Source organism: Natrarchaeobius oligotrophus (genome assembly GCF_003841465.1).
Taxonomy (GTDB): Archaea; Halobacteriota; Halobacteria; order Halobacteriales; family Natrialbaceae; genus Natrarchaeobius; species Natrarchaeobius oligotrophus.
In genome coordinates, this window is record NZ_REFZ01000004.1 from 225,637 (window position 1) to 283,307 (window position 57,671).

Sequence of the window (57,671 nt, forward strand, 5' to 3'; positions counted from 1 at the left end):
TTCGTTGATCTCGGACCACCCCGCCGGTGTGCTCATGCTCGAGTGAAGCGTCCCGGTCCGGATTAGCCTTTCCGACCGGCTGCGGCCGATCGATCCGTCGACACCGAGAGACGGCGACCGCCAGCACGGAGCGACACGCCTTTTTGACAGCACCGGGCAGTGTACGGTATGGATCCAAAGCGGGAGCTTACGAGCGTCGACCTCGCCGCCCTCGTCGGGGAGCTGGGGACCTACGAGGGTGCGAAAGTCGACAAGGCCTACCTCTACGGCGACGACCTCGTCCGGTTGAAGATGCGGGATTTCGATCGCGGCCGAGTCGAACTGTTGCTCGAGGTCGGCGAGGTCAAGCGGGCGCACACGGTCACCCCCGAGCGAGTCCCCGACGCGCCGGGACGACCGCCGCAGTTCGCGATGATGCTTCGAAACCGCCTGTCGGGGGCCGACTTCGCCGGCGTCTCCCAGTACGAGTTCGATCGCATCCTCGAGTTCGTCTTCGAACGCGACGACGGCACTACCCGGATCATCGTCGAACTCTTCGGCCAGGGTAACGTCGCGGTCACCGACGGCGAGTACGAGGTGATCGACTGCCTCGAGACCGTCCGCCTGAAGTCCCGAACCGTCGTCCCCGGTTCGCGCTACGAGTTTCCCGACACGCGGACGAATCCGCTGACGATCGACCGCGAGGCGTTCGAACGCGAGATGGAGACCTCCGACACGGACGTCGTTCGCACGCTCGCGACCCAGCTCAACTTCGGGGGACTCTACGGCGAGGAGGTCTGCACCCGCGCGGGCGTCGAGAAGGCGATGGACATCGCCGACGTCGACGACGGGGTTTACGACCGACTTTACGGCGCGATCGAACGCCTCGCGCTCGACGTTCGCAACCGAAACTTCGAGCCCCGGCTCTACTTCGAGCGACCGGACGAAGAGGGAAGCGCCGCCGACGGCGGGACCGAGGACGCGCCAGACTCGAGCAGCGCCCGCGTCCTCGACGTCACTCCGTTTCCGCTCGAGGAACGCGGGGAGCTGGCCGCGGAGGCCTACGACTCGTTTCTCGCGGCGCTCGACGACTACTTCGTCCGACTCGAACTCGACGAGGAGTCGGAACCGGACCCGACCGATCAACGACCGGACTTCGAGGAGGAGATCGCCAAATACGAGCGGATCATCGAACAGCAACGAGGCGCGATCGAGGGGTTCGAACGGGAGGCCGAATCCATGCGCGAAAACGCCGAGTTACTGTACGCCAGGTACGGCCTCGTCGACGACGTCCTCTCGACGATTCAGGACGCTCGCGAGCGGGATCGCTCCTGGGAGGAGATCGAAGAGCGCTTCGAGGAGGGGAGAGACCGCGGCATCGAGGCCGCCGAGGCCGTCGTCGGAATCGACGCCGGCGAGGGCATCGTCACCGTCGAGCTCGACGACGAGCGGATCGACTTGCTCGCTCACGACGGCCTCGAGCAGAACGCGGATCGCCTCTACACCGAAGCAAAGCGCATCGAGGAGAAAAAAGAGGGTGCCCTCGCCGCGATCGAGGACACCCGTGAGAACCTGGAGGAGGTCGAGCGCCGGCGCGAGCGGTGGGAAGCCGACGACGGTGACGGTGACGACCCCGACGAAGCGGACCCGGACGACGACGATCGCGACTGGCTCGCCGACCCCTCGATTCCGATCCGGGAGAACGAACCCTGGTTCGATCGGTTCCGGTGGTTTCACACCAGCGACGGCTACCTCGTCATCGGCGGCCGCAACGCCGATCAGAACGAAGAACTCGTCAAAAAATACCTCGAGCCGGGCGACACCGTCTTGCACACTCAGGCTCACGGCGGCCCCGTCACGGTGTTGAAAGCGACCGATCCCAGCGAGGCGTCGTCGTCGGACATCGAACTGCCGGAGTCGAGCGTCGAGGAGGCCGCTCAGTTCGCAGTGTCGTACTCGTCGGTCTGGAAGGACGGTCGGTACGCGGGCGACGTCTACGCGGTCGACTCCGAGCAGGTGACCAAGACGCCCGAAAGCGGCGAGTACCTCGAGAAGGGTGGATTCGCGATCCGCGGCGATCGGACGTACTACGACGACACGCCGGTCGGCGTCGCCGTCGGCATCCAGTGTGAGCCCTACACCCGCGTGATCGGCGGCCCGCCGTCGGCGATCGAAGAGCAGGCGGCGGCGACGATCGAACTCGAGCCGGGCCGATACGCCCAGGCCGACGCGGCGAAACGCCTGTACCGGCGGTTCCGCGAGCGCTTCGAGGACGAGACGTTCGTCCGAAAGATCGCGAGTCCGGATCGGATTCAGCACTTCATGCCCCCCGGTGGCAGTCGGATCGCCGAGGAGTGAGGCGGTCTGCCGTCGGTCGTCGTCGGTGAGACCGCAGACGGATCGCGGTTGTACCGGTACGTGAGGGTGTCGTAGAATACGTCGCACACGAAAGGGCAAGGTTGAGAAGCCGTGTCCAGCAGCACTCAAACCCTGCAAGATGATCCTTGGATAGATGAGTTCTTTAGTAGGTGAAACTATCGTCACCTCCGACAAATATTTATTAACAGTCGGTGAACGCAGAAGTATGTCGGATACGTCCGAGCTATCGAAATCCCCATCGGATCGAACGACCGCGCTCGGAATCGTTGTTCACGTGGTCGGACTCTTTTTCGGCGCCATTGGTGCCGGAATCATCTACCTGGTCTCCAGTGAGGAGTCGACGAAAGTAAACGCGCGAAACGCACTCAACTGGCAAATTTTCTTTCTGTGTGCGTTCGCGACACTGTTCATCCTCGGTGTTATTCTCCAGACAGTCTCCGGTTCGCTTGCGCTTCTTGCGATCCTACTCATCGTCGCGTTGGTAGTAGCCGACGTCGCCTTTTGTCTATATGCTGCATTGAAAGCGAGCAAGACGGACCAGTGGACGTATCCACTGGCCCCAACGATCGTTTGACCGGTATGGAGCCAGACAAAAAAGCAAACTACTGATTGAGGAACGGACGTCACTGGAGTAGAGGCCTTCCGACATGATCTCCACCCTACTTTCGATCGCGATCCTGGTGCTCGCAGTTGGCGTTCTCGGGATAGGTGGACTGTATTTGTATCGCGCCAGCCGCTCGTTTCGATCGGCATATACGCTTCGCCAGCGCTGTCGGACTCCGATTCGGGAGGCGGTCGATCACTCCGGGATGGTCGAACTCGAGGGAACTGTTGCCCCAATCGACTCGAAAACCGTTACAGCGCCGTTTTCGGGAACTGACTGTCTCGCTTACATTTATCGAACGAAAGAGCGGATCGATTCGAGTACACCCGCGGACGCACCGCGATCGAGCGACGGGAAGTACGCACTTCTCGATGAGGGGACAGAGGCTGTGGAATTTTTCCTCGAAGACGAGACCGGGCGCGTCCGCGTCGACCCGACCAGCGGGGAGTTCGAATTTTCGACGGAAACGTACGAACACATGCCGTGGCGTGATCTCCCGGAGCCAATTACACGGTACGTCGAGTCGACTCCCGCGGTCGACAGCCAAGACCCTGTCCTCGATTCAGTCCCGATACTGAGCGCCATCGCGACGTGGCTCGTGCGGAACGATCGTCGATTCGTCGAGGGACGAATAGAGTCTGGACAATCGATTTACGTCCGCGGATCGGTCGAACCTGATTCCCGATGGGAAACGGGTGCGGACGCTATCGTCGAGAGCGGATCGGAGCCATCGTCGATCGTGATTTACAACGTTCCGAAGCGGGCGACAGCGTGGCGGTTCGCAAAGCGCGGCGGCAGGGAATTGGTTCTTGGTGTCGCCGCACTGAGTGCAGTAGTTGTGCTCGGGTACGGCTACGTGTTCGTATGAGTGGCACTCACCTGGATCGGTTTGGGCGGGGAAAGACGGACTGAAAATAGGTCGATCGTGTCTGCGAACTAGTCATAAAATATCCACCGACATCGACTTTCTTATTGGCGAAATCTCGGTTCTGAGCAACAAAAAACGAGTGAGTTGGGAACGAACGTGCCCGAGAAGACCACAGTAGTTCGTACAACCCGTGCGCCAACACCCGATCAGGTAGCGACTCGAGCGAACCAACGGCTCCAGCGGAACGTGTTCGATCGGTTCGCTTGTCGGCAATTAATCGCGCTTACAGCGGCGAATTACAGCCGATACTCGCTCCGTCATCGCTCATGGTAACGCTACAATCGAAATCGAGACTGGCTGCGAGCTGACAGTTGAAGGGGCTACACGGGTTTTCGTCAGGAATCGCCAGTTCTCCGTCGACTCCGAAATTAAATCCGTCGCTGGTGATCGTCCCGCCGAGACAAACGGAAAACCCGCCGGGAACTTTCGGTGGGCTCCCGGTGGCACAAATGGGGTTTTCGTCATCGCCAATTGCCCCGAGACCGCCGCCGATGATCGTCACTTCGGTCCCACCGACGATGAGAATAATATTCAGTTCGCCACCGAGATCCGGCCACGATTCGATGACGATATCGTAGCCGACTTCTACCGATTCGCCACCGTACCGGGGCACGACGCTCGGAACCGAACCGATAGTCCACGTGTTTCGAAGTGTATCGAAACTTTGCACGTGGACCTGTTCAGATAACGGGGTCGCGTTCTTGAACCGTCCTGCGTAAATGTAACTGCCTTCAGGAGGCCCATCGTATCCGCGGAAATCGTTCCGTTCAAGTTTGTTGTAGTACGCTTGAATCGCTTCGATATTATCGTTGCGTGGGGCCCTTACTTCCTCGCGGATGGTCTCGGGCCGCTCAACGAGTATTACGTCGTCGTCCTCTTCTTCTTGAAGGATTTCTTCCCATTCCTCTTCGGTGGGCTGTTTGTTCTCCGGCGGTTCCCGTCCCGGTTTGCCCCGATTGTCGTCCTGATTTGGACCTGGGTCGGCGCTAACACCGCTCGTTCCGATCACTGCACTACTGAATGCGGCGGTACTCAACAATACTTTTCGCCGGTACTCTCTGTTGTTGTTTCGAGACACACCAATACATTCCTACTATAATATATTGGAATTTTATAATCAGGATATATCTAGCAACACAAAAAATATAAAACTAATTTATTTATAAAGTAAATAATATAATATTAAAATTAGTGTGGTGGGGCGTCTACAGAACCCGCCTCATAGCTTCTCATAGCCCGATTCGTTTCCTCGTTGTAGTTAGTGATTGCAACAACGAGCCGGAGACACAGCGCAAGGGACCTTCTGTTCGTGCGTGGACGCGGCCTCGGGCGCGGACGTGCCCGAGGCCGCAGTCCTTGACTTCGTCGTTGATTCGTTCGACTCCTGTCCGGTTGTTGTACGTCTCGTCCAAGATGGACTGTTTCAGCTGAACGTCCTCGCTGTGTTCCTCGATTCGGTCTTTGATCCTGTACTCAATGTCTTTCGGGTTTTCAGTGTCTCGCAGATTGTATGGGGCGATTGGCACGAGCCCTGCGGTCAGCTGGTGGTCGTGGCAATCGAGGATGTTGTAGGCGCTGTCTCCATGCATCCAGATCGGTGTATCGACGGCGAGTGCGTCACGTGTGACGCGCATCGCCGTCTCTTAGTCTGCTTTTGGCCTGTGTGAACTCCGCTGCTATCGGGGTCTTTGCGCCAGTTGAGACGATCGTAGAGCCGAAGCCGTAGTAGTACGCTTCGGCTGTTGGATCGTCGTTCCACGAGGCAGCGTCGTTGTACTGGATCGCCTCGACGTGTGTCGAATCGATGGAATATATGGAGTCGAGCAGGCCGCGGGCGGCGGCCTGCTCGACGAGCCTGTCGAAGACATCGTCAACGACGTGTTCGAGGTCGGTGTGAAACCGATCAATCGTGTCTCTGGAAGGTGGTTTGTCGAGTCCGCAATAGCACCAAACGAGGCCGTGCTGGAGTTCTCGTCCAACCAGACGTGTGCCGTAGATGTCCTTGTAGTAGCAGTGTAGAAAGCCGCGAAAAAGGTCTGGTGGGTGGTGAACTCGTGTTCGCCCCCGCTTCGAGGGGCGAACACGTCGTACTCCAGCAGAAACTCGAACTCAAGGTGCTCGAACAGTGGTACTGTCTCGGTAGCCGCGACATTCAAGAAGTCGTCTACCGAAGCCAGGTCTTGCAGGGTTGCGCTTGTGTTGGACACACTTTGCGCACCCTGCTGCTTCGTACGTGACGCTTTCTATGACACGCTCGTACGTCGGTACGACGCTCCGCGAGAAATTCGAGGTCGTTATCGTGTGGCGTCGTCCCCGCGTCGAACCGAGATAATCGATCGACGTTCGACGGGGGTCCGTCGAGTACTCCGCCGGTCTCAGAACGCGTTCTCTTCGATCAGCCGCGCCTGTCCCCGCCGCAATCGCTCGCTGACTGCCTGGGGAGAGATCTCGAGAACGTCGGCGATCGCCGCGAGGGTCGTCTCGCGCGGCACGTCGAAGAACCCGCGTTCGTAGGCGATTTCGAGCGCCTCCCGCTGGGAGTCGGTCACCGTTCCGCCCGCGTCGCGCCACTGGGCGTCCGCCCCGCTCGCCAGACGGTGTAACTCGAACTCGACGCGTTCGTCCTCGAGGAACGCGTGGTAGCTGACGAACGATTCGCGGTCGGGAAATCGCATCTCGACTTCCCAGTTGGCGTCACACCCGCGACAGTCGAGCAGTTCTCCGCCGGCGGCGACCCACTGCCGGTACGCCTGTATCACGCCCGAATCGCTCCGGCGCAGCCGATACAGCGTTCGGTCGGTTCGCTCGGCGATCCGCTCGAACTGGTCGATCGTCCCGTCGGCCTCGAGAGCCTCCTCGAGCCGATCGCGGTCCCGACAGGTCGTCCAGCAGAACGCGATCGGTCGGTCCGGATCGAGCGCGTACAGTCGTTCGATTTCGACGACGAGCGACGGCACCGCCTCGAACGTCGGGCCGAGGACGAACTCGGGTGATCTCGCTTCGAACTCAGCGAGCAGACTCATTGCACCGTGTGGTGTGCGAAGACGCAAAACCGTTTAGGCCAAAAGCGCTTTTTCGGACGCTCGAACGACTAATACCAATCGTTACGCGTCGAAGTCGACGGATCGAGCAGGGTGAGTGCCTCGGGGGCAACCCCGAGATACGTCACGCGTCCGAGGCGGCCTCCACGGTCTCGCGGACGGCCTCGACGCCCTCGTCGTGGCCGAGGTCGCCGACGACGATCACGTCGGCGTACTGGGCCATCGCGTACGCCGAGTCGTAGTCGTGGATGCCACCCCCGTAGAACAGCGTCGCCTCGTCGGTCGCCTCACCCGCGGCGGCGACGATCTCCTCTTCGCCCAGCGTTCCGGAGTACTCGACGTAGACGATCTCCTGGCCGAACATCCGCTCGGCGACGGTGGCGTAGGAGGCGACGTCGTCGGCGTCCAGATCGCAGTCGGCTTCCGTGTACGTCGCCACGTCAGCCTCGGGATTCATGACGATGTACGCTTCCGTCGTCGTCCGATCCCAGTCGAGGCCGTCGTCGATGCGCACCCACTCCTTGTGCGCGCCCGTGATCCAGAAGGGAGAGCCGGCGTTGAAGACGGTCGGAATGAGATACCCCTCCAGCGCGTCGTTGTCGATGACGACGTCGGGGCTCGAGGGTTCCTGGTAGAGCGGGACGTCGTGTTCGGCGCAGGCGTCGACGACGGCTTCCATGTTCCGTTCGGTGATGCCCATCGTGCCGCCGACTTCGATCGCGTCGGTGCCGGTCGCACAGAGATCGCCGTAGGTGGTTCCCTCGGGGAGATCCTTGTCGGGATCGATCTTGAGGACGTGATTCCAGTCGTCCCAGGGGGTAGACATACCGCCCCGTTTCCCGACAACCAGCAAAAACGCTACGAATCGGCCGACGCGGGGAGTAGCCCGTCGGCCTCGAAGGACGCGGTGGCCCTGCGAGCCTTCGTCCGCCGGAGTTACCGGATCGGACGTCGACCGCCGGCACGTCCGCTGTCCGGCGAGCGGACTACTCGATCGTCACCGTCGTCAGGTCCTCCGCGAACCTGACGTCGCCGTCGTAGTGTGCGCCGATCGACTCGAGCATCTCGCCGTGGCGACCGTCGGTGTGTGGGTAGAGGTGGGTGAGGTAGACCCGACCGATCTCGCGGCCGGCGAGTTCGCGCCCGAGGAGGTCCGGGGTCGGGTGGTTCGAGACGTCCACGTCGTCGGGAAACGAGCAGTCGTGAGCGAGGATCGCCGACCCGTCCGCGAAGTTCGCGAGGCCGGCGAACGCCTCGCTGTCGCCGCTGAAGGTGAACCGATCGTCGAAGCGGTAGGCCAGACAGGGCAGGGAGTGGCGGGTTTCGTACGCCGAGACGTCGAAACCGGCGACCGAGAACTCGCCCGCGACGACCTCCCTGACCTGGAGGTCGAGTTTATCTTGCATGTACTCGTGGACCGACAGCAGGTCGTCGACGAGCCCTTTCGTCCCCTGGGGTCCGACGACTTCGAGGTGTTCTTCGCCGGCGAGCCAGCGGGCTTTCATCAGCGGGAGCAGGTCCGCCACGTGATCGAGGTGGTGGTGAGTGAGCAAGACGGTGGAGACGGCCTCGTAGCCGATACCCGACTGCTGGAGGCGGTGAAGCACCCCGCAACCGCAGTCGATCAGAAGCGTTCGGCCATCTTCCTGAACGACCAGTCCCGTCTGGAACCGCTCGCCGGTCGGCATCGCGCTTCCCGTGCCGAGAAAGGTGACGCGCATGTGCGTTGGTGCACCCGGTCCGGGCAAAAGAATTGCGACGACTCGATAGTCGTCGCTGTTCAGCCCGACCGCGAAACCTCGCCGACGATCTCCGATCCCGATTCACCGTGGATAATTGTGCTCGCGTTGATCGCGATAAGTCCGAACCCAACCTTGGTTAGCAGGTCGAGATAGGTGATCAGCATCACGTCGACCTGAATCGTTAGTGCGTCGATGCCGGGCGGACCAAGTAACCAGACGAGCGGATAGACAGACCAGAGCACGACGGTAAGGTTCCTGAGACTCGTAAAGAGTGAGTTGACGCCGTTCTCTCGTCGTCGAGCGCGCTCGCTCATCGATCCCAGGATCAGGTACAACATAATAGCGTACGCGACCGTCGCCAGCGCGAATAGCCCGAACCGAAGCGGTCCCGTGAGGAGCGCACCGACGAAGCCGCCGACCATCACGACGGTGTTCACCGAGACGACGAGCGCAAGCTCTCGCTGATTGCTTCCAGCGAGCATTCCGAGAAATACCAACAGTAGCGGCGTCGTGAGTATCCAGTCGACGTAACGCGGCACGAAGACGATCCGGTCGTCGACGGAGACCCAGCCGATCTCCAAGCCCATCGTCACGTACGCCACCATCGCGATCGAGCTGATCGCCGCGAGAACTGCAGTGTACCTGGCGTCAGTTCCGAAGCCGGTGACGCCGCTCCAGACGAAAACGACCGTGCCGACACCCATTCCAAACGCGCCAAGCCAGAACACGCTCGTCGGATCGATCACGCCGTCTCACCTCCATGGCTCAGGACCGTCTTTGACTCTCCGCCAACGCTTTCGTTCGACACTCGGGTGTCACCGAGCACCGAAAGGAGCGTTGTGGCGTCGTCCGAGAGCGACTCTGCTCGCCCGAAGACGCCACGGGCCAACGCCGATTGAGCTTCGGCTGCACTTGCAACGTCACTTGCTTCGTCCGCGGTTGCCTCCGAAATTTCCGAGACGTCGTCGACCATTGTTCCTACCTCGATCGCGGACGACGCCTGCTGGTCGGTCGCTTCGTTAATTCCTTGGATGCCAGCGTTTGCGCGTTCGACGGCCTCGACAATCCGTTCGAGGGAGCCGACAGTTTTCTCTACCGTCTCGACGCCGCTCGAAATCCGCTCGCTCGTTTCCCTGACGTCTTCGACGGTAGTTTCGGTTCGGTCTTGAATCCGTTCGATCGAGTCGTCGATCTCGGCGGTCGCCGCTTTGGTCTCCTCGGCGAGCGATTTTACCTCGTCAGCGACGATGGCGAACCCATCACCGTTACTTCCGGCTTTCCCGCCGGCGTGAGCCGCCTCGATCGAGGCGTTGAGCGCGAGCAGGTTCGTCTGATCAGCAATCTCCGCAATGATATCGGTTACGTCCCCGATCTCCTGGATCTCCTCGTAGAGGAGTTCGATCGTCTCGACGGTCTCCTCGGTCTGGATTTCGACTGCGCTCATCTCCGTGATCGCTTCTTGTGCAGTCTCGAGTCCGCTCTCGCTTGCGGTTGCTGCGTCTCGAGATATCGCGGCCACTTCGGCTGCACTGGCTGCCATCTCTTCTGTCGTCGCCGAGATGTCGTCCATCTCCCTCGCGATCGTTTGAATCCGCTCCGTTTGCGTGTCTGCGCCGCGGGAGATCTCCTCGATCGTCTCGTTGACTTCCTCGCTTCGTTCCATCACGTGCTCGGCGTTCGAGCGAACCTCCTGGCTCGCGTCCGTGACGTCGGTCGCGAATCGGTGAATGCGGCCGACAAGCGATTCGAAGCCGTCCATCATCTCGTTGAACGACGTCGATATCGATTTCATCGTCTCGTTGTCACTGTCGAGGTCCATCCGGGCGGTGAGGTCGCCGTCTGCACATCGGGCCATTACCTCGCTGAATCTCTCGGCGTCGGCCTCGAGCGCGGCATTGACGTCCGCCAAGCGCTCGCGCTCGCGTTCGGCCTCCCGCTTTGCCTCTTCGGCCCGCTCGCGCTCGCGCTCTGCGTTTCGTCGCGCTTCATTTGCCTCCTCGCGCGCCGTTTCCGTCTCCTCGAGCGACTGTTGCAGCGAGCGGCGCATCTCGTCGAAAGAGTCGTATAAGTCGCCGATCTCGTCACGTCTGCGCGTCCGTAACTCGACGTCGAGTTCGCCGTTTCCCATCCGGGTCGCCGTCGCCGACAGCGACGAAAGCGACGCTGCCGTGTTCCCGCCGACGGTCGCGGCGACCAGTCCGAGGTTGACGACGGTCAGCACGATCAGTCCAAGAATCGACGACGTCGCGACGGTGCCGACGACCGACGGATCACCGCTGTCGACCGCGGCCGTTATCTCGAGGTACGTCGCAGCGCCGAACGCCAGCGTCACTCCGACAACGAGCGTGAAGATTGCCCCCAGCTTTGCCGTGTAGCTCCGTCGAACGCGGCTCGGCAGAAGGGCGTTTGTCACAGTCATGCCACAGCGTGTGGAGTAGGGTACATTAACGATGGTGGCCACATAGTTGGGGAACCCGTCGTCGTTAGCCACACGTTTGATTACCCCGTTGGCGAAACCCAGATTCGATGCAGCGTCTCGATGAGTCGACGCCGCGTTTGTTCGTGCCGTTTCGACTCCGTACGATCGAACCGACGATCGGCCGTAACCTGTTCGACGATAGAGATCGATGACCAGTCCGCCGAGTTATCTGACGTTTCTCGTGATCTTCATCCTCGGACCGATCGCGTGTCTCGGGTGGCTTGCCTACCGACGGGAGCACGCCTTGTGGGGCCGCGGTCCGCTGTCAGGCGTCGCGATCGTCGTCTTTCTGGCCGTCGTCTACACTACGCCGTGGGACAATCTTCTCATCGCTGAGGGTGTCTGGTGGTACGGCGATGACGTCGTCGCGGCGACGGTGTGGCACGCCCCCGTCGGGGAGTATCTCTTTTTCATTCTCCAGCCGATTCTGACCGCCTTGTGGTCGTTTCAGCTCGCCAGTCACCACGAACACAGTGCCGATCGATCGCTGTGGATTCCTCGTGTCCACCGCGCGATCGGTGCCATCTGCGGACTGTTCATTGCCGCCGCCGGATTGTTTCTCCTCCGAACCCAGTCGACGTTTTACCTTGGCGCAATTCTGTTCTGGGCAGGACCGATCCTCACGATCCAGTGGTCTTTCGGAGTGACCTATCTCGTTGCGCTCCGCCGACAGCTCGCGCTCGCAGTCACCGTTCCCACGCTGTACCTGTGGATCGCGGACCGCGTCGCGATCGGTCTCGGAATCTGGCACATCTCCGAGCTCCACACGACCGGCTACGCCGTGTTCGGTCTTCCCATCGAGGAGGCGCTGTTTTTCCTCGTCACGAACGTCTTCGTCGTGCAGGCGCTCTTTCTCTACCTGTGGTTGCTCGAGCGGCGGGACGATATCGCGACCCTCTCGCAATTTTTCGGCCGATCGTCGACGCTTTCCGGCGGTGACCTCGATGGATCGTGAGATAGTTGTCACGCCCGCCAGCGAGACTCGAGCGCGTGCCGCAACCCTCGCGCTTGTGACCGCCGCGGCGGCCGTCGTCGTTGGCCTGACACTCGTGACGGTGTTCGAGTCACTTCCGCTTTCCGTCCAGTTCGTCCCGCTCGTCGCCAGCGTTCTGCTCGTCGGACTCCCACACGGTGCCGTCGACCATCTTGTGATTCCGCGAACTCGCGGCGAGCCAGCCACCCTACGGTGGATTGCAGCCATCGGGTTGCTCTATCTCGTTCTCGGCGGTGCGTATCTTGTCCTGTGGTTTCTCGAGCCGACCGCGGCGTTCGTCGGTTTCCTGTTCCTGACGGTCGTCCATTGGGGTCAAGGCGACGTCTACGCGCTGGTAGAGCTCGTCGGCGTGGACCACCTGCGGACTAGGTTCGACCGGCTCTTGGCACTTTTCGTGCGCGGTGGAACGCCGATAGTCGTTCCGCTCGTCGCGTTTCCGGATCAGTACGCGTTCGTCGCAGGTACGATCGTCGGCGCGTTCGACTCGGACGCCGCGCCCGCGCTCGCTGCGGCGTTCGATCCCATGGTTCGGGGTGCGATCGGCGCAGTATTCGTCACGCTGGTTATCGCGTCGCTCGTCCGGGGATTCCGGAGGGCCGATTCGATTCGAAGCTGGCTGATCGACGTCACCGAGCTCGGTTCCCTCGTCGTGTTCTTCGCGTCCGTTCCACCCATCCTCGCGATCGGGCTCTACTTCTCGCTCTGGCACTCGGTTCGCCACGTTCTTCGAGCGATGCTCGTCGACGACCGCGCTTCGGCTGCGATAGAGCGTGGAGACGTTCGCGCGGCGAGCGTTCGGTTCGCTCGAGACGCCGCACCGCTTACCGCCGGTGCGGTCGTCATCGTCGCCGGCCTCGCACTGCTCGTTCCTCGAACGCCCACGACGGTTCCTGAGGGGGTCGCCGTCTACCTGGTCACCCTCGCGGCGTTAACGCTCCCCCATGCGGTCGTCGTTTCGGCACTCGACCGGGAACAACGGCTGTGGTCAGTGTAGCGCCTGATACGGATTGCCGTAACTGTGTACCGGAGCGACCGCGGGACGGCACCCGGTCGCTCCGGTACTGACGCACGGTAAACCGTATGATGGACCGAGTATACCCAGACTGAGAGCATCGTCGCCACCGCGCTCGAGACGACGGCATCCGCTAATTTCACTTTCACCGCGCCGTCCAAACCCTCTTACGCGCCGGGTTCTCAGACGGGGATAATGGCTGGGAACGAGCGCCTCGAGTTGCCGGTCTCCGACGACGCGCTCCCGTTCGATCCGGACGCCGTCGAGATCGAAGACGGCGACGTCTTCGCGTTGCTCGAGCCCGCGGTACAGCGGTGGTGGCTCGAGGAGTTCGGCGCGTACGTTCCCGAGAACGGCGGCTTTTTCACGCCGCCCCAGCGGGGCGCGATCCCGAAGATTCACGAGGGGACGAACACGCTGATCTGTGCGCCGACGGGATCGGGAAAGACCCAGGCGTCGTTCGCCGCGATCGTGAACGAACTCTACCGCCGCGGACGCGAGTCTGCCGACGGCCTCGAGAACTCCGTCTACTGCCTCTACGTCTCCCCGCTGAAGTCGCTCGCCAACGACATCCACCGCAACCTCGAGCGACCGCTCGAGGGGATCGAGTCGATCGCCGAGGAGCTGGCTGCTCTCGACGCTGACGCCATCGATCCGCTCGAAGACGCCGATGCAGACGCCGACGGCTCGCTCGAGACCGTTGACGGCGATCGGTCGGGCGCGGGCTCGCCGGCTGAGATCCGCCACGCCATCCGCCACGGCGACACGGACTCGAGCGAGCGCCGGAAGATGCTCGAGGAGACGCCGCACATCCTCAACACGACGCCGGAGACGCTCGCGATCCTGCTTAACTCGCCCAAGTTCCGCGAGAAGCTTCGAACCGTCGAGTACGTCATCGTCGACGAGATCCACTCGCTCGCCGCCGGCAAACGCGGGACGCACCTCTCGGTTAGTCTCGAGCGCCTCGCGGCGATGGTCGACCACGACGTCACGCGAATCGGCTGTTCGGCCACGATCGAACCGCTTTCGGAAGTCGCGGAGTTTCTGGTCGGCTGCGAGGCGCCACGAGCCTCGGACGAGCGAGCGGGTCGCTTCACTCCCCGCTCCTACGAGATCGTCGACGCCAGGTTCGCCCGGGAGTTCGACCTGCAACTCGAGTGTCCCACCGACGATCTCGTCAACACGCCGCGGGAGCTCGTCCAGGACCGGTTCTACCGCCGTCTCCACGAGCACGTCCAGAAGCACACGAACACGCTCGTCTTCACGAACACCCGCTCGGGTGCCGAACGGGTGTTGCACAACCTGCGCGAGCGCTTCGACGAGTACGACGAGGACAACTCCGGCTGTCACCACGGCAGCCTCTCGAAGGACGTCCGCCACGGAATCGAGACGCGGCTCAAGGCGGGCGAACTCGACGTCGTGACCTCCTCGACCAGCCTCGAGCTGGGGATCGACATGCCTCACGTCGACCTGGTGGTCCAGGTGGGTTCGCCGAAGTCCGTCGCCGCGTTGCTCCAGCGAGTCGGTCGCGCCGGCCACCGCGTCGGCCAGACCGTCACGGGACGGGTGATCGCGCTCGACCGCGACGAGTTGCTCGAGTGTGCGGTGATGCTGAAGAAAGCCAGGGAGGGATTCGTCGACTCGGTGTCGATTCCACAGAACGCCCAGGACGTCGCGGCCCAGCACGTCTACGGCATGGCGATCGCGGAGATTCGACCGGAGGCCGAGGTGCTCGAAACGCTGCGTCGCGCCTACCCGTACCGAGAGTACGCCGACGAGGAGTTCGAGTCCCTGATGCGCTATCTGACGGCCGACTACGCCGGCATGGAGGACAGAAACGTCTACGCGAAGGTCTGGCGCGACGAGAACGATCCGCCGGAGGGAGAACACCACCACGAGAAGTTTCCCGTCGGAAAGCCCTTGATCGGCAAGCGCGGCCGACTCGCTCGGGTGATCTACATGACCAACGTCGGGACGATCCCGGACTCGTTCACCTGCGACGTTCACACCAGGGCCGGCGACGAGTGGGTCGGCCAGCTCGACGAGGACTACCTCGACACGCTCGAGAAGGGGGACGTGTTCGTCCTCGGCGGCGATCACTTCGAGTACCGGTACCGCCGCGGTTCGAAAGTCTACGTCGATCGAACCGCTTCCAGACCGACGGTCCCGTCGTGGTACTCGGAGCGGCTCCCGCTGTCGTACGACCTCGGTTGCGAAATCCTCGCCTTCCAGGACGAGCTGCTCGCTCACTACGCGGAAGGGGGACCACCGCGCGTGCGCGCCTGGCTCCGGGAGTTCCCCCTCGACGACGACAGCGTGCGAGCGATCGCGCGACTGTTCGACTATCAGTTGCGTTACGCCGGCGAAGCGAGCGTGAGCACGCCCGACCGGCTGGCGATCGAGGTCGAACGCGACCGCGACGAGTACGAACGACACTACTACGTCCACTCGGCGTACGGCCGAAAGTTCAACGACGGACTCTCCCGGCTGCTGGCGTACCGCTGCGCGCAGGAGGCGACCGCCAACGTTCGCGTCGCGGTCGCGGACAACGGGTTCGTCCTCTCGATGCCGCTGAACCGGAAGGTCGACCTCGAGGGGATCGTCGCGGACCTCGAGCCCGACGCCGTCCGCGAAGACCTCCGATCGGCGCTGTCCGGAACCGACCTCCTCAAGCGCTACTTCCGGATCAACGCCACGCGGTCGCTGATGATCCTCAAACGCTACAAGGGCTACGAGAAGTCCGCGAGCGAACAGCAGGTCTCGAGCGAGATGCTGCTTGGCTTCGCGGAGGAGCTGTCGGAGTTCGCCGTTCTCGAGGAGACCTACCGCGAGATCCTCGAGGACAGGCTCGCGGTCGCCGAGATCGAGTCGTTCGTCGCGGCCCTCGAGTCCGGAGAGATCGCGGTCGAGCGGCGGCTGTACGATTCGCCCACGCCGCGGGCGTTCGGGCTTGCGACGCTGTCGGCGAGCGACGTCGTCCTCGCGGAGGACGAAAGCGCCGCCCTGCAGGCGTTTCACGAGCGCGTTCTCGAGGAGATCGGTGGCGAATCCGTCCCCGGCGTCTCGTCGGGCGGGGAGTAACGGCCGTACCGCCCTCGAACGTGACGCCGGTGGCCGTCCTCGAGAGCAGCGCACGTACCGCCCTCGAGACCGACCGCGTCACGACTGCGACGAACGGGAACGGTCCCCCGCGCCGGCCGACTTACTCGGCTCGCGCGATGAGGAACTTCATGTCGCCCTCGAAGACGACGGTTTCGTCCTGGTTCGTCATGACGGTGTCGAGGACGACGAGACCGGCGTCGTCGTGGGAGACGTCGTTCTTCTCGGTCACCTCCATTTCGAGCGAGAGCGTATCGCCGATGTAGACGGGGTTGGGGAGGTCCATGTAGTTCATCCCGAGGAAGGCGTAGGCCGTCCGCTCGACGATCCCACACCGGTAGACGAAGCCGGTGGCCTGGACGAACGTCATCGGACCGTGGGCGATCCGTCCGTCGAAGGGACCGTCCTCGGCGTACTCCGCGTTGGTGTGAAGCTCCGTCCAGTCCCCGCTCAGCGCCGAGTGCATGACGAAGTCCGTCTCGGTGACCGTCCGACCGACGCTCTCGAACTCCTGGCCGACCTCGAACTCCTCGAAGTGGTGCGGTTCGTAGCTGTAGGGCATACGCTCACAACCAGATCGCGTGTGAAATACGTTACCTCGAGCCGAACAGCTGTCGAAACAGCGCCGCTTCGCCCCGGCGCAGGCGCTCGAGAAACGCGGACTTGCTGATGCCGAGTTCGTCGGCGACCGCCTGCGAGGACGTTCCACGGGGGATCGAAAAGTACCCCATCTCGAGTGCCGTCCGGATGCACTCCTCCTGGGCCGGCGTCAGATCCCACCGCTGGCTTGGCGGCTCGTTCGCGTCCGCCCGCATGGGATAGACTCGCTCCAGGCGCACGCCGACGGTTTCGCCGGCCGCCGCCATCACGCCGTTCAAGACCTCGCGACCGACGACCGCACCGAAGATCAGGGCGACGCCGTCGCGGTACTCGAGCGTCTCGACGATCAAGCCGCCGTCGATCAGCTCGCGGACGACGCAGGGTCGTTTGGACAGACACCGGTACCGGGACCGTCCGTCCGACCGCGAGACGTACAGGTAGGAGATGCGATCGTCCTCGTCGAGCACTTCCGTGAGCTCGTCGGATTCTGGCGCGCTGAACTGGAGGAGGTCGTAGCCGTCGCTGCGCCGTTGCGGCGGCCGAGCGTCGACGGTGACGCCGCTCTCTCGCGTCGCCTCGGCGAGCGGACAGCCGTCGTTTCGGACCCGAAACTCGACCGCGAGACACTCCTCGATCATCCGAATGTTGGGCGTTACCACGAACCACGATTTAAATCCCCGTTATGTGGCGGTCAACCGCTAAGGACGTCCCCGGGCTCCGTTCGAACGGACCAATGAACCTCGAGACGGTCAGAGCGCGGGCCGGCCCGCGGGCGTTCAGTCCCGCCGACGACCTCCCCGAGGAGTACCGCGAAGCGGCGACTCGGATGATCGAGTTCCACGCCAACAGCGAGATCATGGGCGCGTACCTCGAGCGGCCGTTCATCCGGCAAGCGCCGAGCATCGACCGCAAGCTCGCCTACTCCGCGAAGGTGCAAGACGAGATCGGCCACGGACAGCTGCTCTATCGCGCCGCGGAGTCGCTCGGCGTCAAGAGCCGCGAGGAGATGCTCGAGGACCTGGCGAACGGCGACGGCAAGTTCCTCAACTGCTTTCACTACCCGATGGAGTCGTGGGTCGAGACGCCGATGATCGCGTTCTTCGTCGACGGCGCGGCCATGCGCAGGCAGGCGACGCTGCGTCGAACCAGCTGGGAGCCCTACGCCCACGCCATGGACAAGGTGTGCTTCGAGGAGGGATTTCACGTCAAACACGGCGAAGACATCCTCCGGGAGCTGATGACGGGCTCGCGTAAAGAACGGCGACTGACCCAGGAGGCCTTCGAGACGTGGTGGCCCCGTATCATCCAGTTTTTCGGCCCGACCGACGATCGAAGCACCCACCACGACTTCGCCGTTTCCGTCGGCCTCAAACAGCGGTCGAACGACGAGCTGCGAAACGCCTTCCTCGACCAGTACATTCCGAAGGCGCGCAACTACGGCCTCGAGATCCCCGACGAGCCGCGCATCCGCGAGCGCGAGGACGGCACCTACGAGGTCGAGGAAGGCGACCTCGACTGGGACGAGTTCTTCACGGTCGCGAAAAACGAGTACGAGCCCGGACGGGAGCAGATCCGGGGCAGACGGACCGCACAGGAGGCCGTCCAGTGGGTTCGGGAGGCGATCGAACGCGACGGAGCCGCCGGGAGCCACGCGCCCCGGGCGGCCGACTGACGATGATCTGGGAGGTCTTTCGACAGGAGCGACCGGGCGAGTACCACGCCCACTGCGGCAACGTCCACGCGCCCGACCGCGAGCTGGCGAGGCAGTTCGCCGCGATCCAGCACGGACGACGCAAACCGACGAACAGCCTCTGGGTCGTTCCCCGCGACGAGATCGGCGAGATCGACGCCGAAGACGTCGCGTTCGGGGGAACGACCGACAAGAGCTACCGGTGGGCAACGACCTACAGCACCGCCGGAGCCGACGCGAGCGAGGTCGCCGAGTCCGAAGACGACCAGGCCGACGCCGAGCAGCGACGGGGTGAGAGCTGATGGCGGGCTCGTTCGAGGCCTCCGACGGCCTCTCGTCCCGCGAACGCCGCGCCCTCGAGACCCTGCTGACGCGCCTGGGTGACGACGAGTTCGTCCTCGCGGAGCGCTACACGGAGTGGCAGGTTCGCGCGCCCTCCCTCGAGTCGGATCTCGCACTGGCGAACAACGCACAGGACGAACTCGGCCACGCTCGGCTCTGGTACGACGTGCTCGCCGACGTCGGCCTCGACGAGCGCGCGTTGGCCTACGAGCGCGATCCGGCCGACTTCCGCCACGGCACGCTCGTCGAACTGCCGTTCGAGACGGGCGACTGGGCCGACGCAGTCCTCCGGTCGTACCTCTACGACGTCGCGGAGGATCTGCGACTCGAGGCGCTGACGGCGTCGTCCCACCCGAAGATCGCAGACCGCGTCGGCAAGATCCGGAGCGAGGAGAAGTACCATCGCGAGCACGCCCGGAGCTGGCTCGAGCGTCTCGCCGAGGACGACGACGGACGCGGGCGGTTGCAGGACGCGCTCGATCGGCTGTTCCCGCACGCGCTGACGTTGTTCGAACCGGCGGTACCTCCTCGACTCGGGGCGAAAGCGAGCGAGAACGACGTGGCGAAAGCGGCCGCCGTCGACGCCGACGTCGTCGATCTCGGACTTCGAACGGCGACGCTCGAGGAGCTTCGAAGCGAGTGGCTGTCGATCGTCGTCCCGTTCCTCGAGTCGCTCGACCTCGCCGTCGCGGTCGACCGGGACGCCGAGAATCCCGAGGCCGACCTCGACGCGTTGCTTCCCGACGCTCGAGGCCGCGACGGCGCACACACCGAGGCGTGGTTCGATCTCCACGACGAACTGACCCGCACGTACCGCGAACTCGGACGAACCGAGACGACGACGATCATGGAGGCACCCGACGGATGACTCACGACGGAACCGCCGGCGTGGAGGGCGGCGACCTCGACGACGAGGCCAACGACGCCGATCGCGACCATGGGTCCGTCTGCGCGTACACGGAGTACCGGCGCGGGGACGAGTCCCCCACGGACGTTCCGAGGACAGGTGCGGCGGCTGACGGCCTCGAGGAGGCGGTCTGGGACGCCCTCGCCGGGGTCGAGGACCCCGAAATGCCGATCGGCGTCGTCGATCTCGGACTGATCTACGACGTTCGCGTCGACGACGGGTCGGTCGTAGTGGAGATGACGCTGACGTACTCCGGCTGTCCGGCCCGAACCATGCTCACCGAGAACGTCGAGGAGGCGGTCGCGGCGGTCGACGGCGTCGACGACGTCGGCGTTCGGCTCGTCTGGAGTCCGGAGTGGACCGTCGAGATGGTCTCCGAATCGGGGAGAGACGCCCTGCGAGAGTTCGGACTGAGCGTATGAGCCCGCGTCCCGACCTCGAGGTGTGCGGATGAGACGCTCGGATCCGAGCGTCGAGACCGGCGGCGAGGACGCGGGCGCTGAGTGTCCGTACTGCGGCTCGAGCGACACCGTTCGCGAGCACCCCAAGGGGCCGTCGCTCTGTCGCTCGATGCACTTCTGTCGGGCGTGCCACCAGCCGTTCGAAACGTTCGGGTGAGCGACCGGGATCGGCGCTCGAGAGCGGGATCGAACGCTCCCCCACCGCTTTACTCGTCGGCGTCGAACCCCTCTCGTATGGACGTCGAAGCGTTCTTCGAGGAGATGCCGTTCGCGTCGCTGCTGGGGATCGAGCTCACGGCGTGTGCCGACGGCCACGCCGAGGGCCGACTCGAGATGACCGACGACCTCTCGTGGGACGACGATCGGCTGGTCGCCCACGGCGGCGTCACGTTCACGCTGGCGGACACCGTCGGCGGCGCGGCGCTGGTCTCGCTCGTCGACCGACCCGTGCCGACGATCGACATGCGTATCGACTACCTGGACGCCGGGACCGGAGATCTCTACGCGGAAGCCGACGTCGTCCGCCGAGGAGGCGACGTTGGCGTCGTCGACGTCGCCGTCTACGCGGCCGACGACGACGCGCTCGTCGCCGACGCTCGAGGCGTGTACAAGACCGGCTGATGCCGATAGCGATGGACATCGCTGAACGGCGAGCGCTCGTCACAGCGTGTCGCGACGCCCGACCGTCACAGCAGGACACGAACTCCGAGCGTCACAGCAGGACACGACCTCCGAGCGCGTTCACAGACGCGGCGCGACCTCGCCGCCCAGACGACGAACGCAGTCGACCATCGCCCCGGTTTCGACCCCGGGGTAGTACGTCCGGAAGATTACGTGAACGTCCCCGCCGATCGCGTCCGCGTACCGCTCGAGTTCCTCGGCCACCGTTTCCGGCGGGCCGAAGGTCGCCTCCGACTTCAGCTCGCGCTTTCGCTCGTCCGCGAGTTCCCCGACCGACTCCCCGGAGAAGATCTCGGCGTACCGTCGCTGGAGGTGGAAGTACCCCTCGCGCATCGCCTCCCAGGCCGCCTCGCGGGAGTCGTCGACCCAGCCGTGTTCGAGGACGTAGATCGAGAACTCGCCCTCGACGTTCTCTTTCTCGCGGACGGTCCGGATATCTTCGACGCGTTTTCGGACGCCCTCGAGCGACAGCGACGAGGGCGCACACCAGCCGTCGGCGATTCGAGCCGCCCGCCGCACCGCCGGTTTCGCCGCGCCGCCGAGGACGATCGGAACCGAGCCGCCGGTCGGCGTCGGGGTGATCGTGACGTCGGTCGGAACGTCGTGGAACGTGGACTCGTACTCGAGCGGACCCTCGCTCCAGGCGGCACGCAGAAAGGCCACGAGGTCCTCGAGGCGTTCGGCACGCTCCTCGCGAGGCACGCCGAAGACGTCGAACTCCCGCGGATTCGAACCGATCGCCAGGCCCAGGGTGAGCCGATCGCTCGAGAGCAGATCGACCGTCGCCGCGTCCTCCGCGAGGTGGATCGGATCGTACAGCGGCCCGAGCGCGACGCAGGGTCCGATCTCGATCTCGTCGGTCGCGGCGGCCATCGCGCCCAGGGCCGGAAACGTTCCGGAGAGGTACTCGTCGCGCTGGAAGTGATGTTCGGAGACCCACGCGCTGTCGAGACCGGCGGTCTCGATTTCGTGGGTCAGCGCCACCAGTTCCTCGTACCGCGCGCTCGGCTCGCGGTCGTCGTCGGGTCCCCGCTGGGCGGTGAACAGTCCGGTCCCGAGTCGCATACTCCCGACGTTCACGGTGACGGCCTTAGTTGTTGGTCCGCTTCGCCGGGACCGCGTTCGCGGACTACGATCGGAATCGACGACGGTACGAGAGCCTGTGAACGTCGACGCACAGTCGATCGCACAGCCGTCGTGAGACGATGAGGAAACCGTTTCAGTTGACACTACAGCAAGAACGTTAATACGTGACCGAATTCAGATCACGTCTCATGAGGGGGAACGGTTCTAGTTCGTGGGATCGACGACAGTTCCTGAAGACTGCAGGAGTGTCGACGGCCGGAACGGCCGCAGTTATTCAACCGGCAGCAGCGAACGAAGACGATGTAGAAGTGTCGATTGAATTTCACGATCAAGAAACTGACGGCACGTACGTCGTTATCGAATCGCTTTATACCGAGGCCGACGCAGAAGTGATAATTTTCCATGCAGAGGGAGACAGAGAGGTCTACAGACGGTTGATTCTCGAGGGTGGGGTTGAACTTTCCAACGAACGGATCGAACTCGACGAGCCGATTCCGGAAACGCAGCTAATTTCGATCTCCGTTCAACCCCCGGAAGGTGGAGGGACGTACGGTGGAAGCCGGGCTACGGTAACTGTCGACGGGTCGCGGGAGACCCCTCCTTCAGAAAATACAGTTCGAATCGATCACCAGGAAACAATTGGCACGGCGATAGTCGTCCAGGAACTGTCCACCGTCGAATCCGGTCAGCTGGAGATCAGTTCTGCGAGCTTTACTCCAACAGACCACTATACCGAGATCGAGCTAGCGGGAGGAGAAACCTGGACGGACGAGCTAGTCGAACTGTCCCAGCCGCTCAGAGATCACGATTACCTCTACGTGACGCTCCGGATCGATGGCCAAGCGAGATCACAAGACCGGGCACTGGTTACGGCGGGCGTGCCACCAGTTGAAGTCGATCCGAACGACGTGCTTCCGGAGGGGTACGAACACGTCCCAGCGGATGTCGAAGCGGGCTTTCACTATCCCTACGTTCTCTATCGACCAGCGGTCGAAATGGAGACAGAACGCCCGTTATTCGTGGGTGGCCTGAATTCCCCCACGACCGCCGACCGGCTGGACTTGTTGGTGGCGCTCCATACGCACGCAGCATCGTTTGTCCGAGACGTCGAGTCCCTGAACGTACCGGTTATGATAGCCGGATTCCCCCGCACACCGGAGGATGGAAGCGACCTCGTTCAGAGTCTGGCGTACGAAGCAGTCGCCCCAAATCGGGATATAGACGAGATTGCGACCGACGCGTTCCCCGCGGACTCGTTACAACAGATCGACGAACAGACTGTGGCAATGATTGACGATGCTAGACGGCGCTTGGCCGACGAACGGTATGACGTGACCGAGCGCGTTCACATGGACGGATTCTCGTCAGGGGCCAACTTTGCCGACCGGATGGCGCTTCTCCATCCGGACTACGTGAGTACAATTTCGATAGGTGGAAATGGAGCGTTCGTGTTACCGCTCGAGCAGTGGGAAGGACACGAACTACGCTATCCGATCGGTGTCGCCGATTACGAGACGCTAACTGGACGGGAGTTCGATATCGATAGCTGGCGCGATATTAATCGATTTATCTACCTAGGTCGAGAGGACCAACCCGAGCCGGGGGACCGGGGATACCACGGAATCGCACCCTGGGGAGAAAACGGAAGGATCGCCATAGAGATATTCGGGAAAAACCGTGTCACGGAACGGTTTCCAACGACGAAAGAACTGTACGAAGATGCCGGAGCGTCGGCCGAATTCAAACTCTACGAGGGCGTCGGTCATCGGACGTCCGGGGAAATGAGAACGGATGTGAGGGCGTTCCATCGAAACCATATGGATGCACAACACGCGACGTTCGATTTTGCGTTTGATCGGTCCCACGATCGGATCGCTATCGGAAAACCGATCACAGTAACCGGTAGCGTCGAGAATCTCGTCGAAAGAACGGCGACTGCAACCCTGACGTTGCGCATCGATGGCGAATCCGTGGAAACAACTGAGACGGAAGTCGCTGCCGGTGAGACCGCAGACACCGAATTCACTCATACGTTCGACAGCCAAGGAGAGTACACCCTGCGTGTAAATGGAACTGCGATCGGTGACACTCCGGTAGAAGTAGTCGAGCGGTCTGAGGCCAGTCCCGGGTTCGGGGCTGTGGCTACACTCGGCGGGATCGCGGGAGCCAGTTATTTGGCTTGGCGACGAACTGGAGAGAGCGATACGTAACCGACCGATTCGCCGCCTCGGACTCGAGAACGCTCGTATCCGTCGTGTAATTCAGGTTGGCCCGGAACTGGAACCTGATCGTCAAACCGGGTCTGATGGACGCGAAACTCGCGTCGGTTTCGACGCCAGTGAACTCAACACACACCGTCGAAGCAGGAAGCCGCCGCCCTCGAGACGCAAGCGGCGAGAGCCGGGAGTGATCACCTGGGTTTGGGCTACTGACATTCGAGGACGGTGATCTCCTCGACCGGCCACTGGCTCAGAATCTCGACGCCGTCTTCGCGGACGACGACCATCTCCTCGAGACGGACGCCCTGTCTGCCGGCCGGCTCCTGGGTCTCGACGGCCATGGCCATCCCCTCCTCGATCTCGATCGGGTGCTCGAGCGAGAGGCCGCGCCAGATCAGCGGTACCTCGTAGAGTTGCAGGCCGAGCCCGTGGGCCCAGTGGTTCGTCGTCAGCTGCCAGTGTTCGTCCGCGCCGTAGTAGTCGGCGCGCTCGCCCGCCATGTCGGGGAACGCGCGGGCGATCTCGTCGGTCGTCGCGCCGGGTTCGATCCGCTCGAGGACGTCGTAGAGGCGGTTGCGGGCGGTCCGGTACGCCTCGCGCTGTTCCGCCGTCGGCTCGCCCACGGAGAAGGTGCGGTAGTAACACGACCGATAACCGAGGTAGCCCACGTTGTAAAAGTCGGCGTAGACGAGGTCGCCCGGCCGAATCACCCGGTCCGTCGCGTTCGCCTGGTGTTTGGGCCACGTGTTCGGTCCGGAGGTCAGGTAGCCGCCGCCGACGAACGCCCCGTGGCGCCACAGCTCCGAGACAGCCTCCCCCCACACCTCGGTCTCCCGGCGACCCGGTTTCGTCTCCTCGACGATCCGCTGGAAGCCCGCCTCGCAGATCGCCGCGACCGTGCGGAGACACTCGATCTCGTCGTCGGTCTTGATCGCGCGCGCCTCCGCCATCGCCTCCCTGGCGCTCGAGACGTCGACGTCGATTCCCCGGCCTTCGAGCGCGGCGACGAGCGCCGGACTGTCGACGTCGAGGCCGAGTGGCTCGTCGTCGACGCCGTACTCCGCCATCGCTTCGTGTACGGTCTCGGCCATCGTCGATCGGAGGAACTCCCGGGCGGACGCGCTGCCCGACGCGCGCGGGACGTTCCCGAGTCCGGGGCAGGCGTACCGGACGTCCTCGAGCCACGGGCAGTTCGCGCGCTGGGTGGTCGCGTGGTCCGCGGTGTCCCAGTGGACGACGTCGCCGTCCTCGGTCACCAGCGTGTAGTGGTCCGCGCCGCTGCCGCCGGTCATCGCAAGCCCGGTCACGTATCGGACGTTCGGATCCGAAAGCAACAACGCTGCGCCGAGGTCCGTCTCGCGCAGCCGTTCGAGCGCTCGTTCCTTGCGCTCTCGACGGAGTCGCCGGGTGTCGATGCGTTGCTCCCAGTCGACCGCCTGGGTGCCCCGGGTTCCCTCCATCGGCCGTCGGTCGTAGAACGTCATGGTCTGGCGTGCCACACCCGGCTACAAAATCGTACCGTCGATTCGGGACCCTCTCCCCCGATTTTCCGGTCGCGCCGCCGTCATACCTGACGGCCGCCGCCCCGGCGCTCACACCGGCTCGAGACCCGCTTCCTCCCGTAACACGTCGATATACTGTCGAAAGCCCGACTCGAGGTCGTACGCGGGTTCGTAGCCGAGGTCGGCGCGAGCCGCCGTCGTGTCGAGGTTCTGGGTCCAGGGGAGTTCGCCCTCGTCGGAGACCTCGAGGTCGGCGTCGGGAACGATCGATTCGACGGTCTCGGCGGCTTCGCGGATCGTCGCGAGCGTCCCGCGGACGTTGTAGACGCGCCTGCTCAGTTCGTCTTCGGGTGCGAACAGCGCCCGACGGAACGCCTGCGCGACGTCCTCGACGTGTTGCCAGTCGATCACCTGGTCGCCGTAGGCGACGCTGTGGGGCTCGCCGCGGGCGGGCTTTTCGACGACGTCCGCGAGAAACGCCGAACCGCCGGTCTCGCGGTAGGGGCCGTACGCGACGGTCGGACGCAACGCGACGTCGTCGAGTCCGCGGTCCTCGCGGTAGACCCGGGCCTGGTGTTCGTTGTACTCTTTGGTCGCGCCGTAGAGCGTCTCCGGGTAGACGAGTTCGTCCTCGCCGACCCGATCGACCTCGTAGTTCGTCGGCGGGGCGTACACCGCCGCGGAGGAGGCCCACGCGACGCGCTCGATCCGGTCTTCGAGGATGCAGGCCGCCTCGAAGACGGTGTTCGTCCCCAGCACGTTCACCTCGGCCGCCGCGCGCGGATTCTCGCGGACTCCGGTCGTCAACAGCGCGGCGAGGTGGACGACGTGGGTCGCGTCCGTCTCCCGGAGCGCCCGGATCACGTCCGTCGGCTCGGTGACGTCCCCGCGGCGAACGGCGACCTCGGACTCGACGCCGAGCTTCTCGAGGATCCGCGTCTCCGTCGAGCGGTCGAACGCCACCACGTCGTGGCCGCGATCGAGAAGGTCCCGTACCACGTAAGAACCGACGAACCCGGTTCCGCCGGTTACCAGTACGGTCGCGTCGGCGTCGGTCATGGCTCACCCTCCGGCGGCCGGTCCGGCGTCGACTTCCGGTACGTCTTCCGGGAAGAGGACCGATCGATCGCAGTCGTCGACCCGCTCATGTCGCAGTAGCGCAACGTCCGAAACCTTCGTCCTTCCGGTGGATCCACCTCGCTCGAGACCTCACTCCCCGCCGCTCGCGCTCGGAACCGGGTGCGAGCCGTCGGACGACGGTCGGTCGGACGCCCGAAGTGAGCGCCATTCCGCCGGAAACAACGGGTTACCGATCGGTAGGCGTTGCGTTCTCGAGTGCACTTCGTGTGCACGACTGCCACGATTTATTGGGCTTCCTCGAGCAGCCATCCGCAATGTACGAACGGATTTCCCTCCTGGTTCGTCGACCGGAACTCTCCCACGCCGAGTTCGTCGACGCCTGGCGGGCCGGCTCCGCGGCGGTCGGCGCGGATGACGACGGCGTCGTCCGCTACCGGCAGGTGCTTCCGACGGAGCCGGAGGCCGCCGAGTTCGACGGTCTCGCCGAGGTGTCCGTCGAGCGCCTCGAGGACCTCCCGGACGGTGACGATCGCCGGGACCGCCGCGAGTTCCTCGCGCTCGAGGAGTGCGCCGAGTTCGTGGGCGAGCGCACCGTCCAGACGGACGAGGTCGACGGCGACACGGACGGCCTCTACAAGCACTCCGCGTTTCTCGTCCGCAAGGACGGGTTGAGCCACGAGGAGTTCCTCGAGTACTGGCAGACGAACCACACGCCGATCGCCCGCGAGATCGAAGGCGTCGTAAAGTACGACACGCTCGTGCCACCCGACCCCGAGTCCGCGACGTTCGACGGCGTCGCGGAGCTGTACTTCGAGGACCTCGAGTCGCTGTACGACGCCCTCGGAAGCGAGGGGTCGCGGGATTACGATCCCGAGCGAGGGGCGGCGCGGAAAGCCCGCGAGGACGTCGACGAGTTCCTCGCGATCGAGGACCGACCCCGCTTCATCGGACGCGAGCGAGTCGTCCGAGACGACCGGTCGAACTGATCGCGGCCGACCGAAGATCGGCCGGTCGCCCGTCCGTCCCCGGAACCGACACCGCCACCGATACCGATACCGCCATCGAGTCCGATTCATCCCGAATATCTTTCGGATATTATGGTATCATTCGAAGAAGGTAGTTCTCCAACGGCACTTCGACGGCACCCGCCGCCCCCTCGAGTCACAGTCGTCGACCGTCTCCGGGCGTCCGAGCAGCGAATTCGACCGGTCTCGTCCTGTATTCGGTCGATCCACCTGCTCGATCGGCGTTTCGCCACACCGCGCGATGTGCGTTCCCACCGGGTGCTCGCGTCACGTCCGTTCCGGATGCTGGCGTCCATTCCGAACGGTCGGGAATCGTTTCGGACGCTCCGGGTGTTTCCGGCGCGTACTCGAGTCACCGCCGGATCGGCCGAAGGCGGCCCACGACGCTCGGAGAGCGAGTCTCGAGCGATCGACGGTCGGATCTCGCCGACGGGACTCGTGGCGGGTGCCGTGTTGTTCGAATACCGCTCAATAGTCTTGAAGCTGATGTGTATTGTTACATCTCTGTATTCGTATGGGATCTTCGACGGCGGGATCGAACCGATATCCGAAATTCAGTTTCCGAACGCGCCGCGTTCCTCCAGGTCGTCGAGTTCAGATTCGTCGTAGCCGAGTTCCGCGAAGACGCTTCGGGTGTGCTCGCCGAGACGCGGCGGCGGGGACTCGAAGCCGCTGTCGGCCCGGTCGTAGTTCAGCGGGTGTTCGACGACCGGAATCGCTCCGCGCTCGGGGTCGTCGATCGTCGTCACGGCGTCGCGCGCCTCGGTCTGTTCGTTGTACAGGGCGTCGTCGACCTCGTAAACCGGACCCGCGGGGATGCCGGCGTCGTCGACGAGGACGTCCATCCACTCGTCCGTCGTGCGCTCGCGGAACGTCCCCTCGAGTTCGGCTTCGAGTTCCGCCATGTGTTCGACCCGGTCGCCGTTGGTCTCGAAGCGCTCGTCGTCGGCGAGCTCGGACCGATCGATCGCGTCACAGAGGCCCCGCCAGAGCTTCTGGTTCAGGCAGGCGACGTTGAGGTAGCCGTCGGCGGTTTCGAACGTCTGGTAGGGCGCGAGAACCGGATCCTTCGTCCCCATACGGGACGGCGAGTCGCCCGCGAACACCTTTCCGGCTTGCTTGGTGAGCCACGGGAGGGCGGCGTCGAGCATCCCGAGGTCGATGTACTCGCCTTCGCCGGTCAGCTCGCGCCGGTAGAGCGCGTTCGAGATGCCGAAGGCGGCCCACATCGCCGTGATGAGATCGGTCATCGGCAGTCCGACCTTGACCGGTCGCCCGTCCGGTTCGCCGGTGACGCTCATGATGCCGCTCATCCCCTGGATCAGCAGGTCGTAGCCGGGCCGCTGGCTCCAGGGTCCCGTCTGACCGAACGCCGAAATCGCACAGTACACGATCTCCTCGTTGTGCGATCTGATCGTCTCCTCGTCCACGTCGAGCCGTTCGGCGGTGCCGGGACGGTAGTTCTGGAGGAAGACGTCCGCCTCGCTCGCGAGGGCGTACAGCGCCTCGCGGCCGGCCTCGGTCTTCAGATCGAGTTCGACGCTCCGTTTACCGTAGTTGACCGTCCAGAAGTACGGCGACTCGCCGTCGATAAACGGCGGCCCCGAGTGGCGGTTGTCGTCGCCGACACCCGGTCGCTCGACTTTCACCACGTCGGCCCCCTGGTTCGCGAGCATCAGCGAGCAGAACCCGCCGGTGACGAACGTCGTCAGGTCGACGACGCGGACCCCCTCGAGAATTCGATCGTGAGAACTCATGTCGTATCGCACCGATTGGCGCGGTGGGGGAAAAATCTTCGTGCCCGACGACTCCGGATACCCCGGTACGGGAGAGTGAAGCGTCAGTTCGCCGGGCCGGGGCCGCCCGTCCCGTCACTCGGATTCGAGGACGTTCGCTCCCGCTCGGCTCTCGCCGACTCGATCGCCGGCTCGAGTTCGTCGAAGAGCGCGTCGGCGTCCGCCGGGAAGACCTCGACCGGCTTTGGCTGGCTGTGGGTGTGGATCCGGACCCGATCGCGGTGGCGGTAGGTGCGGTAGACGCTCCAGAGACCGAACGCGGCGAAGACGGTCCCGAGCAGGGCGTTTTCGGGAATCGAGTAGAGACCGAACAACAGGAGAGCGCCGCTCAAAATCGCCAGGAACCAGTTGAACGATTCGTTCGCGACCTCGCTGACGTTCGTGTACGGCACGCTCGTCAGTTCGTCGTCCGATCGGACCAGAACCCGCCGTTCAGTCACCGCGATTTCGCCGCCGCGCCGGAGGTCACCACGAAAGTAGAGCTGTTCGCCCCGGTCGAGCTCGAGGCCGCGTCTGCTCGGCATTGGTGGCACTGCGTGCGGGGATTCCTTGAACGTTTCCCCGACGGCGAAAAGACGGTTCGGCGTCGATCAGTCCGCTCGATCGACCGCCGCGGGCTCGTCCGAACGCATCCGTTCGAACACCGTCTGGAACTCCGATTCGTCCTCGGAGAGCTGTTCCCACTGGGCGAGGCCGCGCTCTTCGCGCGTCCCGCTGACCGTATTGTCGAGGATGAACGCGATCAGTCCGCCGACGGCCATCGTCGTCGAGCCGATGACGAAGATCGTATCGGAGACGACCTGCTGGCCGAGAACCGGACCGATGACGGCCGCGCCTTCGGCGATCGCCTGGAAGTCGCCGGGGCTCTCGAAGTTCGCGAAGTAGTTCGGCAACGCGAGTCCGAGGAACAGCGCGATACCGATGATGAAGACGTTTCGCGAGGCGTCGAGGTCGACGAACTTCAGGTTCGACAGCCCGACCGCGGCGATCTGTCCGAACATGGCGATGTACAGCGCGCCGACGATCGGACTCGGTATCGAGACGATGAGCGCGCCGAACGGACCGAGGAAGCCGACGATGAGCATCACGATCGCGCCGATCTGGACGACGTACCGCGAAGCGACGCCGGTGATCCCGATCGCGCCGATGTTCTCACCGTAGGAGGTCGATCCGTTGCCGGTTCCCATGATCCCCGCGAAGATGTTGCCGAGTCCTTCCATTCCGATTCCGTGGTTGATTCGCTTTTCGCTCGGCGCACCGAGTCCGGAGATCCGGGCGACGGCGTAGTAGTCCCCGATGCTCTCGACCATCGAGGCGACGACGCCGGCGAAGATACCGATCGCGAACGCGAGCGTGAACTCCGGTATTCCCCACTGGAACGGCACGATCGGCTGGACGATCGGTGCTTCGGTGACCAGCGCCGTATCGACGTAACCGGTCTCCGCGTGGCTCGCCTCGGTGTAGACGCCGAGTGCGGTCATGATACCGGCGACGATCCACGCGGTGGCGATGCCCAAAAGCACGGGGAACAGCTTCGCGTACCGACTGTACTGGTCGAGGTACTGCGAGAACAGGATGATCAACAGTAACGTCAGTCCGAGCAACCACCAGTTCTGGTCGACCCGCGTCACGTCACCGACGTCGATCAGCGAGAGGCCGATCAGGACGATCACCGGCGCGATCACGACCGGCGACAGGTAGTACTTCAGCTTCCCAAGCAGGCCGGAGTAGCCGAGAACCACCTGTATCGCCGCGGCCGCGATGATCGCGCCCTGCAATTGGAGGATCGTCGCCTCCCAGGGGCCGCCGTGTGCGACGATGATCGCGATCGCCGGGGCGAGCAGCGCGAACGTTCCGCCCTGAACGATCGGATATCGGTTTCCGATCGTCGTCTGTGCGAGCGTCGCGACGCCCGAGACGACGAAGAACGTCCCGACGAGTCGGGCGGTCTCCGCGGGCGGCATCTCCATGAGCCCCGCGAGGATCAGCGGGATCGCGACGGTCGCGCCGATCATCGTCAGGTAGTGCTGTATGCCGAGGAAGATCGACTCCCCGATCGGTGGCTTGTCTTCGATGCCGTACTCGACGAACGAGGCCTCCTCGCGGGAGACCTCCCCGCCGTCCGTCCTGGGTTCGTCCGTGGGTTCGTGTGTATCGGTCATGTGTCCCTCTCCTACCGTGTCGGGTGTTCACACCCACACAGGTATACGAACAAAACCCAAGCGCGCACACATAAAGATACCGCCGCTGGCGGGCATCGAATCCGGGGTCCAGGCCGCGATCCGTCCGCGGACGCGGATAGTCGTGTTTCCGCCACGGATTCGCTCGCCGGCCGGGGCCCGTTCCGTCGTCGTGCGCTCGAGCGCCCGCCGAAACCGACGCCGCTTCGGGCCGCTCGAGCGTTCACCCGGGGAATACACTCTTGGGGTTCGACTCCATGTGTAGGCGTAATGGTCTCTCAGCCCCAGTACGCAGTCGCGGCTGAACTGAACGTCGCGGTCGAAACTCGCGACGGCGTCGAACTCGCGACCGACGTCTACCGCCCGGCCGATCTGGACACCGGCGAACCGATCGACGACCCGAAACCCGCGCTTTTGGACCGAACGCCGTACGGCAAGCGCGGGCGGATGGAGCGCCACGGCGAGTGGTACGCGAAACGCGGTTACGTCGTCGCGATCCAGGACTGTCGCGGACGATTCGACAGCGGCGGCGACTACTACATCTTCGTCGACGAACCCGAGGACGGCTACGACACCGTCGAGTGGCTCGCCGACCGCGAGTACTGCGACGGTCGGGTCGGAACGTTCGGCACCTCCTACGGCGCGTGGGTCCAGACGGCGCTCGCGACGCAGGACCCGCCCCACCTCGAGGCGATGTTCGTCAACCAGGGCGCGGCGAACGGTCGGAAGGCGACGTTCCGACACAACGGCGCGTTCGAACTCCGCTGGCTCTGCTGGGCGTACACCCTCGGCGGCGGCTTCGCGAAGCGAGCGCTCGAGGACCCGGAGATTCAACAGCGACTGGCGAACGTCGACGTTCGGGACGTCCTCGCGAACGGGCCCGTCCAGCGGGGGCAGTCACCCCTTCGACACGTGCCCGACTACGAGGAGTGGGCGTTCGACATCATGACGCAGGGTGCGGCGAGCGACGAACTGTGGCGAGAGCCCGGAGTTAACTTCGAGGCCTACTACGACGAGATGGCGGACGTGCCGACGGTCTACGCCGGCGCGTGGTACGACTCCTACACGAAAGCGACCTGTGACAACTTCGTCGCCCTCGCCGAACGCTCGGAGAGCGACCACTATCTGCTGATGGGGCCGTGGACCCACGGCTGGAACAGCTATCCGCTTCCCTCGTGGAACAAGTCCTACTCGGGCGAACTCGAGTTCGGCGAGGCGGCGCTTCGGGACTACCAGGAGACGCGGCTGCGCTTTTTCGATCACTATCTGAAGGGGAAAGATACCTGGAGCGATCAGCCGACGGTCCAGTACTTCCAGATGGGGACCGGCGACGGCTCACAGACCCGCGACGGCCGACTTTTCCACGGCGGCGAGTGGCGCGCGGCCGAGGCGTGGCCGCTTCCCGACACCGAGTACAGAACCTACTACGCACACGGTGACGGCAGGCTCTCGACGGACGCGCCGACCGTCGAGGAGGACTCGACCAGCTACGCGTTCGATCCTCGAGATCCGGTTCCGACGATCGGCGGCAACTGCTCGTCGTACATCACCTACGAGCCCAGGGACGAGTCCATCCTCGAGTATCCCCTGAGCGAGCGCAAGATGCAGGACATCACCGGCCGAGGCGGCTTCGACCAGCGGACGCGCCCCGACACGTTCGGCGCCGACGAGCCGTACGGTCCGCTCGAGGAACGAACCGACGTTCTCGTCTTCCGAACGGAACCGCTCGAAGAGGACCTGGAGATCGCCGGTCCGATCCGGGTTCGGGTGTACGGCTCGACCGACGGTCCCGACACCGACTTCACGGCGAAGCTGATCGACGAACACCCGCCGAGCGAAGCACACCCCGACGGCGCGGCGATCAATCTCTGTGACTCGATCTGTCGCGGGCGCTTCCGCGGCTACCGCGACGAACCCGACCTCCTCGAACCGGGAGAGGTGTACGAATTTTACATGGAGCCCTACCCCACCGCGAACGTGTTCGAGGCGGGTCATCGAATCCGCCTCGACGTCTCCTCGTCGAACTACCCGCGCTACGACGTCAACCCCAATACCGGCGGACCGCTGTACGGCGATCGCGAGTTTCGGACTGCGACCAACGTCGTCCACCACGACGCCGAGTACGCGACCCACGTCGAACTACCGGTTCAGCCGACGAGCTGAGACGGATTACTGCACCGACGTACCGGCACACCCGCCGCCCGCGTCGCGGGTGCGCCGGAACTGACGGACAGGAAACCGTATGAGTCGATCACTCGAAGCGATCGGTTTCGGACCCCTCGAGCCCGTGGAAGTCGCTGCTCGACGTTTCGACCGCGGACCGAAGGCGTGGGGAGCCGTCTCCGGGCGCTCGAGGGACGACGAACGTGAGCGCCCGGGGATCGACCCACGAGAGCGCTCAGGTAACGGCCGCCGACGGTCTCGATTTCCTGGACGTCGACCAAACGCTAAGGGTATAGAGAGTCAACTGGGAGACGTGCCCGACAGTATCCTGGTTCCGGTCGACGGCTCCGAACGATCCGCGGAGGCACTCGAGTACGCGATCGAGACGTTTCCCGACGCACGGATTACGGCGTTTCACGCGATCGAAGCGGGACAGGGCGACCTCGGGACGTTCTCCGGTATGACCGGCGACGTCCCCGACGACGAACCCGAACTCGAGCGCTCCGAGGAGATCCTCGAGGCGGCCCGTCGACGCGCCGACGAACGCGGCGCGACGATCGACACCGAACGCGGACGGGGCCGTCCCGACCGGCTGATCGTCAAACGCGCCGAAGAGGGGGATTACGACGTCGTCGCTATCGGTAGCCACGGTCGAGATGGCGTCGCACGGGTGCTTCTCGGAAGCGTCGCAGAAAAGGTTGCGCGTCGGTCGCCGATTCCAGTGCTCGTCGTGCGCTAACTCCCGGTGGGATGTCCGCCGTACGCCGACAACCGAGACTCGATCATCGTTCTTTGAACGCGACGCACCGACAGACGCTGGATTCGCCGCCGCGGAACCGCCACGGGAAGGTGCCGATCTGGACGCGTTCGTTGAGCAGCTCTTCGGGAACCTGGGCGTTCTCGACGTGGATGATTCCCTCCGGAAAGAGTTCAGTGTGCATCAACTGGTACCCCTCGGGCGGGAAGATCTCGTCTAAGTCGTCGACGCCGAGGTGGTCCCTGGCTTCGGCAGCCAGTTCGGGGCGGACGTCCCGGATGACGGTGTTCATCGGGTGGTCTGCGCTCCCGCAGTCGAGCAGCAGGTAGTTGAGGTCCATCTCCAGACACCACTCCGCGAACTCGGCGTTCGGGCCGGGATGTTTGCAGAAGTAGCGGTGGGGGTCCGCGTCCTCCTGGTGCCAGGCGTGCTGCTGGTAGCCGGTGTGGATGAACAGGATGTCCCCCTCGCGGACGTCACAGACCTCCTCGATCATCTCGCTGGTGTAGACGTCGTAGTCGCCCACCTGGTCGGAGACGTCTGCGACGACGCCGTCGCCGACGAGTTCGTCCAGACCGACGGATTCGATGTCCCGTCCGCTGGCGACGAAGTGTTTCTCGCCGTCGAGGTGGGTGCCGGTGTGGTTCATGAACTCGATTTTCTGTCCGTTTACTTTCTCGGTGTCGAGGCTCTTTTCGTACCACACCTTCGGGTTGTCGTAGGTCGGCCACGCCGGCGTATCCTGCGACCACGGCTGTGTCAGCTCGTACATCTCGTAGCCATCGAGCATACCCACGTAATTCTTGGCCGCTCACTTAAACCTACGTGGCCGCCCGCCGCGTCCGTCACCACGGGCGTCCGCCGACCGCCACGTTCGCGATTGAATCATCACGTTCGTGATATTGAACAACACTTAATAGGACGGTTGGGAAAGACACACGATGTCTGCGTGAACGACCCATGACTACCAGTACCAATCACCGGCACCGGTTCCGGCTCACGCGGCGGCCGGCTCCGGCCGAACTCGCGTGCGCTCACGCTCCGAGGCCATGAAGCCCGCGCCGTTCACCCACCACCGGCCGGAGTCGGTCGAGGAGGCCCTCGAGCTGCTCGCGGAGCTCGAGGAGGCCGAACTCCTCGCCGGCAACCAGTCGCTCGGGATCGTGATGGCGAACCGGCTGGCGACGCCCGACCACCTCGTCGACCTGAACGGCGTCGACGACCTCGCGTACGTCGAGGAGACCGACGACGGCGTTCGGATCGGCGCGATGGCCCGCCACCGGACGCTCGAGCGCTCGGCCCTGCTCGAAGAGCGCCTTCCGATGCTCCCCGAAGCGGCGGCCCAGATCGCCGGTCCCGCGGTTCGAAACCGGGGGACGATCGGCGGGAGCATCGGCGAGGCGGATCCGGCCGGCAACTATCCCGCGGCGCTGGTCGCGCTCGAGGGAACCCTCCACCTGCGCTCGCTCGAGGGCAGTCGAGACGTCCCCGCTGACGAGTACTTCGTCGCCTACATGTTCACGGACCTCCGCGAGGACGAACTGATCGAGTCCGTCTCGGTGCCGACCGACCCGTTTCCGCCCGCCCGGACGGGGATGACGTTTCTCGAGCTCAAGCGCGCGGCCCAGACCTGGCCGACCGTCAGCGCGGCGACCGCGGTCCGGATCGACGATCCGGACGCCGAGGATCCCGTCGTCGAAGACGCACGGATCGCGCTGGCCAACGCCGCCGACGTTCCCCTCCGCGTTCCGGACGCCGAGGAAGTCGTGGTCGGCGAACCCCTCTCCGAGGCCGGCCTGGCGGAAGCCGCCGAACGGGTCACGGCGGCGGTCGAGCCGGAAGGCGAGATGCACGCGGACCGGGAGTACAAGGAGGCAGTGGCCGGCGAGTACGCGAAACGCTCGCTCGAGACGTCGTACGAACGCGCGATCGAATCATGTTAGAATTCACCGGCGAAAACGAGATGGAACAGTCGCCCGACGAACTCTGGCCGTACTTTACGGACACGGACGTCCTCGCGGCGTGTGCGCCGGGCTGCAAGGAGATGACCCTCGTCTCACCACACGAGATCGAGGCGGTGCTCGCGGTCGGCGTCGGAAGCGTCAAACCCGAGTTCGACGTCGACGTCGTCGTCACCCGAGCCGAACGGCCCGAATCCCTCGAGATGACTGCGGTCGGTCACGCGCCCCGGAACGAGTTCGAGACGACCGCGAAGATGGAGTTGCGCGAGACCGACGACGGCACGACCGTCGTCTGGTCGGCGACCGCCGACGTCTCGGGGACGATCGCGAGCCTCGGCGGCCGCGCGCTCAAAAGCGTAACGAACAGACTCGTAACGAAGTTCTTCGCGGATCTGCAGGAGACGGCGGACGAGGGCGTCGAGGCGACCGCAGAACTCGAGGCCGCGCCCGAGGACGTCACGCTCGAGACGGACGGCTGAACGTCAGGCGCTCAATCGACAGCGAAACGGCACGCTCGAGAACGACGCCGAATTTTCTCGCGGATTCGTTTCCATCGTGCCTCTCCGATCGAGATCGCCGATAGCGGACGTTCGACGCCGGGCTACTCCTCGGCCTCGCGGATCTTCGAGAGGAGGTGGTCCGGCGCGACCGGGATGCGGTCGGCGGGTTCGTCGACCGACAGCGGCTCGAGCGCGGCGTTGATCGAGGTGGCGATGCTCGCCGGCGCGTCGATCATCCCACCCTCACCGACGCCTTTCGCTCCCGTCTCGGTGTACGGCGACGGCGTCTCTGTGTGTTCCATCTCGATCTCGGGAACCGTCTCGATCGAGGGTAAGAGGTAGTCGAACAGCGTGATCGCCTGGGGCTGTCCGTCTTCCTCGTAGCCGAACTCCTCGAGCAGGGCGGCGCCGACCCCCTGTGCGATGCCGCCGTGGGCCTGTCCCTCGACGATGGTCGGGTTGAGCATGGTTCCACAGTCCCGGACCGTGTGGAATTTGAGAATTTCGACCTCGCCGGTTTCGACGTCCACCTCGACGATGGGCGCGTTCGCGCCGAACGCGGCCGTGGGGTAGACGGGCAGTTTGCGCCGCAGGGCGTCGTCGAACTCCTCGCGCTCGAGCGCCGGGTGGTCGTAGTCGTAGCTCGCGACGGTCAGTCGCTCGTCGCGGTCTGCGTCGAGTTCCGCGAGGTCGGCCAGCGAGAGCGTCTCGCCGGTGTCGATGCGCTCGACGCCGCCGTCGCGGTAGGCGACGTCGTCGATCGAGACGCCCCAACCGTCGGCCGCGAGTTCCTCGGCGTTCTCGACGAGACGCTCCGCGAGGCCGACCGTCGCGCCCGAGAGCATGACCGCCATCCGCGAGGCGGCGCTGCCGTACTCCGTCGGCGCGTCGACGCTGTCGAGGTAGTCGACCTCGATCTCGCTGGGCAGAATCTCGAGTTCGTCCGCGAGCAACTGTGAGACGAGGGTCTGGTGGCCCTGGCCGGAGGAGTCGGTCGCGAGATACGCGCGGACGGTGCCGTCTTCGCGGAGTTCGGCCCGCAGGTGTTCGGGCAGTTCGTCGACCTCCTCACGCGACCTGCTGTCGAGCGCCTCGCGGTTGGACCGCTGGCGGTCGGTCCAGTCGGAGCCGCTGACGCCGGGTTCGATGATGACGCTCGGCTGGACGCCGCGGTACTTCCCCTCCTCGCGCTTTTCGGCGACGACGTCGGGATCGAGCAGTCCGCCGTCGCGTTCGTCCGCGACGATCTCCTGGATCCGATCGAGCGTCGCGGGGTAGTCCCCGGAGTCGTAGACGTTCTTCGAGGGGAGGGTGTAGGGCATCTGGTCCGGCGTGATCAGGTTCCGGCGGCGGAACTCCGTCGGATCCATCCCGATCTCCCGGGCGGCCTCGTCGACGATCATCTCGAGGGCGTAGATGTGCGGATCGACGCCGAAGCCGCGGTAGGCGGTCTGGGAGGTCTTGTTGGTCAACACCAGATCGTACTCGTATCCGACGTGGTCGATCCGATAGGAGTTGGTCACCACGGACAGCGGTTTCAGGACCTGGTTGATCGGGTACCGCGGGAACGCGCCGAAGTCGTCGACGAACCAGACGTCCAGCCCCCGCATCGTCCCGTCGTCGTCGACGGCCATTTGGATCTCGTACTCGCGGTCCGATGAGTGTACGTCGCCACCCTGGAGGTTCTCGATGCGATCCTCCTCGAACTTGACCGGTCGCTCCAACTGCTGGCTCGCCATCGCGGCCAGACAGCAATAGCGGTGGATCGCGATCTTCGTCCCGTAGCTTCCGCCGACGTCCGCCGGCACGTTCACCCGGACGTCGTCCGCGTCGTAGCCAAGCGTCTCGTAGATCGTGTCGTCGACGAGCGTGTGCAACTGGATGTTGCAGTCGACGTCGAAGCTGTCGGTCTCGTCGTCGTACGTCGCGACGACGCCGGCCGTCTCGAGCGGGACGCCGGAGATGCGCCCCCACGAGTACTCGCCGGAGACGACGTGGTCTGCGTCCTCGAACGCCGTCTGGAGATCGCCGAACTCGATGCGTTCGTGGTCGACGACGTTCGTCCCGATCGACTCGTGGACGACCACCTCGTCTTCGCGGGCGGCCATTCCGTCCGCGACGGCCTCGAGGGTGTCGTACTCGACGGTCACGAGGTCGGCGACGTCCTCGGCCGCGTACCGATTCGACGCCACGACGAGCGCGACCGGTTCGCCGACGAACCGCACCTTTTCGTCCGCCAGCGACCACTCGGGGAGTTCGACGGCTTCGCCGCTCGCGCCGGTCGCGATCCGTCCGACGCCGGTCGGCATCGGATTGTACTCCGCTTTGAGATCCTCGGCGGTCATCACCAGTTCACACTCCGGGTGCGTTTCGGCCTCGCTCGTCTCGATATCGACGATCTCGGCGTGAGCGTGCATGCTGCGTACGAGCGCCATGTGTAGACAGTCCTCGGGCGTGACGTCGTGGATGTACTCGGCCTCGCCGGTCAGAATTCGGTGGTCCTCGACCCGCGGGAGACTCGTCCCGGTAAACGATTCCTCGCCAGCTTCGGTCGCGGCGGGCGCGTCCGCTTCGGCCTCTCCGGCCACCTCGGTCGGTTGGGAGCCGGACATCGTCACTCCCTCATCTTCGCCGCCGCGCGTTCGACGGCCTCGTAGATGTTCTGGTAGCCGGTACACCGACAGATGTTGTCCGCGAGTCCGCGCTCGATCTCCTCGCGCGACGGATCGGGGTTCTCCTCGAGCAGTTCTTTCGTCGCGACGACGAAGCCGCTCGTACAGAACCCACACTGGAGCGCGTGGGTCTCGTGAAAGGCCTCCTGAATGGGGTGAAGCGAGCCGTCTTCGTCGGCCAGCCCCTCGACCGTCTCGACTTCCGCACCGTCGGCCTGGACCGCGTACGAGAGGCAACTCTTTATCGCCCGTCCGTCCTGCTGGACGGTACAGGCACCACAGACGCCGTGCTCGCAGCCGACGCGAACGCCGGTGAGACCGCACTCGCTCCGGAGGAAATCGGAGAGCTTCACCCGGGGTTCGACCGCGGCGGTCACGGCCTCACCGTTGACGGTGACGGTGATCTCCCTGCGTTCGGGAGCGTCGTACTCTCCTGTGCTATCTGTACGCATGGATACGTACTACGTCTCTCGAGCAGGGCATAAACGTTGTGCCGACCGGGGACGGGCTAGACTCAAGTAGATCGCCGAGAGAAGGGAGATATGGTCGAATCGACCGTAGACCTTCGGGTAGTCAACGCACGGGTTGTCACGCCGGAGGGCACGATCAGCGGCGGCGTCGCGGCGGACGACGGCATCGTCGTCGGCGTCGGGACCGAATCGAACCTCCCCGACGCGGCGCACGAGATCGATGCTGACGGGAACTACCTGATCCCCGGCTTCGTCGATCCCCACGTCCACTGGGGGCTCTCCCGGTACGAGTACGACTACCACGAAGGACTCGAGCACGACTTCGAGACCGAGACGCGGGGGGCGATCCACGGCGGCGTGACGACCGTCGTCAACTTCCTCCTCCAGCAGGAGCCGTACCTCCCCGACATGGACTTTTTCGAACGGGCGGGAGAGCAAAACTCCTACATCGACTTCGCGTACCACGCGATCGTCCACCAGGACCACCACGTCGAGGAGATCCCGGAGCTGGCCGAGGCGGGGATCCGATCGTACAAGGTGTTTTTCAACTGGTACAAACACGCCTCGCCCGAACTCGGCATCGACCACTCCGACGCGGGGCGGGTCTACCGAGTGCTCGACGAGGTCGCCGACGTCCCGGGCGGCGTCGTGATGTTTCACGCCGAAAACGAAGACCTCGCGATCGAACGCCGCGAGGAGCTACAGGCGGAGGGTCGTAACGACCTGCCGGCCTGGAGCGAGTCAGCCCCCAACATCTGCGAGGCGATGCAGATCGAACAGATCGGCCAACTCACCGAGTACACCGACTCTCGAGCGTATATCGTCCACATGAGCACGGGCGAGGGCGTCGACATCTGCGAACGGTACCAGCGAAAGGGGGTCAACCTCCACGCCGAGACGCTGCCGGCGTTTCTCTCGCACACCTCCGACCAGGAAGACCTCGGCGTCTGGGGGAAGATTTCGCCGCCGCTTCGCGGCGAGGCGAGCAGGACTCGCCTCTGGGAGGGGCTTCGAACCGGTGTCGTCGACTACCTCGGCACCGACCACTGCCCGCACAAAATCGAGTTCAAGGAGAAAGGCGAGGGCAAACACGGCGACATCTGGGAGGCGATTCCGGGCGACAACAACGGCATCGAGTACTTCCTGCCCGTCATGATGAGCGAGGGCGTCAACGAGAACCGAATCAGCATGGAGCGACTCGTGGAGGTCTGTGCGGCGAACAACGCCAAGCGCTGGGGGCTGTACCCGCGAAAGGGAGCGATCGCCGAAGGGTCGGACGCCGACATGGTGATCGTCGACCTCGAGAAGAGCGCGGTCGTCGACGACGACTTCTACCACACGATGGAGCCTCGCTACTCGACGTTCCACGGCGAGGAGCTGACCGGCCTGCCCACCCACACCATCGTCGGCGGCGAGGTGGCCGTCGAGGACGGTGAACTGCTCGCCGAACCCGGCGACCGAACGTATCTCTCCCGCGGTCCGGAGGGCGTCACGCTCGAGCGACGATGAGCGAGATCGTCGGCGTCGTCCTCGCCGGAGGCCTCGGCACCCGATACGAGGGCGGCAACAAGCTGCTCGCGACGCTTCCGGGGGACGACGAGCCCCTCGTTCGTCGCGCCGCCCTGTCGCTCGCGCCGGCCGTCGACTACACCGTCGCGGTGCTCGGTCACGAGTCCGACGCGGTCGGGGCCGCCGTCGAGCCGGCGGTCGACGAGACGGCGTACAACCCGGAGTACGAGCGGGGACAGAGCGCGTCCGTCCGCGTCGGTACGCGGACGGCCCGCGAGCGCCGGGCCGCAGCGGCGGTGTTCCTGCCGGGCGACATGCCCCGGGTCGATCCGCGGACGGTCGAGCGAATCGTCGACGCGCACCGCGACGGCGACGCCGACGCCGTCGTTCCGACGACCGACGGCCGCCGGGGGAATCCGGTGCTGTTCGACGCGGGACTGTTCGACGCGCTGCTCGAGCTGTCCGGTGATACCGGCGGTCGTGCGCTGTTCGACGACGCCGACGTTCGCCGGATCGACGTCGCCGATCCCGGCATCCACGCCGACGTGGATACGGTCGCGGATCGCGACCGACTCGACGACGGTGGCGGGTAGCCGGGCTCGCCATCGCCGCGTCCCACGATACTGAACACACTCGGAGAGCCGGGCTCGTCGGCTTCTTTCGATCCACGTTCGTTCGCCGCCTTCGCCGACCGATTTTCACCACGCCGATCGTCCGCTGAACTATCCGCACGTTTCGCGGCCGGACTCGAGATCCGGTACGCTCGCGTCCAATCGAAGCGTTCCACGATGCTGAACATTTATGTTGGGGGAAAACCATTGTCATGGTATGACAACGCAGGAGGCGGCCGGAATACAGGCGGTCGATCGAGCGTTCGACATCGTGGAAACGCTGACCGAGCTCGACGGCGCGGGCGTCTCCGAACTGGGGAGACACCTCGAGTTGCCAAAGAGTACGGTACACAACCACCTGCAGACGCTCGAACGAAACGAGTACGTCGTTCGCCAGGACGGGGAGTACCGGGCCGGGCTGAAGTTCCTGCGGGTCAGCGAGACCGCCCGCAACCAGCACGAGCTGTACCAGATCGCTCGCTCCGAGGTCGATCACCTGGCCGAAAAGACCGGCGAGATCTCCGCGCTCATGATCGAAGAACACGGCCGTGGCGTCTTCGTCTACCGGAGTCGCGGCTCGGAAGCCGCCCGAATCGACACGTGCGTCGGCGACCGCGTCCCCATTCACTGTACCGCCCTGGGAAAGGCTATTCTGGCCTTTCTCCCGCCGGAGCGACGCGACGAGATCGTCGATCGTCACGGGCTCGAGGCGGTCAGCCCCAACACCATCACCGACCGCGAGGTTCTCGCCGAGGAGCTCGAGGCGATCCGGGATCGGAAAATCGCCTCCGACGACGAGGAACGCCTGAGCGGGCTGCGAAGCGTCGCCGCCCCCATCCTCGACGGCTCGAACGCGGTGATCGGATCGATAAGCGTCGCCGGACCCACCCATCGGATGCGGGGCGAACGGTTCGAGACGGAACTCCCCGAGATGGTGCTCGGCATCGCCAACGTGATCGAACTCAACATTCAGCACACGTGACGGCGTTCGACGATACTGAACGCCGGCGAGAACCGAGACGGATGAGCCCGGAGACGCCGGTCGGCGTACGGACGTATGCGCGCCGGTACGATCCCGTTTACGGATGTATGAGTGTAACGCATGCGGTCGTCGCTCGAGGGGCGTGTGTCGGATCGCTCGCACGCGACCCCCGCGGTCGGTTCGGGAGCCGGGAGTCGTCCCTGGAGACCAATAGTATCTTAATTCTGCCATTGATAGATAACATATAAAAATCGGGAAATGATTTGACTCTGCTATATTGGGGAGGGAGCGTTCCGTCGGGTCCGAACCGGTGACTCGAGCGACGGATTCGACGGCGGGGATGCGGGCCAGTCGGGACGGACGTCTTCCCCCGCCGCGAGGACGGCGCTCGACAAGCGAGCGGGTAAAGTGCGTGGACGCCCTACCGCTGTCAACCGTGACCGATACTCGAGGCCCGCTCCAACCGGATCGCCCCGACGTCGACTATCCGTTCGAGGTCGACGCGCCGTTCGACCCGGCCGGCGACCAGCCCGACGCGATCGACGAACTCGCGTCGGGCTTTCGGTCGGGGATGAACAAACAGACACTGCTCGGCGTCACCGGCTCGGGCAAGACGAACACCGTCTCGTGGGTGATCGAGGAGATCCAGAAGCCGACGCTCGTCATCGCCCACAACAAGACGCTCGCGGCCCAGCTGTACGAGGAGTTTCGAAATCTCTTTCCCGAAAACGCCGTCGAGTACTTCGTCTCGTACTACGACTACTACCAGCCCGAAGCCTACGTCGAGCAGACCGACACCTACATCGACAAGGACGCCTCGATCAACGACGAGATCGACCGATTGCGTCACTCCGCCACGCGCTCGCTGCTGACCCGCGAGGACGTCATCGTCGTGGCGTCGGTGTCGGCGATCTACGGCCTCGGCGACCCGCGCAACTACGTCGACATGTCGCTTCGACTCGAGGTCGGCGAGGAGGTCGGTCGCGACGACCTGCTCAAACGGCTGGTCGACCTGAACTACGAGCGAAACGACGTCGACTTCACGCAGGGGACGTTCCGCGTCCGCGGGGACACGATCGAGATCTACCCGATGTACGGCCGCTACGCCGTCCGCGTCGAACTCTGGGGTGACGAGATCGATCGCATGGTCAAGGTCGACCCGCTCGAGGGCGAAACGAAAGGCGAACAGCGCGCCGTTCTGATTCACCCCGCGGAGCACTACTCGATTCCGGAGTCGAAACTCGAGCGAGCGATGGACGAAATTCGCGACGATCTCGACTCGCGCATCAGCTACTTCGAACGCCAGGGCGATCTGATCGCCGCCCAGCGCATCGAAGAGCGCACGACGTTCGACCTCGAGATGATGGCCGAGACGGGCTACTGTTCGGGGATCGAGAACTACTCGGTCTACCTCTCCGACCGCGAGTCGGGCGACGCCCCCTACACGCTGTTGGATTACTTCCCGGACGACTTCCTGACCGTCGTCGACGAGTCACACCAGACGCTCCCACAGATCCGGGGCCAGTACGAGGGCGACAAGTCCCGCAAGGACTCGCTGGTCGAAAACGGCTTTCGGCTGCCGACGAGCTACGACAACCGGCCCCTGACGTTCGAGGAGTTCGAAGCGAAGACCGATCAGACGCTGTACGTCAGCGCGACGCCGGCCGACCACGAACGCGAACACTCGGATCAGATCGTCGAGCAGATCGTCCGCCCGACCCACCTGGTCGACCCGAAAGTCGAGGTCTCGCCCGCGAGCGGGCAGGTCGACGACCTACTCGATCGGATCGACGGGCGCGTCGAGCGCGACGAGCGCGTGCTCGTCACGACGCTGACCAAGCGCATGGCGGAGGACCTGACAGAGTACCTCGAGGAGTCCGGCGTCGCCGTCGAGTACATGCACGACGAAACCGACACGCTGGAACGTCACGAACTCGTCCGCGGGCTCCGTCTCGGCGAGTTCGACGTCCTCGTCGGGATCAATCTCCTGCGGGAGGGCCTGGACATCCCCGAAGTCTCGCTCGTCGCGATTCTCGACGCCGACCAGGAGGGCTTTCTCCGAAGCGAGACCACGCTCGTCCAGACGATGGGGCGAGCCGCCCGGAACGTCCACGGCGAGGTCGTCCTCTACGCCGACGAGATCTCGAACGCGATGGAGTCGGCGATCGAGGAGACCCAGCGCCGCCGCGAGATCCAGCGCGAGTACAACGAGGAACACGGCTTCGAGCCGACGACGATCGAAAAGGACGTCAGCGAGGCCAACCTCCCGGGTTCGAAGACCGACACCTCGAGCGTCTCGGGTCGATCGCTCGAGGACGACGACGAGGCCGCCCGCTACGTCGCGGAGCTCGAAACCCGGATGGAAGAGGCCGCCAGCAACCTCGAGTTCGAACTGGCCGCCGACATTCGAGACCGCATCCGGGAGGTCCGCGAGGAGTTCGACCTCGGCCGCGGAGACGAGGACGAGGGGATCGCCCCGCCGACCGAGGAGTTCTGAACCCCGGCCAGCTTCGTCACGAGCCGAGTGCGTCTCGCCCTCGACGAGTGTCGTCAGATCTGAGCGCGTTTCTCCCTCGACAAGTGTCGTCACGAGCCGAGTACGTCCACTCGGACCTCCTCGACGGAGGTAGTGACCGTTCGTCGCTCACGTCGATCGGTGCCGACCGAACGGTCGCTCGAGTCCCATCTCTGGGGGCTCAATTACTCAATGAGAATGTATTGTTACTGTGGTTTCCATTCATCGATATTGTCTGAACGTTTACTAGTATACAAAGATCGATCCCAACTCCCGCGGCGTTCGCTCGTTTCGCGACAGATCGACCCGAGGTGGCGCTCCGCTCTCGTCGCGAAGACGGACTGGCGTCACCGGTTACGTCTGCGGCCGCGATCGGTGTGCGATTGCACCGGACCTGACGGCCAACAGTCCGTACGCTGCGATCGCGACGGTCGAGGAAGGGCGTCCGCACGGTGCTGGGTCCGGACGGACGACGCGACCGACTGGCGGCCTACGAGATGCGGTATCGCTCGAGTTTCTCCTCGTCGACCGTGACGCCGAGTCCCGGCTGCTGGGGAACGTCGATCGCGCCGTCTTCGACGACGAACGGATCTTCGATGACGTCGTCCTCCCAGGCGTAGTAGACGGAATCCGGCGGAAGCGAGAATCCGGGGATGCCACTGACCGCGTGGAGGATCGCCGCGGTTCGAATTCCCAGGTCGAACGCACAGTGGTGGGCCAGCGGGATCCCCGCGTCCTCCGCGATGGCCGCGAGCTGACGGATCCCGGTGATGCCGCCGGCCGGCGTCATGTCGACGACGGCGACGTCGAGCGCTCCGTCTTCGATCAGTCGTCGGAGGTTGTGCGCGACGTACGTGTCCTCGTTCGGTCCGATCGGCTGGCACGTCCGCTCTCGAAGCCGCGCGAGCGATTCGTGAGAGTCGACCCTGATCGGCTGTTCCATGTACTGGAGGTAGATCCCCGCGTCGGCGAGGCTCGCACCGACGCGGACCGCCTCGTCGAGTCGCCACCCCTGGTTGGGGTCGAGTCGGAAGTCGAGCCGACCGTCGACCTCGTCGTGCATCGCGACGATTCGCTCGACGTCCGATCGCCAGTCACGGCCGGCTTTGGTCTTCAACACGCCGTATCCGTTCTCGAGGGCACGTCGGGCGTGGACCCGCGATTCCTCGGGCGACAGGATACCCACGCAGTAGGCGACGTCGACGGCCCGATCGTACTCGTAGTCCTGTTCGATTCGACGGGAGGTCGTCCCGGGAGCCGTCCAGCCCCCGAGCAGTTCGTAGACCGGCTTCTCGAGCGCTTTCCCGACGATGTCCCAGCAGGCGACCTCCACCGCCGAAAAGAACATGTCGACGTTGGTGTACTCGACGAACAGGAGCCGTCTGAGGCTTTCGACTTCGAACGGCGATCGTCCCGTCACGATCGGTGCGATCCCCTTTTCGATCGTCGTGATCGTCACCTCCGGCGAGAGGAACACGCGCATCTCTCCCCAGCCCGAGATCCCCTCGTCGGTGTCGACCCGTACGAGAATTCGGTCCATATCTTCGACCGCGCCGTGGTTCGTCACGTACGGCGCGATTCCGCCGTCTTCGACGTCGACGACGTCGACGTTGACCGCGTAGGCTTCTACGTCCGTAATCTCCATCGTTCGTTACTGTCTCAGCGAGCTAATAAAAGCTCTGGTGATCGAGCTTCGATCGTCGCGCAGTCCTCGAGTGACGTCCGCACTCGGGGAAGCGACGAGAGCGAAGCGCCTACTCCTTGACGCTCCCCGACGTCAGCCCGTCGACGATCGGCTTCTGGAAGAGGACGAAGATCGCTATCAGCGGGATGGTCGCGACGGTCGAGGCTGCCATCATCTGTCCCCAGTACGTCTGGGTCTGGGTTTCGAACCGCTGGATGCCGATCGCAAACGGCGTGACGTCGCTCGAGGCCAGGACGGACGCGAACAGCACCTCGTTGAACGCCGTGAGAAACACGAACATCCCGGTTGCGGCGATGCCCGGTGCTGCCAGCGGCAGGACGATTCGAATCAACGCCTGGAACCGCGTACAGCCGTCGACGCGGGCCGCGTCCTCGAGCGACGCGGGAATGTTCGCGAAGTAGCCGCGTAACATCCAGATCGCGAAGGGGATGGCGAACGTGGTGTAGACGAAGATTACGCCATGGTACGTGTTGACCATCGGCAGTCCGACGTTCGTCTGGATGTTGATGAACAGCAGATACATCGGCAACAGGATGAGTACGCCCGGAATCATCTGCGTTCCCAGAATCGCGCCACCGAACTTCCCCTTTCCCGCGAACGAAAAGCGAGTGAACGAGTACGCCGCGAGACTGGCGACGAACAGCGCGAGGGCGGTCGTGGCGAACGCGATGATCAGGCTGTTGATGAAGTAATCCACGAGCGGGAACCGCTGCCACATCAGGACGTAGTTCTCGACGTAGAACGAATCGAGCAACAGACTCGGATTCGTCGAAACTGCCTCCTCGCGCGGCCGGAGGCTGACGACGAACATCCAGTAAACCGGAAACAACGCGAAGATGAGGATCAGCGCCATGGCGAACCGTTTGGCCAGTCCGACCAGCACGTCCTCGAGATCGCGATCGGTCGTCGTCCAGTCACTCATCGTCCCTCCCCCTCGAAGCTTCCGCTGACCGCGTACTTGTAGTAGACCAGAGCGATCCCCATCGCGAACAGAAAGAGGACCACGCTCATGGCGGCCCCCAGCCCGAACGCGTAGTTGTGGAAGGCGTAGTTGTAGATGAACAGCATCGACACCTCACCGGACCGGGTCGGGCTCTGGCCCAGCAGGACGTACGGGACAGTGAAGTTGATGAACGACCACAGCACCAAAAGCAGCGAGATCACGACGCTGATCGGTTTGAGCTGTGGGAGCGTGATGTGTCGGAACTGTCCCCACCGTCCCGCGCCGTCGATTCGCGCCGCCTCGTAGAGGTGACCCGGGATCGATTTGAGCGCCGCGTACAGCATGATCGTCGCCCAGGGGAAGTTGATCCAGACGTTCACCAGGATCATCGAGTAGATCGAGTTCGCCCCGATCAGCCAGACGATCGGCTCGCCGATGATCCCCGCCGACAGGAGCACGTTGTTGACGACGCCGGTGTCCGACAGCAACATCATCCGCCAGACGAGCAACACGACGACGGCCGGCGAGATCCACGGCAGCAACACGAGAATCCGGGCGACGTTGCTTCCCCGGAAGTCGCTGTCGAGGATGACCGCGCTGGCGAGTCCGAGCGAGTAGCTCCCGACGACGGTTCCGATCGCGAAGATGGTCGTCTGGCGCAGCGAGAACCAGAACCGCGAGCCGACCGTCGAATCGAAATCGAGCAACCGCGCGTAGTTCTCGAGACCGACGAACGGGGCGCTGTACCACCGCGAGACGAACGTCGCGTCGATCTGCATGATGCTGATGATCATCCCCCAGAGGATCGGCAGGAAGTGAACGATCGCCATCATCACCGCCGCCGGCAACAGTAGCTTGTACGCGTACCGCGTCTTTTCGTCGGCCGGCATCCGTCGCGAGAGTCGCCGAGCGAACAGTCGCGTTCGATCTCTCACCGTCGTGTCTGAATCCATGCCCATGAGTGTTCGTGTGCGCACGCGGCGTGTCTCGTCATTACTCCGCTTCGAGTTCGGGGTCCGCCGCGTCGATGATGGTCTGTACCTGGTCTGCCGCCTCCTGGAGTTGCGCTTCGGTGTCGCCGGGCTCCCAGTTGTCGGTCGCCGCGTCGGTGATGATCTGTTGCATCGTCGTGTTCAACACGTCCTCGATCTCGCCCCAGCCGTAGAACTGCGGGAACGTCCGGCCGGTTGGCAGAATTTCGTTGCGAAACGACTGGAAGATCGGATTCTGGAAGGTGTCGTGTTCGAACGACTCCTCGACCGCGGGCAGCATCGACACCGTCTCCGCGAGCTCGGCGTTGACTTCCGGTCGTGCGAGGTAGTTGACCCACTCTGCGGACTCTTCCGGGTGATCCGTCCACGGGTGGATGCCGACCAGTTCCAGCCCGTAGAAGACCGCCGATTCGCCGCGGGGACCGGCCGGTAGCTGGTTGGCCGTGAAATCCTCCGTCGAGACGCCGTCCTGGTCGGCGTACTCGAAGATGAACTGCAACGTTCCCCAGGTGCTGGCCATCCGCTGGTTGATGAACGCGCTCTGGGCCTCGTCCGTTCCCCACTCCGACGTGCTCGATTCCATCACGTCGTGTTCGTAGAACAGATCCTTCCAGAAGTTGGCCGCTTCGACTCCTTCGTCGTGGTGAAACAGCGGCTCGGAGTAGTCCTCCGAGAGCAGGTCCCCACCGTTCTGCCAGAGCATCGTCGAGAAGAACTGGCTGCCGGCGTTCTGGAGCGTCGAGAGCCCGAAGAAGTACTGATCGTCGTCGTCGTTTTCCTCGTTGAACTGCTCGCCCATCTCGATCAGTTCGTCCCACGTCTCGGGACTGCCGCTCAGTCCCGCCTCCTCCATCATCGGCTCGTACTGGATGTGCGCTCGCGGTCCCCAGTACCACGGCGAACCGACGATCATTCCGTCGTACTCCGCAATATCGACCGGCGGCTCGAAGTACGTGTCCGTGCTGACGTCGATGTTGTCGATCTCCTGGAAGTCCATCCAGCCGTTCGCCTCGACCTGCTGTGGCAGCCAGCTCGAGGCGATCTCCTCGACGTCTGGTCCCGTCTGGCTCGTGATGCTGGTGAGCTGCTGTGAGAACGCGTCACTCCATCCCATCAGCTCGACCTCCACTTCGACGCCGGTCTCTTCTTCGAACGCCTGGGTGTGTTCCTCGAAGAACTCCTCGAATCCGGGTGCGTCCATAAAACGCGCCGAAATCGTCACGTCGTCGTCAGTCCCACCCAGACACCCCGCGAGGCCGACTGCGGCGGCGCCGCCGCCGGTCGCTTTCAGAAACCCTCGTCTCCGTACCGTGGTGTACTCTCTCATGTTCCAGACTACCATTTATGGACTCACTATTTAAAAATTTCGCCGGATGATGTTCAAGATCATCCCACTAATTGTAATACTAGTTGATCTAACTCGGACAATTTTAGCCCATTCGTGCAGAACACTCGATAATTGCTGGAAATTGAATGGCTCGATGGCGCTTGCGCCCGTGCAGGCGACGACGCCCCGCGACAGCGTTCCCGGATACTCCCCGCCGTCAGTCGGAGTCGATACCCGACCGAGTGGTGATCCCGGGATCGGACGCACTCGAGGAGAGACACAGCGAGACGAGCGCGACGACGACTCCGAGAACCGCGAGGGCGCCGTACATCTCCTGGGGCCCGATCAGGTCGACGAGACGGCCGGTGAGCAGTTCACCGACGGCGGTTCCTGAACTGACGCCGCCGACCAACAGCAGGCTCTGTGCGGTCGATTTCAGTTCGGACGGTGAGAGCGCGTACGCGAGGTTCACCGAGGCGAGGTTGAACAGGGCGTAACCGGCACCCAGCAACAGCTGGGCGAGGACGATCACCGCGACGCTTCCGGTACTCCAGAGGAGGAGGTAGGTGCTCGTATAGAGCGCGCCTGCAACCACCATCAACCGGCGGTAGGATCCGCCGCGGCGAGCGATGTAGACGAACGCGGTCGCCTCCGCGATCGTCTTGATCAACCACGCGACCCCCGTGATCGAGTCGGGGTGACCGACGGCTCGAACGTACACCGAAAAGAACGCCGAGCTGGCCGGCGTCATCAGCCCGAGCGCGAACGCCGCCGCGAGCAACAGGAGAAACTGCCGGTTCAACAGCGGCAGAACCGTCTCGAGCGAGAGGTCGCGCTCGAGCGCGTCCGGATCGTCGATCGGCACCACGAAGAGGAGACAGACCACCAGTCCCATCCCGGCGGCGTACGCAAAAAAGATGAGTTCGGTCTCGAAGACGCCGATGAGATAGCCGATCGCGAGTCCGACGACGCCGAACGCGATCGATCCGTACGCGCGCACGCCCTCGTAGGACGTTCCGGTCGAGAGTACCAGCGCGTTCGCGATCGGCATGACGGGGGCACGGAAGGCGGCGAACGTCACCGTGGCGACGACGACGACGGCGAACGTCGCCGAGACGTGCGGAGCGAGCGGATACAGGAGTACGGCGGCTCCCGCGACGATCGAAGAGACGTACAGGATGAGCTTGCTGACGCCCTTCCAGTCGGCCACGAAACTCCAGATCGGCTGTGCCAGTATCGTACACAGCGGGAAGAGAAAGCCGACGATGCCCATCTGCGTCCCCGTCATGCCGATCTCGTCGAAGAAGACGTTTCGAAACATGACGTACCCGCTGTAGGACGCAAACAGCACGAAAAACAACAGTTTGAATCCGCGCCGTTCGTTCATGCTTCCCGCTCGAGTTCCGTTCGATTACCGCCGAATCGCCGCCCGAACCCCGATCGACTCATCAGTTCGAGTACCGGTCGATCATCCGGGCGATTAAACATTCCCATTTGAGCAAGCGTTGGCCGTCCACCGAGTCGGCGGACTCCCGCGGTCGAATCGATGGCTCGTGGGACGTCGGGGGCGACGACCTCCGAGCGTGTACCACCGTGTTCGGCCCGTACCCGCCGGTCCGGATTCAGGCGTTTCGCTCGTGGATCTGATTCATCAGCGCCTCGAGTTCGTCTCCCAGTCGCTCGTAGATTTCCGCGCCCTTCTCGGCGGTCGCGAGCTCCGGCCGTCCGATCGCACCGGAGTGAGAGTACTCCTCGAACTCGCGGTAGACGGAAAGCGGTCCGCTCTCGAGGAGGTCCGTCGTTCCCAGATCGTAGGGCTCCTCGAGCGGCGTCGCCTCGATCGCGTCCTCGTCGACGAGGCCGGGACGCAGGTGCAGCAGTAGCGACGTCTCGAACTCGCCGCCGTGGGCCATGCCGCCGACGTCGCTGTCTCTGATCTCGTCGACGAATCCGGCAGCGAGTTCGAAGTAGGTCAGCCCCAGCACCTCCACGTCGGGATGTTCGACACCGATGGTGCTGACGGCTGCCGAGATCAACGCGCCGTTGCCGCCGTGGCCGTTGAGGAGCACCAGCGCGTCGAAGCCGTTCTCGAGGGCGCTGTTCGCAACGCTCTCGAGGACGTCCATCGCGACGTCGAACTCGAGCGTGATCGTCCCGCCGAACGACGTGTGGTGGGGGGAGAACCCGGACCAGATCGGGGGCGTCGTCAGGATCGGAATCTCGTCCTCGACGCGCTCGACGGCGAGGTTCGCCGCGGCGTCGACGAGGATCGTGTCGGTCGCTACCGGGAGGTGGTGGCCGTGTTGTTCGACGCTTCCGACGGGAACGACGAGGATCGAACCGTCGCGTTCGCCGATTTCGCGAACCTCGCCGCAGGTTTTCCCGGCCCAGTCGCCGCTTCTCGAGCCGATACCTTCGTACACCATACCGACCCTTTCGCCCTCCGACACTTATATCCGCTGGAAGGAATCCAGTACCGATATGGCGGTTCGATCCGATCGACTGCTATGGACGTTGCAATCTGGGCGTACCCCTGGGACTTCGTCGACGGGGGAGTCGAGTCGTCCGTCGACGAACTGGCCGCGATTGGCGTCGACGAGATCAATCTCGCGACGAACTATCACGCGGTTCGGTCGTTCGCTCCCGACAATCCGAACCGTCGGTCGTACTTCGCCCGCGCGAGCGCGTACTTCCAGCCGAACGAACCGTACGGAACGCTCGAGCCGGTTCCGGCCGAGGCGATGGGCGACGACGACTGGGTCGACGACGTCGCGGCGACGGTCGCCGAGACGGATCTGTCGGTGAACGCCTGGACGGTCGGCTGTCACAACTCGCGGCTGGGACTCGCCAATCCGACGCTGACGATCACCTCACCGTACGGCGATTCGTTACCGTTCGGCCTCTGTCCCTCCCAGCCCGCCGTACAGTCGTATCTGACGACGCTCGTCGAAGAACTCGACGGACGCGACGCGTTCGACCGGATCGAACTCGAGGCGTTCGATTACGTCCACGGCAGCGGTTTCGGCTGGCACCACGAGAAGGTCTTCGTCGAACGGGGTGCGCTCGGCGAGTTCCTCCTCGGTCTCTGTTTCTGCGAGGCGTGTCGGGAGAACGCGGCCGCGGCGGGCGTCGACGTCGACCGTGCGCGTGCGGCCTGTGTCACCGCGCTCGACGCCATCTCGGCCCGTCGACTGCCGCCGTCGCTCGAGCCACGCGAGTGGGTCCGCGCTCATCCGGCGGCCGAGGCGTACCTGCGGTGTCGAGAGGAGACGTTGACCGACCTCTTCGCGACGATCCGCGCCCGGACGGATTCGGCTCTCGGCTACTACGTCGGATTGCTTGAGGTCGGCGACGAGTGGCTGTTCGGCGCGGATCTCGACGCGCTCGCGGAACACGTGGACTACTACACCGCGATCGCGTACGAGTCGTCTCCCGAAGCGGCCGCAGACCGGATTCGGATCGCGACGGAACTGACGCCGGGGACGCCGATTCACGCTGGCGTCCACCCCGGCCCGTCGGTCGCCGGCGACGGCGAAACCGTCCGAGAGATCGTCGACGCCGTCGTCGACGCCGGCGCGGAACGCGTCTCGTTTTACAACTACGGCCCGCTTCCGAAACGGAGCCTCGAGTGGATCGAGTCGGCGATCGACACCCACCGCTGACGGTCGCCGTCGCGGTCGGCTTTTCGCCGCCGGTCGGATTCGGTGCTCGATCGTTCGGCGTTTCGTTCGACTGTTTCAACAATGGTGTATCATATGATAGAAGTACAATAGCGTTGAAGCTCAACTCGGAACGTCCGTACGACGAGGCAGATGCGTCGACGCACGTCGATCGATTCTGACGTCCGGTCGACGTGTCGGTCGTCGGTCCCCGGTCGCTGAAACGAATCCTCCACGCTACGGTATCGTTGGAATACTGCCCGAGCAGGACAACTATTATAATACGGTGTGGATAGCTAGTCGTATGTCACGGCAGGCGGACGCGGACCACTCGATCAACGCGGTTCGACGAGCGTTCGAGATCGTCGACGCCCTGCGAACCCACGACTCGCTCACGCTCACCGAACTCGCCGAGACGCTGTCACTACCGACGTCGACCGCGCACGTCTACCTGCAAACGCTCGAGCGCGAGGGGATGGTCGTCCGCGACGGACGCCGGTACCGAAACAGCCTCAAGTTTCTGCTGTACGGCGGCGAGGCTCGCCAGCAGGTGGATCTCTTCGACGCCTCCAGGCAGGCGATCACCGAACTCGCGGTGGAAACGGGCGAACGCGCGGCGGTGGGCGTCGAGGAGAACGGAAACCGGGTGTTGCTCTCGCTCGTCGACGGACCGAACGCCGTCAGCGACAACATCCCGGCCGGCGAGTTCACCGAGATGCACTGGACCAGCCTCGGAAAGTGCATCCTGGCGTACCTGCCCGAACCCCGGCGGGCGGAGATCATCGCGGAGAGCGATCTCCCGCGGGCGACGCCGAATACGATCACCGACGCCGACCTGCTCGAACGAGAGTGCGAAACCATCCGCCAGCGAGGGTACGCGATCGAGGACGAAGAACGCCGAGAGGGGATGCGAAGCATTTCGGTGCCGATCCTCGATCCGGACGAGAACGTCCTCGGCGCGATCGGCGTGACCGGCCCGACGAACCGGTTCGACCCTGAGTCGATGTACACCTACAGCAGGCTACTCGAGCGAAAGGCGAACGTCGTCAAACTCCGGATCGTCTACTGATCTGGACGCTGACACTGTGTCCCGGGGCAGCCGAGAACGGTACGCGGTTGCACCGAAACCGACGGCCTGCAGTCCGTGCGGGGGTCAGACGCCCCGGTGTGCGGTCCACCCGCCGTCGACGAACAACGTCTCGCCGGTGATCCACGACGCGTCCGCCGACGCGAGAAACGACACCGCCTTCGCGACGTCCTCGGGCTCTCCCAGCCGGGAAAGCACCGTCTGTTCGCGCGAACGCTCGACGTCCTCGTCGCTCAGATAATCCTGTCGCGGCGTTTTGACGAAGCCCGGACAGACCGCGTTCACCCGCACGTCGTCCGTACCCAGTTCCGCCGCGAGATCGCGCGTCAGATTCGCCAGTCCCGCTTTCGACGACGCGTACGCCGGTCCCGCTCCGCCCTCGATCGCGTGGACCGACGCGACGTTGACGATGCTTCCGGCGCGCTCTCTGAGAAACGGGGCCGCGAACTTCGAACAGTAGAAACTCCCCGAGAGGTTGACGTCGATAACCCGACGCCACCTCTCGGGCTCGAGCTCCTCGAGGCCGCCTTCGACGTGGATTCCGGCGTTGTTCACCAGGACGTCGAGTCGGCCGTCGCTGTCGACGGCGCGTTCGATCAGGGTCCGACATCCACCGACCGTCCCGACGTCGGCTCGGACGAACGAGGCGGTTCCGCCGCGCGCTTCGATCTCGCGGTGGGTCGGTCTCTCGCTCTCCGGTCCGTACCGCGATCCCGTCTTCGGCTGTTCGCGAACGTCGCCGACGACGACCCTGGTATCGTCGTCCGCCAGCTCGAGCGCGATGGCTCGACCGATACCGGTGCTCGCCCCCGTGACGATCGCCACCCTCTCGTCGGACGAACTCATACCCGCCGTTCGTCGGGGCCTCCCATAGTTCTTCCCGTCCCCGCGAGAGCGAGCGTCGGTCGGACTGACCGTCGCCGGCGAGTCCGGTTCCCGTCACGGTCCGGTCCGACGCCGCTCGCTGATACGCGTCCGTTGAATTCGTGTAGGGGATTCCATGATAGTTGGAACAACGGTCGGATCATCGCGGCCGCTCGGATTACGACCGTATGGCTGTAATCTCCAGTCGGCGACGTCGGTCGACCGTGGCGCGGTCGCGATCCGCGTCACCGCCTTCACTGCGGGTATTGTCCCGACAGTATTGTCCCGGACACATCGACCAACTATCTAAATTATACAATACTAATATATATTATGTATCGGACAATTCGATCGAGCGAGTCCGATCGTCGGCGGTTCCAGCGGCGTGGCGCACGTGGCGGCGAATCGTCGACGCTGTACGGGCCGTTGCGGCGATGTGCCGGAGCGACCGGGACGCTCGGGTCGCTTCCGGGACCGCGGACGGCGGGCCGTGGAAACGGCGATGCTGTCGACTGCAACGGCGACGCTGTCGACTGCTGTCGTTTCCCGCCTCGAGCGCAATTGCCGTCGCTTTCACCGTTTGCGGGCGGGCCGTCTCCCGTTGCCGACGGATTCAGTTCGACACTGTACTCCGGGCGCGTGATCGGTTCGGACCGGTTCTCCCGCGTTTTCTGTTCGACCCGCCGTGTGCGCCCGCCGGTCGAACGCGACGCCAGGCCTCCGGCCGGATCGAATCCGCCGAAAATTCGGAGTACAGCGGCCTGCGGGCGATTTTCGATCTCTCTCGAATCGGTGGCGGCGTTCGTCCACCGATTCGCGTAGATACTATCAAATATCCAATCGAATCGGAATATACTATTAATATTGAAATGCTACTCCCGATCGCTCGTCCACCTCGTTCCCGAGCGAACTGCCGTGGTCATTGTTCGCACGTCGTATCGGTCGGTGCTGAGCAGTCCGAGACAGAACAACCCCGAAATGGCGGCGGCCAGCCAGTTTCCGTAGAGGACGTTGATCGTCCCCCACAGCAAGACGAAGCTCACCAGGTCGTCGAGGACGAACTCGCATCGACGGACGCGCTCGAGTAACGCACGCCGGTCGAAAGCGTGGTCGACGAGCACGACGGCG

Annotated in this window: 48 protein-coding genes and 2 pseudogenes (2 of these 50 only partly in view); 23 read left to right on the forward strand and 27 right to left on the reverse strand. The window is 64.1% G+C overall.

Going from position 1 to position 57,671, the window contains the following annotated elements:
* Positions 1-36 carry the start of a hypothetical protein gene (locus tag EA472_RS07830; protein ID WP_124190952.1) on the reverse strand. It extends 615 nt beyond the left edge of the window, so the window shows 36 of its 651 coding nt (coding positions 1-36); the start codon lies at positions 34-36; its stop codon lies beyond the left edge, outside the window.
* 132 nt (positions 37-168) lie between these two features.
* Here EA472_RS07830 and rqcH point away from each other — a divergent pair, with 132 nt between their 5' ends.
* Positions 169-2,337, forward strand: coding sequence for a ribosome rescue protein RqcH (gene rqcH / locus EA472_RS07835; protein WP_124190953.1), 2,169 nt, complete (start codon positions 169-171; stop codon positions 2,335-2,337).
* A 154-nt stretch (positions 2,338-2,491) separates the two neighbouring features.
* The gene (locus tag EA472_RS07840; RefSeq protein WP_124190954.1) at positions 2,492-2,932 is read left to right on the forward strand and encodes a DUF4870 domain-containing protein; all 441 of its coding nucleotides are present in this window, start codon (positions 2,492-2,494) and stop codon (positions 2,930-2,932) included.
* Positions 2,933-4,113: 1,181 nt separating this feature from the next.
* Here EA472_RS07840 and EA472_RS07850 read toward each other — a convergent pair.
* From EA472_RS07850 to EA472_RS07880, 7 genes and pseudogenes are all read right to left on the reverse strand, one after another.
* A complete protein-coding gene (locus tag EA472_RS07850; protein WP_124190956.1) occupies positions 4,114-4,899 on the reverse strand; it encodes a hypothetical protein in 786 nt (261 codons plus the stop codon).
* Positions 4,900-5,109: 210 nt separating this feature from the next.
* A pseudogene (locus EA472_RS07855) lies at positions 5,110-6,097 on the reverse strand (transposase).
* A gap of 168 nt (positions 6,098-6,265) precedes the next feature.
* Positions 6,266-6,913 (reverse strand): helix-turn-helix domain-containing protein, encoded by a 648-nt coding sequence (locus EA472_RS07860; protein ID WP_124190957.1) that lies wholly within the window; start codon positions 6,911-6,913, stop codon positions 6,266-6,268.
* Positions 6,914-7,055: 142 nt separating this feature from the next.
* Positions 7,056-7,757, reverse strand: a complete 702-nt coding sequence (locus tag EA472_RS07865; protein ID WP_124190958.1) for a phosphoglycerol geranylgeranyltransferase — start codon at positions 7,755-7,757, stop codon at positions 7,056-7,058.
* 160 nt (positions 7,758-7,917) lie between these two features.
* Complete coding sequence (locus tag EA472_RS07870; protein ID WP_124190959.1) at positions 7,918-8,652, reverse strand: MBL fold metallo-hydrolase; 735 nt, start codon at positions 8,650-8,652, stop codon at positions 7,918-7,920.
* A 59-nt stretch (positions 8,653-8,711) separates the two neighbouring features.
* Entirely contained in the window at positions 8,712-9,419 is a 708-nt protein-coding gene (locus tag EA472_RS07875) for a bacteriorhodopsin (RefSeq protein ID WP_124190960.1), read from the reverse strand.
* Positions 9,416-11,092: a methyl-accepting chemotaxis protein gene (locus EA472_RS07880; protein WP_124190961.1), complete on the reverse strand. Its 1,677-nt coding sequence runs from the start codon at positions 11,090-11,092 to the stop codon at positions 9,416-9,418. The genes EA472_RS07875 and EA472_RS07880 overlap by 4 nt, the downstream gene beginning before the upstream one ends.
* Before the next feature lie 208 nt (positions 11,093-11,300).
* Between EA472_RS07880 and EA472_RS07885 the strand changes: the two genes are divergently transcribed.
* The 3 genes from EA472_RS07885 (at position 11,301) to EA472_RS07895 (ending at position 16,239) form a co-directional block, all read left to right on the forward strand.
* Positions 11,301-12,107 (forward strand): lycopene cyclase domain-containing protein, encoded by an 807-nt coding sequence (locus tag EA472_RS07885; protein ID WP_124190962.1) that lies wholly within the window; start codon positions 11,301-11,303, stop codon positions 12,105-12,107.
* Positions 12,097-13,140 carry a Brp/Blh family beta-carotene 15,15'-dioxygenase gene (locus EA472_RS07890; protein ID WP_124190963.1) on the forward strand — a complete coding sequence of 348 codons (1,044 nt, stop codon included), beginning with the start codon at positions 12,097-12,099 and terminating at the stop codon, positions 13,138-13,140. The genes EA472_RS07885 and EA472_RS07890 overlap by 11 nt, the downstream gene beginning before the upstream one ends.
* Before the next feature lie 213 nt (positions 13,141-13,353).
* Positions 13,354-16,239 (forward strand): ATP-dependent helicase, encoded by a 2,886-nt coding sequence (locus EA472_RS07895; RefSeq protein WP_124190964.1) that lies wholly within the window; start codon positions 13,354-13,356, stop codon positions 16,237-16,239.
* A 121-nt stretch (positions 16,240-16,360) separates the two neighbouring features.
* Here EA472_RS07895 and EA472_RS07900 read toward each other — a convergent pair whose 3' ends face one another.
* On the reverse strand, positions 16,361-16,819 hold the full coding sequence (locus EA472_RS07900; protein WP_124190965.1) for a MaoC family dehydratase: 459 nt from the start codon (positions 16,817-16,819) through the stop codon (positions 16,361-16,363).
* Positions 16,820-16,850: 31 nt separating this feature from the next.
* Positions 16,851-17,495, reverse strand: a complete 645-nt coding sequence (locus EA472_RS07905) for a helix-turn-helix domain-containing protein (RefSeq protein WP_124191056.1) — start codon at positions 17,493-17,495, stop codon at positions 16,851-16,853.
* Positions 17,496-17,590: 95 nt separating this feature from the next.
* On the opposite strand from EA472_RS07905, the gene paaA reads away from it, so the two are divergent.
* The 6 genes and pseudogenes from paaA (at position 17,591) to EA472_RS07930 (ending at position 20,878) form a co-directional block, all read left to right on the forward strand.
* Positions 17,591-18,529, forward strand: a complete 939-nt coding sequence (paaA, locus tag EA472_RS07910) for a 1,2-phenylacetyl-CoA epoxidase subunit PaaA (RefSeq protein ID WP_124190966.1) — start codon at positions 17,591-17,593, stop codon at positions 18,527-18,529.
* Positions 18,530-18,531: 2 nt separating this feature from the next.
* Positions 18,532-18,771, forward strand: a pseudogene (paaB, locus tag EA472_RS07915) (1,2-phenylacetyl-CoA epoxidase subunit PaaB); the annotation flags it as partial.
* A 77-nt stretch (positions 18,772-18,848) separates the two neighbouring features.
* Complete coding sequence (gene paaC, locus EA472_RS07920) at positions 18,849-19,757, forward strand: 1,2-phenylacetyl-CoA epoxidase subunit PaaC (RefSeq protein WP_124190968.1); 909 nt, start codon at positions 18,849-18,851, stop codon at positions 19,755-19,757.
* On the forward strand, positions 19,754-20,218 hold the full coding sequence (gene paaD / locus EA472_RS07925; RefSeq protein ID WP_124190969.1) for a 1,2-phenylacetyl-CoA epoxidase subunit PaaD: 465 nt from the start codon (positions 19,754-19,756) through the stop codon (positions 20,216-20,218). The genes paaC and paaD overlap by 4 nt, the downstream gene beginning before the upstream one ends.
* A gap of 28 nt (positions 20,219-20,246) precedes the next feature.
* A complete protein-coding gene (paaE, locus tag EA472_RS22425) occupies positions 20,247-20,414 on the forward strand; it encodes a 1,2-phenylacetyl-CoA epoxidase subunit PaaE (RefSeq protein WP_165874849.1) in 168 nt (55 codons plus the stop codon).
* A 77-nt stretch (positions 20,415-20,491) separates the two neighbouring features.
* Positions 20,492-20,878 carry a PaaI family thioesterase gene (locus EA472_RS07930; RefSeq protein WP_124190970.1) on the forward strand — a complete coding sequence of 129 codons (387 nt, stop codon included), beginning with the start codon at positions 20,492-20,494 and terminating at the stop codon, positions 20,876-20,878.
* Positions 20,879-20,998: 120 nt separating this feature from the next.
* On the opposite strand, the gene EA472_RS07935 is transcribed toward EA472_RS07930, so the two are convergent.
* Complete coding sequence (locus EA472_RS07935; protein WP_124190971.1) at positions 20,999-22,003, reverse strand: LLM class flavin-dependent oxidoreductase; 1,005 nt, start codon at positions 22,001-22,003, stop codon at positions 20,999-21,001.
* Positions 22,004-22,212: 209 nt separating this feature from the next.
* Here EA472_RS07935 and EA472_RS07940 point away from each other — a divergent pair, with 209 nt between their 5' ends.
* Positions 22,213-24,234, forward strand: a complete 2,022-nt coding sequence (locus EA472_RS07940) for a PGF-CTERM sorting domain-containing protein (RefSeq protein ID WP_124190972.1) — start codon at positions 22,213-22,215, stop codon at positions 24,232-24,234.
* A gap of 215 nt (positions 24,235-24,449) precedes the next feature.
* Here EA472_RS07940 and EA472_RS07945 read toward each other — a convergent pair whose 3' ends face one another.
* Complete coding sequence (locus EA472_RS07945; RefSeq protein ID WP_124190973.1) at positions 24,450-25,727, reverse strand: M24 family metallopeptidase; 1,278 nt, start codon at positions 25,725-25,727, stop codon at positions 24,450-24,452.
* A gap of 108 nt (positions 25,728-25,835) precedes the next feature.
* Positions 25,836-26,804, reverse strand: coding sequence for an NAD-dependent epimerase/dehydratase family protein (locus EA472_RS07950; RefSeq protein WP_124190974.1), 969 nt, complete (start codon positions 26,802-26,804; stop codon positions 25,836-25,838).
* A gap of 335 nt (positions 26,805-27,139) precedes the next feature.
* Between EA472_RS07950 and EA472_RS07955 the strand changes: the two genes are divergently transcribed.
* Complete coding sequence (locus EA472_RS07955; protein WP_124190975.1) at positions 27,140-27,811, forward strand: EthD domain-containing protein; 672 nt, start codon at positions 27,140-27,142, stop codon at positions 27,809-27,811.
* Between the two features lie 593 nt (positions 27,812-28,404).
* On the opposite strand, the gene EA472_RS07960 is transcribed toward EA472_RS07955, so the two are convergent.
* From EA472_RS07960 to EA472_RS07970, 3 genes are all read right to left on the reverse strand, one after another.
* On the reverse strand, positions 28,405-29,607 hold the full coding sequence (locus tag EA472_RS07960) for a CaiB/BaiF CoA transferase family protein (protein WP_124190976.1): 1,203 nt from the start codon (positions 29,605-29,607) through the stop codon (positions 28,405-28,407).
* Positions 29,608-29,690: 83 nt separating this feature from the next.
* Positions 29,691-30,170 carry a hypothetical protein gene (locus EA472_RS07965; RefSeq protein WP_124190977.1) on the reverse strand — a complete coding sequence of 160 codons (480 nt, stop codon included), beginning with the start codon at positions 30,168-30,170 and terminating at the stop codon, positions 29,691-29,693.
* A gap of 66 nt (positions 30,171-30,236) precedes the next feature.
* Positions 30,237-31,808 (reverse strand): uracil-xanthine permease family protein, encoded by a 1,572-nt coding sequence (locus EA472_RS07970; RefSeq protein ID WP_124190978.1) that lies wholly within the window; start codon positions 31,806-31,808, stop codon positions 30,237-30,239.
* Between the two features lie 288 nt (positions 31,809-32,096).
* Between EA472_RS07970 and EA472_RS07975 the strand changes: the two genes are divergently transcribed.
* Together EA472_RS07975 and EA472_RS07980 are read left to right on the forward strand one after the other, a co-directional pair.
* Complete coding sequence (locus EA472_RS07975) at positions 32,097-33,989, forward strand: CocE/NonD family hydrolase (protein ID WP_124190979.1); 1,893 nt, start codon at positions 32,097-32,099, stop codon at positions 33,987-33,989.
* A 313-nt stretch (positions 33,990-34,302) separates the two neighbouring features.
* Positions 34,303-34,728, forward strand: coding sequence for a universal stress protein (locus EA472_RS07980; protein WP_124190980.1), 426 nt, complete (start codon positions 34,303-34,305; stop codon positions 34,726-34,728).
* A 43-nt stretch (positions 34,729-34,771) separates the two neighbouring features.
* Here EA472_RS07980 and EA472_RS07985 read toward each other — a convergent pair whose 3' ends face one another.
* Entirely contained in the window at positions 34,772-35,536 is a 765-nt protein-coding gene (locus EA472_RS07985) for a cyclase family protein (RefSeq protein WP_124190981.1), read from the reverse strand.
* 259 nt (positions 35,537-35,795) lie between these two features.
* Between EA472_RS07985 and EA472_RS07990 the strand changes: the two genes are divergently transcribed.
* Together EA472_RS07990 and EA472_RS07995 are read left to right on the forward strand one after the other, a co-directional pair.
* On the forward strand, positions 35,796-36,689 hold the full coding sequence (locus EA472_RS07990) for an FAD binding domain-containing protein (RefSeq protein ID WP_124190982.1): 894 nt from the start codon (positions 35,796-35,798) through the stop codon (positions 36,687-36,689).
* Positions 36,683-37,186 carry a CoxG family protein gene (locus EA472_RS07995; protein ID WP_243637797.1) on the forward strand — a complete coding sequence of 168 codons (504 nt, stop codon included), beginning with the start codon at positions 36,683-36,685 and terminating at the stop codon, positions 37,184-37,186. Before EA472_RS07990 ends, EA472_RS07995 begins: the two co-directional genes overlap by 7 nt.
* Positions 37,187-37,308: 122 nt before the next feature.
* Here EA472_RS07995 and EA472_RS08000 read toward each other — a convergent pair whose 3' ends face one another.
* A complete protein-coding gene (locus EA472_RS08000) occupies positions 37,309-39,819 on the reverse strand; it encodes a xanthine dehydrogenase family protein molybdopterin-binding subunit (protein WP_124190983.1) in 2,511 nt (836 codons plus the stop codon).
* A 2-nt stretch (positions 39,820-39,821) separates the two neighbouring features.
* A complete protein-coding gene (locus tag EA472_RS08005) occupies positions 39,822-40,331 on the reverse strand; it encodes a (2Fe-2S)-binding protein (protein ID WP_124190984.1) in 510 nt (169 codons plus the stop codon).
* A gap of 90 nt (positions 40,332-40,421) precedes the next feature.
* Between EA472_RS08005 and EA472_RS08010 the strand changes: the two genes are divergently transcribed.
* The 4 genes from EA472_RS08010 (at position 40,422) to uvrB (ending at position 45,948) form a co-directional block, all read left to right on the forward strand.
* Positions 40,422-41,858: a dihydroorotase gene (locus EA472_RS08010; protein WP_124190985.1), complete on the forward strand. Its 1,437-nt coding sequence runs from the start codon at positions 40,422-40,424 to the stop codon at positions 41,856-41,858.
* Positions 41,855-42,451, forward strand: a complete 597-nt coding sequence (locus tag EA472_RS08015) for a nucleotidyltransferase family protein (protein WP_124190986.1) — start codon at positions 41,855-41,857, stop codon at positions 42,449-42,451. The genes EA472_RS08010 and EA472_RS08015 overlap by 4 nt, the downstream gene beginning before the upstream one ends.
* 235 nt (positions 42,452-42,686) lie before the next feature.
* Positions 42,687-43,451, forward strand: coding sequence for an IclR family transcriptional regulator (locus EA472_RS08020; RefSeq protein ID WP_124190987.1), 765 nt, complete (start codon positions 42,687-42,689; stop codon positions 43,449-43,451).
* Positions 43,452-43,887: 436 nt separating this feature from the next.
* The gene (gene uvrB, locus EA472_RS08025; protein ID WP_124190988.1) at positions 43,888-45,948 is read left to right on the forward strand and encodes an excinuclease ABC subunit UvrB; all 2,061 of its coding nucleotides are present in this window, start codon (positions 43,888-43,890) and stop codon (positions 45,946-45,948) included.
* Positions 45,949-46,456: 508 nt separating this feature from the next.
* On the opposite strand, the gene EA472_RS08030 is transcribed toward uvrB, so the two are convergent.
* From EA472_RS08030 to EA472_RS08055, 6 genes are all read right to left on the reverse strand, one after another.
* Positions 46,457-47,611 carry a mandelate racemase/muconate lactonizing enzyme family protein gene (locus EA472_RS08030; RefSeq protein ID WP_124190989.1) on the reverse strand — a complete coding sequence of 385 codons (1,155 nt, stop codon included), beginning with the start codon at positions 47,609-47,611 and terminating at the stop codon, positions 46,457-46,459.
* Positions 47,612-47,720: 109 nt separating this feature from the next.
* Positions 47,721-48,593, reverse strand: a complete 873-nt coding sequence (locus tag EA472_RS08035) for a carbohydrate ABC transporter permease (RefSeq protein WP_124190990.1) — start codon at positions 48,591-48,593, stop codon at positions 47,721-47,723.
* Positions 48,590-49,567 carry a carbohydrate ABC transporter permease gene (locus EA472_RS08040; RefSeq protein WP_207891138.1) on the reverse strand — a complete coding sequence of 326 codons (978 nt, stop codon included), beginning with the start codon at positions 49,565-49,567 and terminating at the stop codon, positions 48,590-48,592. Before EA472_RS08040 ends, EA472_RS08035 begins: the two co-directional genes overlap by 4 nt.
* A 40-nt stretch (positions 49,568-49,607) precedes the next feature.
* Positions 49,608-50,933, reverse strand: a complete 1,326-nt coding sequence (locus EA472_RS08045; RefSeq protein WP_165874850.1) for an extracellular solute-binding protein — start codon at positions 50,931-50,933, stop codon at positions 49,608-49,610.
* Positions 50,934-51,150: 217 nt separating this feature from the next.
* Positions 51,151-52,320 (reverse strand): MFS transporter, encoded by a 1,170-nt coding sequence (locus tag EA472_RS08050; protein ID WP_124190992.1) that lies wholly within the window; start codon positions 52,318-52,320, stop codon positions 51,151-51,153.
* 235 nt (positions 52,321-52,555) lie between these two features.
* Positions 52,556-53,359 carry a creatininase family protein gene (locus EA472_RS08055; RefSeq protein ID WP_124190993.1) on the reverse strand — a complete coding sequence of 268 codons (804 nt, stop codon included), beginning with the start codon at positions 53,357-53,359 and terminating at the stop codon, positions 52,556-52,558.
* Positions 53,360-53,440: 81 nt separating this feature from the next.
* Here EA472_RS08055 and EA472_RS08060 point away from each other — a divergent pair, with 81 nt between their 5' ends.
* Both EA472_RS08060 and EA472_RS08065 read left to right on the forward strand, forming a co-directional pair.
* The gene (locus tag EA472_RS08060) at positions 53,441-54,595 is read left to right on the forward strand and encodes a hypothetical protein (protein WP_124190994.1); all 1,155 of its coding nucleotides are present in this window, start codon (positions 53,441-53,443) and stop codon (positions 54,593-54,595) included.
* A 301-nt stretch (positions 54,596-54,896) separates the two neighbouring features.
* On the forward strand, positions 54,897-55,661 hold the full coding sequence (locus tag EA472_RS08065; RefSeq protein ID WP_124190995.1) for an IclR family transcriptional regulator: 765 nt from the start codon (positions 54,897-54,899) through the stop codon (positions 55,659-55,661).
* Positions 55,662-55,745: 84 nt separating this feature from the next.
* Here EA472_RS08065 and EA472_RS08070 read toward each other — a convergent pair whose 3' ends face one another.
* Positions 55,746-56,525, reverse strand: coding sequence for an SDR family NAD(P)-dependent oxidoreductase (locus EA472_RS08070; RefSeq protein WP_124190996.1), 780 nt, complete (start codon positions 56,523-56,525; stop codon positions 55,746-55,748).
* 890 nt (positions 56,526-57,415) lie between these two features.
* Positions 57,416-57,671: the 3' end of a bisanhydrobacterioruberin hydratase gene (cruF, locus tag EA472_RS08075; RefSeq protein ID WP_124190997.1), read on the reverse strand. The gene runs 635 nt beyond the window's last position; the window shows 256 of its 891 coding nt (coding positions 636-891); its start codon lies beyond the right edge, outside the window; it ends in the stop codon at positions 57,416-57,418.

What these genes read in the sequence shown, in the direction of transcription:
- rqcH (WP_124190953.1), top strand. Translation starts at nt 169, where the DNA reads ATGGATCCAAAGCGGGAGCTTACGAGCGTCGACCTCGCCGCCCTCGTC.
- EA472_RS07840 (WP_124190954.1), top strand. Translation starts at nt 2,492, where the DNA reads ATGAGTTCTTTAGTAGGTGAAACTATCGTCACCTCCGACAAATATTTA.
- EA472_RS07860 (WP_124190957.1), bottom strand. Translation starts at nt 6,913, where the DNA reads ATGAGTCTGCTCGCTGAGTTCGAAGCGAGATCACCCGAGTTCGTCCTC.
- EA472_RS07865 (WP_124190958.1), bottom strand. Translation starts at nt 7,757, where the DNA reads ATGTCTACCCCCTGGGACGACTGGAATCACGTCCTCAAGATCGATCCC.
- EA472_RS07870 (WP_124190959.1), bottom strand. Translation starts at nt 8,652, where the DNA reads ATGCGCGTCACCTTTCTCGGCACGGGAAGCGCGATGCCGACCGGCGAG.
- EA472_RS07880 (WP_124190961.1), bottom strand. Translation starts at nt 11,092, where the DNA reads ATGACTGTGACAAACGCCCTTCTGCCGAGCCGCGTTCGACGGAGCTAC.
- EA472_RS07885 (WP_124190962.1), top strand. Translation starts at nt 11,301, where the DNA reads ATGACCAGTCCGCCGAGTTATCTGACGTTTCTCGTGATCTTCATCCTC.
- EA472_RS07890 (WP_124190963.1), top strand. Translation starts at nt 12,097, where the DNA reads ATGGATCGTGAGATAGTTGTCACGCCCGCCAGCGAGACTCGAGCGCGT.
- EA472_RS07895 (WP_124190964.1), top strand. Translation starts at nt 13,354, where the DNA reads ATGGCTGGGAACGAGCGCCTCGAGTTGCCGGTCTCCGACGACGCGCTC.
- EA472_RS07900 (WP_124190965.1), bottom strand. Translation starts at nt 16,819, where the DNA reads ATGCCCTACAGCTACGAACCGCACCACTTCGAGGAGTTCGAGGTCGGC.
- EA472_RS07905 (WP_124191056.1), bottom strand. Translation starts at nt 17,495, where the DNA reads ATGATCGAGGAGTGTCTCGCGGTCGAGTTTCGGGTCCGAAACGACGGC.
- paaA (WP_124190966.1), top strand. Translation starts at nt 17,591, where the DNA reads ATGAACCTCGAGACGGTCAGAGCGCGGGCCGGCCCGCGGGCGTTCAGT.
- paaC (WP_124190968.1), top strand. Translation starts at nt 18,849, where the DNA reads ATGGCGGGCTCGTTCGAGGCCTCCGACGGCCTCTCGTCCCGCGAACGC.
- paaD (WP_124190969.1), top strand. Translation starts at nt 19,754, where the DNA reads ATGACTCACGACGGAACCGCCGGCGTGGAGGGCGGCGACCTCGACGAC.
- paaE (WP_165874849.1), top strand. Translation starts at nt 20,247, where the DNA reads ATGAGACGCTCGGATCCGAGCGTCGAGACCGGCGGCGAGGACGCGGGC.
- EA472_RS07930 (WP_124190970.1), top strand. Translation starts at nt 20,492, where the DNA reads ATGGACGTCGAAGCGTTCTTCGAGGAGATGCCGTTCGCGTCGCTGCTG.
- EA472_RS07935 (WP_124190971.1), bottom strand. Translation starts at nt 22,003, where the DNA reads ATGCGACTCGGGACCGGACTGTTCACCGCCCAGCGGGGACCCGACGAC.
- EA472_RS07940 (WP_124190972.1), top strand. Translation starts at nt 22,213, where the DNA reads ATGAGGGGGAACGGTTCTAGTTCGTGGGATCGACGACAGTTCCTGAAG.
- EA472_RS07945 (WP_124190973.1), bottom strand. Translation starts at nt 25,727, where the DNA reads ATGACGTTCTACGACCGACGGCCGATGGAGGGAACCCGGGGCACCCAG.
- EA472_RS07950 (WP_124190974.1), bottom strand. Translation starts at nt 26,804, where the DNA reads ATGACCGACGCCGACGCGACCGTACTGGTAACCGGCGGAACCGGGTTC.
- EA472_RS07955 (WP_124190975.1), top strand. Translation starts at nt 27,140, where the DNA reads ATGTACGAACGGATTTCCCTCCTGGTTCGTCGACCGGAACTCTCCCAC.
- EA472_RS07960 (WP_124190976.1), bottom strand. Translation starts at nt 29,607, where the DNA reads ATGAGTTCTCACGATCGAATTCTCGAGGGGGTCCGCGTCGTCGACCTG.
- EA472_RS07965 (WP_124190977.1), bottom strand. Translation starts at nt 30,170, where the DNA reads ATGCCGAGCAGACGCGGCCTCGAGCTCGACCGGGGCGAACAGCTCTAC.
- EA472_RS07970 (WP_124190978.1), bottom strand. Translation starts at nt 31,808, where the DNA reads ATGACCGATACACACGAACCCACGGACGAACCCAGGACGGACGGCGGG.
- EA472_RS07975 (WP_124190979.1), top strand. Translation starts at nt 32,097, where the DNA reads ATGGTCTCTCAGCCCCAGTACGCAGTCGCGGCTGAACTGAACGTCGCG.
- EA472_RS07985 (WP_124190981.1), bottom strand. Translation starts at nt 35,536, where the DNA reads ATGCTCGATGGCTACGAGATGTACGAGCTGACACAGCCGTGGTCGCAG.
- EA472_RS07990 (WP_124190982.1), top strand. Translation starts at nt 35,796, where the DNA reads ATGAAGCCCGCGCCGTTCACCCACCACCGGCCGGAGTCGGTCGAGGAG.
- EA472_RS07995 (WP_243637797.1), top strand. Translation starts at nt 36,683, where the DNA reads ATGTTAGAATTCACCGGCGAAAACGAGATGGAACAGTCGCCCGACGAA.
- EA472_RS08000 (WP_124190983.1), bottom strand. Translation starts at nt 39,819, where the DNA reads ATGTCCGGCTCCCAACCGACCGAGGTGGCCGGAGAGGCCGAAGCGGAC.
- EA472_RS08005 (WP_124190984.1), bottom strand. Translation starts at nt 40,331, where the DNA reads ATGCGTACAGATAGCACAGGAGAGTACGACGCTCCCGAACGCAGGGAG.
- EA472_RS08010 (WP_124190985.1), top strand. Translation starts at nt 40,422, where the DNA reads ATGGTCGAATCGACCGTAGACCTTCGGGTAGTCAACGCACGGGTTGTC.
- EA472_RS08015 (WP_124190986.1), top strand. Translation starts at nt 41,855, where the DNA reads ATGAGCGAGATCGTCGGCGTCGTCCTCGCCGGAGGCCTCGGCACCCGA.
- EA472_RS08020 (WP_124190987.1), top strand. Translation starts at nt 42,687, where the DNA reads ATGACAACGCAGGAGGCGGCCGGAATACAGGCGGTCGATCGAGCGTTC.
- EA472_RS08030 (WP_124190989.1), bottom strand. Translation starts at nt 47,611, where the DNA reads ATGGAGATTACGGACGTAGAAGCCTACGCGGTCAACGTCGACGTCGTC.
- EA472_RS08035 (WP_124190990.1), bottom strand. Translation starts at nt 48,593, where the DNA reads ATGAGTGACTGGACGACGACCGATCGCGATCTCGAGGACGTGCTGGTC.
- EA472_RS08040 (WP_207891138.1), bottom strand. Translation starts at nt 49,567, where the DNA reads ATGGATTCAGACACGACGGTGAGAGATCGAACGCGACTGTTCGCTCGG.
- EA472_RS08045 (WP_165874850.1), bottom strand. Translation starts at nt 50,933, where the DNA reads ATGAGAGAGTACACCACGGTACGGAGACGAGGGTTTCTGAAAGCGACC.
- EA472_RS08050 (WP_124190992.1), bottom strand. Translation starts at nt 52,320, where the DNA reads ATGAACGAACGGCGCGGATTCAAACTGTTGTTTTTCGTGCTGTTTGCG.
- EA472_RS08055 (WP_124190993.1), bottom strand. Translation starts at nt 53,359, where the DNA reads ATGGTGTACGAAGGTATCGGCTCGAGAAGCGGCGACTGGGCCGGGAAA.
- EA472_RS08060 (WP_124190994.1), top strand. Translation starts at nt 53,441, where the DNA reads ATGGACGTTGCAATCTGGGCGTACCCCTGGGACTTCGTCGACGGGGGA.
- EA472_RS08065 (WP_124190995.1), top strand. Translation starts at nt 54,897, where the DNA reads ATGTCACGGCAGGCGGACGCGGACCACTCGATCAACGCGGTTCGACGA.
- EA472_RS08070 (WP_124190996.1), bottom strand. Translation starts at nt 56,525, where the DNA reads ATGAGTTCGTCCGACGAGAGGGTGGCGATCGTCACGGGGGCGAGCACC.